Raw genomic sequence first — 56,976 nt, 5'->3', positions numbered from 1 at the left:
GATAGATAACCCCAGGCCGCTACCCGTTGCATCCTGTCCCGGTGGGCGATAAAAACGCTCGCCAATACGCGCCAGCGCATCGGTGGAAACGCCGGGGCCGGTGTCACGCACGGTAAAACGCCGGGTGTCCAGCGTGACGTCCACCACGCTGCCCTGCGGGCTATAACGCACGGCGTTGTCCAGCAGGTTACGCACCAGCAGGCTCAGCAGCAGCGGCTGGCCCTGACGTGTGACCTGTGGGGCATGAATGTTCAGACGAATATCAATCCCGGCCTGCTGTGCCGGATGCCAGATATCCAGCACCGCCGACTGCAGGAGATCGGCCATCACGATCGGTTCGATATCGTCGAGGTTATCCAGCGAGTCCAGACGCGACAGCGTAAGGAGCTGATCCACCAGCCGGGATGCGCGATCGATACCCGCATGCAGCTGCGCCAGCGCTTTTTGCTGCGCCTGCGGATCGTCCTGATACAGTTGCGCCACGTCGGTTTGCACCTTCAGGGCCGCGAGAGGGCTGCGTAGCTCGTGCGCGGCATCTGAGGTAAAACGACGCTCGCGGGTCATCATCTCCTGAGTTCGCGTGAACAGATGGTTCAGCGAGTCGAGCAGCGGGCGCACCTCAGTGGGAACCCCCTGAGTCGGAAGCGCGTCGGTGGCATCCGGTGAGCGGGAGCGCAGGGTCTGCGCCAGTTTTTTTAACGGTTTCAGTTCCCGGCTCAGCAAAACGATCAGCAACAACAGCATCAGGGGCAGCGCCACCAGCCACGGGGTCAACTGGGAGCTGACCACATCTACCGCCATCTCCTGGCGATACTCCCACTCCTGGCCGACCACCACGCGGTACTTCCCGTCGGGTGAGGTGAGCCATAAAAAACGCCACTCGTCGTTGTCGCCCTGTAGCCGTCCATTATCAAACCCGTCGCGGCGATAGTGGTACGGAATGTCCCGCCCGTTTTCGCCGTCATTTAATATCATCTTGCCGTCGGTGGCGTAGATGGCGAAGGCCAGCGCGTCGTCATCCAGACGACCGTGCTTCGCTTTTTTGGGGATCTCACGCATCCGTTCGGGGGCCCGGATCTCATCCAGATCCATGGTCAACAGGCGTTTGGCAAACAGCATCTGCTGCGTATCGAACAGCTTATCCAGCGTGTGGGTGGTCTGCTGCCAGGCGACCAGGCTTGCGGCAAACCACGCCGTCAGCGACAGCACTAAAAAGAGGAGCGTCAGGCGCAGCTTCAGGCTCAGGCGTTGGGTCAGTTTCATGCGTCACCCAGGGTATAGCCGATACCGTGCACGGTGCGGATAAATTCGCTGCCCAGTTTACGACGAAGATGGTGGACGTGGACTTCAACGGCGTTGCTGGAGACGTCGTCGTCCCAGGTGTAGAGCTTTTCCTCGATCAGCTTGCGCGGCAGCACGCGGCCCGCGTTACGCATCAGCAGCTCCAGCAGGGCGAACTCTTTCGGCTTGAGCGTCAGCGTTTCGCCGTCCAGCGTGGCCACGAGACTGGTGGGATCGAGCGTGACCTTTCCGTGGTGCAACTCGCTGCGGGTCTGGCCGTGGCTTCGGCGCACCAGCGCCTCAAGGCGGGCAGCCACTTCGATCAGTGCAAAGGGCTTGCACAGGTAATCATCCGCCCCCAGACGCAGCCCTTCGACACGCTGGTTCAACGCATCCCGCGCCGTCAGAATCAATACCGGCTCGCGGCGCCCGCTTTCGCGCCAGGCGCGCAGAATATCCAGTCCGTCGATTTCCGGCAGCGTCAGATCCAGCACTACGGCATCATACGGAGCGGAATGAAGCGCGGTCTGGCCGGTTTTTCCGTCGGTGAACCAGTCCACGCTAAAGCCCATTTTGCTTAACCCCGCCTTGATGCCATCGCCAATCAGCTTGTCGTCTTCAACCAGTAAAATGCGCATGTTCCCTCCTTGATAACGTCAGTAAACCCTCTGCATCAGCCTGCTGTACAGTAATAATAAATAAATTTTTCCCTTAAGAAGTTGTTAAGGTTTACCCTGTTAAATGGACTGCGAAACCACATTAAAGGGAGAGTTAATATGAAAAAATTCGCTGCGATTGCCGCCATCATGATGATGACCACTGCCCCTGTTTTTGCTGCACAGGGCGGATTTAACGGCCCCTCTGCCGCACAAACCCAGGCCCAGACGCAGGCGGGCGGTTTTGTCGATAATGACGCGAACCTCACCACCGCGGTGAAAGTGAAGGACATGAAGGACGACAGCTGGGTGAAGCTGCGCGGGAACATCACTCAGCGCCTGTCTGATGACCGCTACACCTTCCGCGATGAGACCGGTACGGTTAACGTGGAGATTGACCACAAGCGCTGGAACGGCGTGACCGTAACCCCGCAGGATAAGGTGGAAATCCAGGGTAAAGTCGATAAAGAGTGGAACGATTTTGAAATCGACGTGAAGCAGGTTATCAAACTGAACAAATAACCCCGAAAGGGCCGCGGATGCGGCCCTTTTTCTTTGTGACTCAACACGCCAGATAAGGTAGTATCTGCGGCAATATTGCCTGAAACCTTTCGGTTTCTGAGTTGAGGAATCACACATAATGAGCGATATGGCAGAGCGCCTCGCGCTACATGAATTCACGGAAAACGCCTACCTGAACTACTCCATGTACGTCATCATGGACAGGGCGTTGCCGTTTATCGGGGATGGCCTGAAGCCCGTTCAGCGCCGCATCGTCTATGCGATGTCCGAGCTGGGGCTGAATGCGACCGCCAAGTTCAAAAAATCCGCCCGTACCGTCGGTGACGTACTGGGTAAATACCATCCGCACGGCGACAGCGCCTGTTATGAAGCGATGGTGCTGATGGCACAGCCGTTCTCTTACCGTTATCCGCTGGTGGATGGTCAGGGAAACTGGGGGGCGCCGGACGATCCGAAATCCTTCGCAGCGATGCGTTATACCGAATCCCGTCTCTCCCGCTACGCTGAAGTGCTGCTGGGCGAGCTGGGTCAGGGAACCGTGGACTGGGTGCCAAACTTCGACGGTACGATGCAGGAGCCGAAAATGCTGCCTGCGCGTCTGCCGAACATCCTGCTGAACGGCACTACCGGTATCGCGGTGGGTATGGCGACGGACATTCCGCCGCACAACCTGCGTGAAGTGGCGAAAGCCGCCATCACCCTGATTGAACAGCCGAAGACCACGCTGGACGATCTGCTGGATATCGTGCAGGGGCCGGACTACCCGACCGAGGCCGAAATCATCACCTCGCGCGCGGAAATCCGCAAAATCTACCAGAACGGCCGCGGCTCCGTGCGCATGCGTGCGGTGTGGACCAAAGAGGACGGCGCAGTGGTCATCACCGCGCTGCCGCACCAGGTCTCGGGCGCGAAAGTGCTGGAACAGATTGCCTCCCAGATGCGCAATAAAAAGCTGCCGATGGTGGATGACCTGCGCGACGAATCCGACCACGAAAACCCGACGCGTCTGGTGATCGTGCCGCGTTCCAACCGCGTGGACATGGAGCAGGTGATGAACCACCTGTTTGCCACCACCGATCTGGAAAAAAGCTACCGCATCAACCTGAACATGATCGGCCTCGACGGTCGTCCGGCAGTGAAAAATCTGCTGGAGATCCTGAGCGAATGGCTGACGTTCCGCCGCGATACCGTTCGCCGCCGTCTGAACTATCGACTGGAAAAAGTGCTTAAACGCCTGCACATCCTTGAAGGTTTGCTGGTGGCGTTCCTCAATATCGACGAAGTTATTGAGATTATCCGTACCGAGGACGAGCCGAAGCCGGCGCTGATGTCGCGCTTTGGCATCAGTGAAACCCAGGCCGAAGCAATCCTTGAGCTGAAACTGCGTCATCTCGCCAAACTCGAAGAGATGAAGATCCGCGGTGAGCAGAACGAACTGGAAAAAGAGCGCGATCAGCTGCAGGCGATCCTCGCGTCCGAACGCAAGATGAACAATCTGCTCAAGAAAGAGCTGCAGGCTGACGCCGATGCATTCGGTGACGACCGTCGTTCTCCGCTGCATGAGCGCGAAGAAGCGAAGGCGATGAATGAGCACGACATGCAGCCATCAGAGCCGGTCACCATTGTGCTGTCTCAGAGCGGCTGGGTGCGCAGTGCTAAAGGTCACGATATCGACGCGCCAGGGTTGAGCTACAAGGCGGGCGATAGCTTTAAAGCGGCCGTGAAAGGTAAGAGCAACCAGCCGGTCGCCTTTATCGACTCGACGGGTCGCAGCTACGCCATCGACCCGATCACGCTGCCTTCTGCCCGCGGACAGGGCGAACCGCTTACCGGTAAGCTGACGCTGCCGCCGGGTGCGACGGTTGACCATATGCTGATGGAAGCCGATGACCAGAAATTGCTGCTGGCGTCTGACGCGGGGTACGGCTTTATCTGTACCTTTAACGATCTTGTTTCCCGCAACCGTGCCGGTAAGGCGCTGATCAGCCTGCCTGACAACGCGCATGTGATGCCGCCGCTGGTGGTGGAAAACGACAGCGATATGCTGCTGGCGATCACTGCCGCCGGACGTATGCTGATGTTCCCGGTCAGCGACCTGCCGGAATTGTCAAAAGGCAAGGGCAACAAGATCATCAGCATCCCGTCAGCGGAAGCGGCGAAAGGGGTAGATGGTCTGGCGCACCTCTTTATTCTGCCGCCGCAGAGCACGCTGACCATTCATGTCGGCAAACGTAAAATCAAGCTTCGTCCGGAAGAGTTGCAGAAAGTGGTGGGCGAGCGCGGTCGACGCGGCTCGCTGATGCGCGGCCTGCAGCGTATTGACCGCGTGGAGATTGACTCTCCTGCGCGCAGTACCGCGGGCGACAGCGAAGAGTAACGCCGTTATCTCCCCCTCTGTTCCGGAGGGGGAATTTCAATAAAATTTCCCGTAAAATCGTTGTTAATTCGTGCGTTGCGATTAACAATACGCGCTCGTAATAAAGTCCTTACCTGGCCACAGGTGAAGTATAATTGTCAGCTGTCAGGGCTTCAGAGGTCGCTATGCTATTCATTGTTCGTTTAATTCTTACCATTATTTACTGCATTCTGGTCTGTATTTTCGGCTCTATTTATTGCCTGTTCAGTCCGCGCAATCCGAAACATGTCGCCACCTTCGGCCATATGTTCGGCCGCCTTGCGCCGCTGTTTGGCCTGAAGGTTGAAAAACGCCTGCCGGAAGGGGCTGAGAACTTCGGTAACGCCATCTTTATCGCTAACCATCAGAACAACTACGATATGGTGACGGCCTCCAACATTGTTCTGCCACCGACCGTGACCGTGGGCAAAAAGAGCCTGCTGTGGATCCCTTTTTTCGGCCAGCTGTACTGGCTGACCGGTAACCTGCTGATTGACCGTAACAACCGCGCGAAAGCGCACAGCACTATTGCTGAAGTGGTTAATCACTTCAAAAAGCGCAGGATCTCAATCTGGATGTTCCCGGAAGGGACGCGCAGCCGTGGCCGTGGCCTGCTGCCGTTCAAAACCGGTGCGTTTCATGCTGCAATTGCGGCAGGTGTTCCAATTATTCCTGTGTGTGTTTCCAATACTTCTAATAAGATTAATCTTAACCGCCTGAATAACGGGCTGGTGATTGTCGAAATGCTGCCGCCGGTGGATACCAGCAAATACGGTAAAGATCAGGTTCGCGAGCTGGCAGCACACTGCCGTGAACTGATGGCTCAGCATATTGCGCTGCTCGACAAAGAAGTCGCAGAGAGAGAAGCCGCCGGTAAGAAGTAAGCCGGCGTTAAAAGGGAAAACGAATTCCCGCGTTGTTAGTCGTTTCAGATGGAGCTTATATGTCATTCAGTCGGCGTCAGTTTATTCAGGCTTCCGGGATCGCCCTTTGTGCGGGTGCGCTGCCGCTGACAGCCAACGCCGCCGGGCAGCAACAGCCGCTGCCCATTCCGCCGTTAATAGAATCCCGTCGCGGGCAGCCGCTTTTCCTGACGCTACAGCGCAGCCACTGGTCCTTTACCCAGGGCACGCGCGCGCCGGTGTGGGGCATTAACGGGCGTTACCTTGGGCCGACCATACGCGTGTGGAATGGCGATGACGTTAAGCTGATCTACAGTAACCGTACGACAGAAAATGTCGCCATGACCATCAGTGGTTTACAGGTGCCTGGCCCGCTGCTTGGCGGCGCGGCGCGCATGATGTCGCCTAACGCTGACTGGGCGCCCGTTCTGCCGATTCGTCAGAGCGCGGCGACGCTCTGGTATCATGCCAATACCCCTAACCGCACGGCCCAGCAGGTGTATAACGGCCTGGCCGGCATGTGGCTGGTGGAAGATGAAATCAGTAAATCCCTGCCAATCCCGAACCACTATGGCGTGGATGATTTTCCGGTCATTATTCAGGACAAACGGCTGGATAATTTCGGCACGCCGGAATACAGCGAGCCGGGCAGCGGTGGCTTCGTTGGCGATACGCTGCTGGTTAACGGCGCGCAAAGTCCATATGTCGAAGTGTCGCGCGGATGGGTACGTCTGCGTCTGCTGAACGCCTCTAACTCGCGTCGTTACCAGCTGCAAATGAGCGATGGCCGCGCGCTACACGTCATCTCCGGCGACCAGGGCTTTTTACCGGCCCCGGTTTCCGTGAAGCAGCTGGCGCTGTCGCCAGGTGAACGCCGCGAAATCCTTATTGATATGACCAACGGTGATGAGGTGTCGATCACCTGTGGCGAAGCGGCCAGCATTGTGGACCGCATTCGCGGTTTCTTTGAGCCGTCGAGTATCCTGGTCTCCACCCTGGTGCTGACCCTGCGTCCTACCGGCCTGCTGCCGCTGGTGACCGACAGCCTGCCGATGCGCCTGCTTCCGCAGGAGATCATGAGCGGTTCGCCGGTGCGCAGCCGCGATATCAGCCTGGGCGACGACCCGGGGATCAACGGCACGCTGTGGGACGTTAACCGTATCGATATTACCGCGCAGCAGGGTACCTGGGAGCGCTGGACGGTTCGCTCGGACATGCCGCAGTCGTTCCATATCGAAGGGGTGAGTTTCCTGATCCGCAACGTCAATGGCGCGATGCCGTTCCCCGAAGACAGGGGCTGGAAGGATACCGTCTGGGTGGATGGGCAGGTCGAACTGCTGGTCTACTACGGACAGCCTTCGTGGCCGCACTTCCCGTTCCTGTTCCACAGCCAGACGCTGGAGATGATGGACAGGGGATCCGTCGGCCAGATGCTGGTCAACCCGGCACCCTAAACCACGATACGATTCCCGGTTCGCCGGGAATGTTTATGCCCGCCAGAAAAAGCGTGAGCACAGGATCAGCACCGGATAAATCTCCAGACGCCCCATAATCATCGCTGCACACATCAACAGCTTGGCCTCGTCTTTTAACGTCCCGAAGGTCGATGCCGTTTCGCCGAACCCCAGCCCCATATTGTTAATGCAGGCCGCAACGGTGGCAAATGACGTGAACAGATCGTATCCCAGCAGGTTCAGCGCCCAGACGAAAAAGCCCGTTATCATCACGTAGAGAAAAAAGAAGCTCCACACCGAGCGCAGAACGCGTTCATTCACGACGCTTTTGCCGACCTTAATACTCAGCAGCGCGCGCGGATGCGCAAGTTGATTCATCTCCTGAATACACTGCTTAAACATGATGAGAAAACGCAGCGCTTTGATCCCGCCGCAGGTAGAGCCGACGCAGCCGCCAAAAAAGCTGGCGCTCAGCAGCAGGAAAATGGTGTGGGGAGGCCAGTGAGCGTAATCGGCCGTCGAAAGACCGTTGTCGGTCATCATGGAGCTGGCCAGAAAGAAGGCATGTACCAGGCTGTCGGTACCGTTGTACATCCCCGCGTGCCACACCTGCCAGGCGGTGATGGCGATAATGACGGTGGCAGCACCGAGAAAGAATTTCACCTCCGGGCTGCGCCGAATCGGTTTCAGCGTACGGCGCGCGATGACGACATACCAGAGGGTAAAGTTAAACGCGGAAAGCAGTGAAAAAGCCCCGGCGACAAGCTCAATCGCGTGGCTGTCGTAAAACCCGATGCTCTCACTTCGGGTTGAAAACCCACCCAATGAGACGGTGGAAAGCCCGTGACAGACGGCGTCAAAAAAGGGCATGCCCGCCAGCCAGTACGCCAGCGTGCAGACCAGTCCCAGCGCCAGATAGGTTACCCACAGCGTACGCGCGGTATCGGCGAGTCGGGGCGTCAGGCGCTCCTCCTTGAACGGCCCAGGCATTTCCGACTGATACAGCTTCATGCCACCGATACCGAGCAGCGGCAGGACCGCGACGGCCAGTACGATGACCCCTAATCCGCCAATGAAATTGAGCTGAGCGCGGTAATAAAGGTACGACTTCGGCAGGGCACTGACGTCCCCAATCACCGTCGCCCCGGTGGTGGTGATCCCTGAAACCCCTTCAAAGAGCGCATCGGAAAAGGAGAGTTGCAGACCGTCATCCATCCATAACGGCATGGCGCTAATCAATGAAAACAGCAGCCAGAACAGAACGATAATCACGAAACCGTCACGGGTGCGCAGCTGTATACCGGAATGACGTGTTGCCCGCCAGGTGAGTCCGCCAAGGGTAAAAAAGGTCAAAAAGGTGGTTAAAAAAGCAAAGTAGGTTCGCTCTTTATTCAGCAGGGCGATAACCATCGGCGGCAGCATGGACAGGCTGTACAGAAGAACCAGAAAACCGCAGAGGTGAAGCACAACCCGCAGCTGGGACACATGTAACGAATCGTTGAACTTCACAAAGAAACTCCGTGCCAGAATGCATCCCGGTAACTGATTACCGCAAGATAGAGTGGATATTATGATCCAAAATTAACAGTGCGCTGTATTTTAACGGCTTCCAGGATTTTCTGTTTACTTCTTGCATCCTTTTCTTCAAATCCGGCGGACTAACAGCGTATAATCCCGCTCCTTTTGTCTATTTTTTCTTCGGAAGCACTATGAGCGCAATTTCCCTGATCCAGCCGGATCGTGACCTCTTCTCCTGGCCCCAGTACTGGGCGGCCTGCTTTGGACCGGCACCGTTCCTGCCGATGTCCCGGGAAGAGATGGACCAACTGGGCTGGGACAGCTGCGATATCATTCTGGTGACGGGCGATGCCTATGTCGACCACCCGAGCTTTGGCATGGCTATCTGTGGCCGTATGCTTGAAGCGCAGGGCTTCCGGGTGGGGATCATTGCCCAGCCTGACTGGAACAGCAAAGACGACTTTATGCGTCTGGGGAAACCCAACCTGTTCTTCGGCGTGACCGCAGGCAACATGGACTCGATGATCAACCGCTATACCGCCGACCGTAAGCTGCGTCATGACGATGCCTACACGCCGGATAACGTCGCGGGTAAACGTCCTGACCGCGCGACGCTGGTCTACACCCAACGCTGCAAAGAAGCCTGGAAAGACGTGCCGGTTATCCTGGGCGGCATCGAGGCGAGTTTGCGCCGTACCGCGCACTATGACTACTGGTCAGACACCGTGCGCCGTTCGGTGCTGGTGGATTCCAAAGCCGATATGCTGATTTACGGTAACGGCGAACGTCCGCTGGTGGAAGTGGCGCACCGTCTCTCACAGGGTGAGCCGGTGAGCAGCATCCGCGACGTGCGCAACACGGCTATCATGGTGAAAGAGGCGCTGCCGGGCTGGAGCGGGGTGGATTCCCGTATCATTGATATGCCGGGTAAAATCGACCCGATCCCGCACCCGTACGGCGACGATCTGCCGTGTGCGGATAACAAACCGGTAGAGCCAAAGAAAGCCGAAACGAAAGCTATCGTTGTTCAGCCGCCGCGCCCGAAACCGTGGGAAAAAACCTACGTGCTGCTGCCTTCCTTTGAGAAGGTCAAAGCCGATAAAGTGCTCTACGCACATGCGTCCCGTATTTTGCACCACGAAACCAACCCGGGCTGCGCGCGTGCGCTGATGCAAAAGCACGGCGAGCGCTTTATCTGGATCAACCCGCCGGCCATCCCGCTTTCCACCGAAGAGATGGACAGCGTCTTCGCGCTGCCGTACAAACGCGTGCCGCATCCGGCATACGGCGAGAGCCGAATCCCGGCGTATGAGATGATCCGTTTCTCAATAAACATCATGCGCGGCTGCTTCGGCGGCTGCTCCTTCTGTTCCATTACCGAGCATGAAGGGCGCATTATTCAGAGTCGCTCCGAAGATTCGATCATCAATGAGATCGAAGCCATTCGCGATACCGTGCCTGGCTTCACCGGGGTGATCTCCGATCTGGGCGGCCCGACTGCCAACATGTACATGCTGCGCTGTAAGTCACCGCGCGCGGAACAGACCTGCCGTCGTCTGTCATGCGTGTATCCGGATATCTGTCAGCACATGGATACCAACCATGAACCGACGATCAACCTTTATCGTCGTGCGCGTGATCTGAAAGGGATCAAGAAGATCCTGATCGCCTCCGGGGTACGTTACGATATCGCCGTGGAAGATCCGCGCTACATTAAAGAGCTGGCGACGCATCACGTGGGTGGCTACCTGAAGATTGCCCCTGAGCATACCGAAGAAGGCCCGCTGTCCAAGATGATGAAGCCGGGTATGGGCAGCTACGATCGCTTTAAAGAGCTGTTTGACACCTACTCGAAGCAGGCGGGTAAAGAGCAGTATCTGATCCCATACTTCATCTCCGCGCACCCTGGCACGCGCGATGAGGACATGGTGAACCTGGCGCTGTGGCTGAAACAGCGTCGCTTCCGTCTGGATCAGGTGCAGAACTTCTATCCATCACCGCTCGCAAACTCAACGACCATGTATTACACCGGCAAGAACCCGCTGGGTAAAATTGGCTATAAGAGTGAAGATGTAGTGGTGCCGAAAGGGGATAAACAGCGCCGTCTGCATAAAGCACTGCTGCGCTACCACGATCCGGCTAACTGGCCGCTGATCCGTCAGGCGCTGGAAGATATGGGTAAAAAGCACCTGATCGGCTCGCGCCGCGACTGCCTGGTGCCTGCGCCTACGCTTGACGAGATGCGTGAAGCGCGCCGCCAGAACCGCCACACGCGCCCGGCATTGACGAAGCACACGCCGATTGTGCATCAGCGTTCAAACGGTAACGCCAGTGCGAAGAAACCCGTGAAACGTAAAGCGTAAAAAATAAAAACCCCGGCGAGCCGGGGTTTTTTTATTCACCCGCCAAACTGATCGGGATCCGGGCCTAAACGCTTGCCCTTGTCCAGCTTCGCAATTTCACTCAGTTCATCTTTATCCAGGCGGAAATCCCAGACGTCGAAGTTCTCAGCGATACGCGATGGCGTGACCGATTTCGGGATCACCACCAGGCCGTTATCCAGATGCCAGCGAATAACGATTTGCGCCGGCGTCTTGCCGTATTTATCCGCGAGATCGCGAATAATTTTCTGGTCGAACACCCCTTCACCGCCCTGTGCCAGCGGGCTCCAGGACTCGGTCTGGATCTTGTGCGTGGCGTTCCAGGCGTGAAGCTGACGCTGCTGCATCAGCGGGTGCAGCTCAATCTGGTTGATAACCGGCGCGACACCCGTCTCGTCAATCAGGCGCTGCAGGTGGTGAACCTGGAAATTACACACGCCGATGCTTTTCACCAGCCCTGCCTGCTGCAGCTCAATCATCCCTTTCCAGGCGTCAACATAGTGATCGATAGCCGGGACTGGCCAGTGCATCAGATAGAGATCGACGAAATCGAGCTGGAGTTTGTCCAGACTCTCCTGCAAGGCTTCGCGGGGGCGTTTTTGATCGTCGTTCCACAGTTTGGTGGTAATGAAAAGGTCGTCGCGGGACATGCCAGCGCTGGCCAGTGCCTTACCCACGCCGTCCTCATTTTTGTACGCGGCGGCGGTATCAATCGACCGATAGCCGACTTCCAGTGCTTTATGAATGGCGGAGACGACCTCGTCGTTACCGGCTTTCCATACACCTAGCCCCAGTTGGGGCATCACGTTGCCATCCTGCAGCTTGATTACGGTTTGGTTTGCCATTTTTCCTCCTTCAGGTGCTCATCGTCGGAGGGAACCCCCGACGATGTGATGTGCATTAAGTCTGGACGAAATGTCAAAAAACGAAAGGCTGGATGTCAAAAACGCTTAGCGTGCCGCTTCGTAGATACGACGGCTCACTTCCAGCGTAATGTCGCCGTGCTCGCCCAACTGGGTCATACCGTGTTCTTCAAGTTTCGCCAGCAGGGCAGGGATGGAGCTGCCATCCAGACCATAGCCGGACAGACGCGTTGGCACGCCCAGACCTTCAAAGAAGCTGCGGGTTGCTTCGATAGCCGCGTCGATACGCGCATCGTCAGAACCTTCGGTGATGTTCCACACGCGCTCAGCGTACTGCAGCAATTTAGCGCGTTTGGTATCACGTTTTTCGTTCCACAGTGCAGGCAGGACGACGGCCAGCGTTTGCGCGTGATCCAGACCGTGCATGGCCGTCAGTTCGTGGCCCAGCATATGGGTTGCCCAGTCCTGCGGCACGCCGGCACCGATCAGACCGTTCAGCGCCTGGGTTGCCGCCCACATCACGTTGGCGCGCACATCGTAGTTTTCCGGCTCTTTCAGCGCTGTCGGGCCGTCTTCAATCAGCGTCAGCAGAATGCCTTCCGCGAAGCGATCCTGAATTTTGGCATCTACCGGGTAGGTAACGTACTGCTCAACGGTGTGCACAAACGCATCGACCACACCGTTCGCGACCTGACGTGCAGGCAGGGTGTAGGTGTAAACCGGATCGAGGATGGCGAATACAGGCTGAACGTGATCGTTCATAAAGGCCTGCTTATCACCCGTGGTTTTACGGGAGATAACGGCACCTTTGTTGGATTCAGAACCGGTCGCAGGCAGGGTCAGCACGGAACCCATTGGGATCGCGCTTTTGATATCGCTGCCGCGGGTTTCCAGAATGTGCCACGGGTCAATACCGTCCGCGTAGTGCGCCGCAGCGGCGATGAATTTGGTGCCGTCCAGAACGGAGCCGCCGCCGACTGCCAGCAGGAAGGTGACTTTTTCATCACGGGCGATCTTGACCGCGTTCATCAGTGTTTCATAAGACGGGTTAGGCTCGATACCGCCGAACTCACGCACGTCCAGACCTTCCAGCGCGCTGTAAACCTGATCCAGTACGCCGGTTTTTTTCACGCTGCCGCCACCGTAGGTGATCAGTACGCGGGCGTCAGCGGGGATCTGTGCGCGCAGGTCGGCGATAGCGCCTTTACCAAACAGAATGCGGGTTGGGGTGTGGAGATTAAAATTATTCATTGCTCGTTCCCTTATGTGGGTGAAAAACCGTGGTGGCGCTGAAGGCGACCTGATGCTGCACATTGTGGCCGCCCGGGGCTATCCTCTCAATGCACATTCCTGCCGATGTCTTGCCCATTTCTACAGAGCGCTGGAGAAAACACGGTAAACTGCGCACACTGTCAACGTCGGAAACCGTAGCCGGAGTAACGTAAAATGAACCGTGAAGCGATCTGCCTTCAGCTTACTGCGCAGATTAAAAGACTGATTGATAAAGAAAATGGCGTCGGTGACATGTTGCCTGACATTCGTCTTCTGTATGGGACGCAGCCAGGGACACGCACACCGGTCATGTACCAGCCGGGCATCGTTTTTCTCTTTTCAGGCCATAAAATTGGCTATATCAATGAGCGCGTGTTCCGGTATGACACCAATGAATATCTGCTGCTCACAGTACCTTTACCCTTTGAATGTGAAACTTTCGCGACAGAAGCGGTACCGCTGGCGGGTATTCGTTTAAATGTCGATATTCTTCAGCTGCAGGAACTGCTGATGGAGATTGGCGAGGACGCATTATTCCGCCCGTCGATGCCCGCGAGCGGGATTAACTCCGCGACGTTGTCCGAGGAGATCCTCTGCGCCATTGAGCGTCTGCTCGACGTTATGGAACGGCCGCTGGATGCACGCATCCTGGGCAAACAGATTATCCGCGAAATTCTTTACCATGTGCTGCTGGGGCCGGGCGGTGGGGCATTACTCGCGCTGGTCAGCCGCCAGACGCACTTCAGCCTGATTAGCCGGGTGCTCAAGCGAATCGAAAGCCAGTACACGGAAAACCTGAGCGTTGACCAGCTGGCGGCGGAAGCAAACATGAGCGTCTCGGCGTTTCATCATAATTTTAAGTCGGTGACCAGCACCTCGCCGCTGCAGTATCTCAAAACCTATCGGCTGCATAAGGCTCGTATGCTGATGATCCACGACGGCATGAAGGCCAGCGCGGCGGCGATGCGGGTGGGCTATGAAAGTGCGTCGCAGTTTAGCCGGGAGTTTAAGCGTTACTTCGGCGTCACACCGGGGGAAGATGCGTCGCGCATCAGAATGATGCAGGGGACCTGAGGGGAGAGTCCAGCCGGGTAAGCGTAACGTCACCCGGCTTTTTTATATCACGCGCTGCAGTATTTCTTCTTAATCACGACCGCAATCGTCCCGAGCAGTCCCGCGACCAGCAGGAAAAGCGGGAGGATCATCAGGAAGGTCATTACCTGGTCTTCGTGGTGTTTCACAAAGGGGATCATATTCAGCGCGTAGCCAAGCGTGGTCACCACGCCCACCCACAGCAGGGCGCTCAACCAGTTGAAGAACTGGAAGCGGCGGTTTGACAGCCCGGAAATGCCTGCCATGGTCGGCAGCAGCGTGCGAACAAACGCCAGAAAACGCCCGGCCAGCAGCGCCAGCAGACCGTGGCGGTCAAACATGCAGGTCGCACGTTGATGATATTTATGCGGTAACTGCGCCAGCCAGCCTTTCACGACGCGCGTATTGCCGAGCCAGCGGCCCTGCAGATAGCTCAGCCAGCAACCGAGGCTGGCAGCGGAGGTGAGTATGACCATCGTCGGCGTGAAGTCCATGACGCCTTTACCGATTAACGCCCCGGCCAGTAAAAGCAGGCTGTCACCGGGTAAAAATGAGGCTGGCAGTAATCCATTTTCCAGAAACAGGGTTGCGAACATCACGAAATAAACGATACCTACAACGTGAGGGTCCGCCAGCGCGGCAAAATCGTGTTGCCAGAGTGCCGCAATAATATCTTGAATAACAGCCATGGACTTTCCTGTGGAACAGCAGATGCAGATATAGCGCTATTGTACTCCCTAATTCGCCCGTGGGGTTTGATCGCGGGCGCAACTAATGCAGACTTTTCTGGTGGCAGTGTTCACAAAAGCGTCCAGGGAGTACATTTTCAGCATGCACTCTACACGATACGTTCAAACCCTGCCGCTAAATCCGCAATTAAATCGTCAACATCTTCTAAACCAATATGCAGTCGGATAAGCGTGCCGCTGAAATCCACTTCTCCACCGGGGCGTAGGGCCGCAATTTGCTCCGGCTGGTTAGGCAGGATCAGGGATTCAAACCCGCCCCAGGAGTAAGCCATGCTGAAGAGGGTAAAATGATCCAGGTAGTTCGCCAGTTCGTCGTTACTGAGCCGTTTTTTAAGAACAAATGAGAACAACCCGCTACTGCCCGTAAAGTCACGTTGCCAGAATTCATGGCCTTTGCTGCCCGGAAGCGCCGGATGGTTAACGCGCTCGACCTGCGGGTGCCGGGCCAGCCATTCGGCCACCTTCAGACTGCTTTCATGGTGCTGACGCAGGCGCACTCCCAGCGTACGGATACCGCGGCTGGTCATGTAGGCCGTATCCGCATCCACCATCTGGCCCATCAGGTAGGCATTCTCCCGAAGTTGATCCCAGCAGCGCGCGTTGGATACCGCAGTACCGATCATGCCATCAGAGTGGCCAATCAGATATTTGGTCGCGGCCTGAATAGAGATATCAATGTCGAATTCCAGCGCCCTGAACAGGACGCCCGCCGCCCAGGTGTTGTCGATCATGATGATTGCCTCGGGGGCTTTGCTGCGCACTGCTTTCACAATAGCCGGGACGTCGTGCACTTCCATGGTGATAGAGCCTGGGGATTCCAGAAACACAATGCGCGTGTTCGGCTGGATAAGTTCAGCGATACCTTCGCCAATCAGCGGATCGAACCAGCCGGTGGTCACGCCGAGCTTGCTGAGGATTTTGGTGCAAAAATCCTGGCTTGGTTCATAAGCGGTATTGGTCATCAGGATATGGTCGCCCTGTTCCACAAACGCCAGAATGGTATTGGCGACTGCCGCCGCACCACAGGGGAACAGGGCGCAGCCCACGCCGCCTTCCAGTTCGCACATGGCTTCCTGAAGTGAAAAATGGGTTAGCGTGCCACGACGGCCATAGAACAGCCCGCCTTTGGCGCGGTTGCGCGTGGCGATTTTTTTATCCTCGACGGTATCAAATACCAGTGAGGAGGCGCGTTGAATCACGCTGTTGACCGATCCCTGAGTGTATTTTTTGCTGCGTCCTGCCTGTACCAGCGTGGTATCAAGATGCTTCTTTGTCATGTTCGCTAACCCTGTTTTTATACGTCTGGACGTCCAGACTACCACGATTGTAAAAATCTGCACCCGGGGGCTTATCGAATAAGCAGAAAATATTAGCAAAAATACGCATAAGAAATTTTTACTGCGTAAGCGCAAGGAAAGTGAACGAAAATTACGGCAGTATGTAAATACTAATGAGAACTACTATCAATTCGACGACGTTTTGATATTATTACGGTCAGATTTTGTGATTTGCGTCCTGGAGATACAGAGTGGGTAATAATTTGATGCAGACGGATCTCTCCGTCTGGGGCATGTATCATCATGCTGACATCGTGGTTAAGATTGTGATGATCGGCCTGGTTCTGGCGTCCGTGATCACCTGGGCTATCTTCTTCAGTAAGAGCGTCGAACTGCTGTCGCAGAAGCGTCGCCTCAAGCGGGAACAACAGCAACTGGCTGAAGCCCGCTCGCTGGATCAGGCCTTAGACATGACCTCATCCTTCCATGGAAAAAGCCTGACCACCCTGTTAGTCAACGAAGCACAGAACGAGCTGGAACTCTCCGCAGGCAGTGAAGATAACGAAGGCATTAAAGAACGTACCGGCTTCCGCCTGGAGCGTCGCGTTGCTGCCGTTGGCCGCCATATGGGCCGCGGTAACGGTTATCTGGCCACTATCGGGGCGATCTCACCGTTTATCGGTCTGTTCGGTACGGTCTGGGGCATCATGAACAGCTTTATCGGCATTGCGCAGACGCAGACCACCAACCTGGCGGTGGTTGCGCCAGGGATTGCCGAAGCGCTGCTGGCGACCGCAATCGGTCTGGTCGCGGCCATTCCGGCGGTCGTCATCTATAACATCTTCGCGCGTATGATTGGCAACTATAAAGCCACGCTCGGTGACGTCGCCGCGCAGGTGCTGCTGCTGCAAAGCCGCGATCTTGACCTCAATGCCAGCTCCGTTAAACCGGTGCATGCGGCGTCTAAACTGCGCGTAGGTTGATTGTATGGCGATGCGTCTTAACGAAAATCTGGACGATAACGGCGAAATGCATGAAATCAACGTGACGCCGTTTATTGACGTCATGCTGGTTCTGCTGATTATCTTCATGGTGGCTGCGCCGCTGGCGACGGTCGATGTGAAGGTGAATCTGCCAGCCTCTTCCAGCCAGCCGCAGCCGCGTCCTGAGAAACCTGTCTATTTGTCGGTGAAAGCGGATAAATCGATGTTCCTCGGCAACGACCCGGTGACGGATCAGTCTGTTATCCCGGCGCTGGATCAGCTCACCGGCGGCAAGAAAGACACCACGGTCTTCTTCCGCGCGGATAAAACCGTCGATTACGAAACCATGATGAAGGTAATGGACACGCTGCATCAGGCGGGTTACCTCAAGATTGGGCTGGTCGGCGAAGAGAAAGCGGCCGCGAAATAACAAAGAAGCTGGCGAAAGCCGGCTTTTTTTATGCGTGTCGGGCGATCAGTTTTTTGTCTCAGTGGACGCAGGCGCAGGCGCGTGGGACGCCAGCGCGTCTTCATCAAGCGCAACGCAGGTGACGTTTGACGTGCGGTACTCGCCGTCGGACAGTTTGCGCGTCAGACGCAGAGTGGCCACTTCTCTGGCGAGCAGATACTGATAATGGGCCTCCAGACGCCCGAGAAGCTTCTCTTTCAGCTCAGGCCGCTGTTCGATGAGGGTATTCATCACCGCGCCGTATATCTCTTCCTTCACCTGCAGAGGATAAATCTCGCGGCGATTATGCCATTTCAGGCGTACCAGCGTCGCCGGGATCGATACCAGGTCCTGAGTTATTCGCGTCATCTCGGCATTTTTTGTGTTTCGCAGTGCATCGAGATTTTGCTTTAAGATAAATTCATCACTTTTTTTGTTATCTAAAGCCAAATAAACGTTGTTATCTTTAATTTCTTTCACGTTACTCTTCCCCCAGGTTATAAAAAATAGGGTTGTTGGTTTCACGCGTAATTAGATTAAGCCAAATTTCATTGCCGGCTTCGTTTATTTCTTTGGTTTTTTCCGCGATTATTTGACTTAGTTTCTGAGCATCTATTTCACCTTCGGCCTGCAGGTCATTCAGCAGGTGGACAAAGGCTTCTATTTTAACGGCGCGAAATAACCGGTCCTTTATATGACGGTCGTGCTCTTCCAGTAACATATTACGGGATTTACCGGTGCGAGAAACGCCTATTAATATGTCAGACTCGTAATCAGAGAGCTTTCTTTTCCCCTGAGTGAAATTAGCCTCTTTTTCTGCTTCCGTCGTTTGCTGTTCCACAGGCGCAATGTGGTACTTAGCCGGGACGAGGTAGTCGGGCAGCATTTTAATTTCCTTTAATTACAACAGGGTGGGGTTGGTAAAGGCGTGAGATTCGTTGACAATATCATGAGGCAATTTTAAAATCAAAAAAAATGGAGCCTACCCATGAACAGCATTTTTTTTACGGTCATCACATTACTATTACTGACCGCTGGTGTTCTTTTATTGATGCAGGAGTTCAATAAAACGCAAGTGTCGAAAGACGCCAGTGAACCTCCGCTACCTGAACTGATGACAAAAGAGGAAGGTGAAGACCATTTCTCCGTATTGATGAACTCGGTTACACCGGTTTGGTACTGGCGGGTGAACCATGAATATATCGACTTTTTGCACGCGACAATTAAGCGAATGAAAATGTCGGAAATTAATGACACGCCTGGGTTGTTTGAAGCGCAGCGCCGCTGCAGCGACCTGAATTCCGCGGTGTATAAATATTATGACAATATCAAAAAGCGTTGCCTTAACGGTGAGAAGGTCTCCTGTTCCGATCTGGACGTATTAAACCTGCGCCAGTGTTTTCGTGAGTTCAGCCTGGAGGCGTATCCGGAACTGGTGGTGCTGGTCTGGCCGGAGTACGCGCGCCCGGACGTTAATCCTGACAATGTCTGAACGTACAACGAGTGAGTTGTTGCAAACAGTCAGCGCCGTTGAGATATACTGGGCGCTGGTTTCGTTTGCAGACAGGACTTTATGGAACGCTTCTTTGAAAACGCGATGTACGCCTCTCGCTGGATACTGGCACCCGTCTATTTTGGCCTTTCGCTGGCGCTGATTGCGCTGACGATTAAGTTTTTCCAGGAAATCTTGCATGTTCTGCCGAACATCTTTTCCATTGCCGAAGCAGATTTGATTCTGGTTCTGCTTTCGCTGGTGGATATGACGCTGGTGGGCGGATTACTGGTGATGGTGATGTTCTCCGGCTATGAGAACTTTGTCTCACAGCTCGATATCGACGAGCGCAAAGAGAAGCTCAACTGGCTGGGCAAAATGGATGCCTCGTCGCTGAAGAATAAAGTGGCCGCGTCGATTGTGGCGATCTCATCTATCCACCTGTTACGCGTATTCATGGACGCCAAGAATGTCCCGGACAACAAACTGATGTGGTATGTGATTATCCATCTGACGTTTGTGCTGTCTGCGTTCGTGATGGGGTATCTGGATAAGATCAGTAAGAAGTAATTTTCCCCCCCTCTTCCCAAGGGAGAGGGGGAGCGTGAGCGCGACAGACCGCGCTATTTATCCGACGATGCCTGCCACAAATTCAATTCCCCATCCGCAACATGCTGGTCAATCCTTTTCAGCTCATCGTCGCTAAAGTGCAGGTTATTCAGGGCCTGAACGTTCTCTTCGATCTGCTCCGGACGGCTCGCACCAATCAGTACGGATGTCACGCGTTCATCCTTCAGCAGCCAGCTCAGCGCCATTTGCGCCATCGTCTGACCACGGGCCTGTGCCATCTCATTCAGTAAACGCAGGCTGTTCAGGTTGGCTTCAGTCAGCATGTTTTCCGTCAGACCGCGCACCTTCTTGCCTTCACGCTGCATACGAGAATCTTCAGGAATACCGTTCAGGTATTTTCCAGTCAGCAGACCCTGCGCCAGCGGCGTAAACGCAATGCAACCCGCCCCGTTTTTCTCAAGCGTATCCAGCAGGCCGGTGTGATCGACCCAGCGGTTGAGCAGGTTGTAAGACGGCTGGTGGATAAGCAGCGGGATCTTCCACTCACGTAACAGGTCCGCCATTTTCTGGGTGCGCTCCGTGGAGTAGGAGGAGATACCGACATACAGCGCTTTACCGCTCTGCACGGCCTGGGCCAGCGCAGCGGCGGTCTCTTCCATCGGCGTATTTTCATCCACGCGATGAGAATAGAAAATATCCACATACTCCAGCCCCATGCGCTTGAGGCTCTGATCGAGGCTGGCGAGCAGGTATTTGCGCGACCCGCCCGACCCATACGGCCCCGGCCACATGTCATAGCCTGCTTTGGTTGAGATGATCAGTTCATCGCGATACGCGGCAAAATCTTCCCGCAGCAGACGACCCATGTTTTCTTCCGCGCTTCCCGCCGGCGGGCCGTAGTTGTTGGCAAGATCGAAATGGGTAATGCCGAGGTCGAAGGCTTTATGCAACAGCGCCCGCTGAGAGTCGAGAGGCTGTACGTGGCCGAAACTATGCCACAGACCAAGCGACAGCGCCGGCAGGCGCAGGCCGCTTTTTCCACAGTAGCGGTACTGCATATTTTCGTAGCGGGCGGGGTAAGGGTGCCAGGACATGATGTCTCCTTTCTTGTCGATGAATTTTCGAAACAACGTTTTCATTCTGTGCTTATCAAATCACAAATCCTGTTGATAAGCGATGACATGCCTGACCGCCCTGAATGATTAAAGCCCGGCAGCATCAGACTGACCGGGCGTTCACTCGTCAGAAGCTGTAGCTCATCCCCGCCTGCACGCTGGCATCGTTGTCCACGTCACCGGTGCCGACATACACCCCAGTATTGAGCGTGAAGTTATGCGCTATCGTTGCATTGATGCCTGCTCCGAAGATCCCCATCGTGTTGTTATGGCCGGAGGTGGTGTGGTAATCCGCCGCCTGAATATCAGTATCGTCGCTGAACTCTTTCTGGAAGCGTGCGTCGATCCACGGCATCATCTGCACGTTCTTGCTCAGATCGCGAAGCGTTGTGGTGAGTCTCAACCCGACCCCACTGTTCCAGGAAGAGACCTGACTGTCGGCGAAGGCCACTTCACTGTCGGAGAAGCCGTTTGCTTTGGTTTGATCCCAGCCTAAGGTGGCGTAAGGCTGCAGCAGGGTTTCACCTGGCAGCAACACGTTCACACCGGTACGCGCCTGCGCCATATACAGGGTGCCATCCGTCGAACCGTGCAGTGCTTCGGTCATGCCGCTGGTATTCCCCGTCACGTTATTCGCAGACAGGGTGTACCGCATATCGCCATAGCTGAAGCTACCGTCGGCAAACATACCCCATGTTCTGCCGTTAAGCGCCTGCTGCCAGCCACCGTACAGGCTGTAGTAATTACCGTAGACGCTGTCATTAAAGCTATCAGCGCCGTCATGGGTATCCTGCACGCGGCTGCGCGTCCATGCCAGTGCAATACCGCCAGTGACGCTATCACCGTTGTCCAGATGCGCCGTCCAGTCCACGCCACCCTGAGCGCCCTGGGTGATGCTCTTATAGTCAACATCATTGCTGAAATTGCCATTCTGATAGAGGAAATCACCCCAGACCTGCGCACCTTCCTCCTGCTTGCCGAGCAGGTTAGCCAGATGCACCTGATTCATATGGTTGCTGATATCATCAGCCACCTGATGTCCGGCCTGCTCGGCAGCGTCCAGACCGGCAACAAGGCCCTGAACGTCGCTCGCGAGGCTGCCCTTCTGGCTGTTAAATTCGATATTCCACGACTGCGTATTATCGGCGGTAAGGCGTGTCTGCGGCGCGGTATCTACGGCCACAATATTCAGACTGTTGTCATAGTTATAAGCGCCGCTACGGTTTTCAACATTCTGTTGGCCATTTGTGAAGGTGGCCGCCGCATAATTTTGCGGGGTGCTGGTGCCTGAAGTGGTGAACGTACCCAGAATCACGTTCTGCTGATTTTGTGCCGAGGGAGTAATGCTGTTGACGACAACGGCGTTATTAACCCCGGTGATATTGCCGAAATCCACAAAGCTGTCGGTGCTCATATTTACCATCGCATTACTGCCGGTGGTTGTAGCGACAAGCGTTGAGCCATTTTGTAAACTCCAGCTGGTGGCATCGTTAATTTTATCAATGGCGATGCTGTTATTGCTGGTCGTGTTCACCGTCTCGAACTGACTAATTTCACCAGAAACAGAACTGCCGGCATCCATTGACAGCGTGTCGCTACCGTCACCGCCATCAACATTGCCGTTAACATGAGAATTATTGGTCAGCACGACCGTATCATCGCCCGCACCGGTTGTAATATCACCATTTACGGTGGCATTGTTTTGCAGTGTGATGGTGGTATTGCCGCTGTTTTGACCGGTATTTACCGCACCATTAATGGTGCTGTTATCCACCAGAACAGAATTCGCTGAACTGCCGTTCAGGGTAATATTGCCATTCACGACGCTCTTATTAGTAAACGTAAGTGATGTCGACCCCTTTTCATTAATAACGCCAATATCGCCAGTGACGGTACTGTTATTCAGGGCCAGGGAATCGGCCTGGGTGCCGTACATGGCGATGGCAAGATCGCCCACGCCATCCAGGTTGATGTCACTGAACGGCTTATACTCGCTGAGTTTTTCGGCCAGGTCGCCCATGTTCTGCGCGATTTCACTCTGCGAGGCATCGACGGTGGCTCCGGTCAGCGTAATGCGGGTATCCGATTGATCGCTCCCTGCATAAATACCGCCCTTATCCATTGTACTGTTGCTGAGGGTAATATCCTGTTCGCCAGCACCGGCGCTTACAATGCTGCCGTGCAGCGCGCTCCCGTTCTCAATATTGACGGTGTGGTAGCCTTTATCCAGGGGATCGAGATAAATTGCTGAGCCCATCATATAGGTTTTATCACGCTGGTAATTGCCTGTGCTGTTTTCACCGTTCAGCGTCGCGCCATCAACCGTCACGGTGGTATTGGTGGTCGCGCCTCCGCTACCGACTTCAATCATATCGGCCGTAGCGCCGTTATTCAGGGTGATATTCGCGGTACCGCCGTTGCTTCCCTGGATATAGTGGCCTGACATATCCGTTCCGGATACCGTTAATGACTGCGTGTCGCCATCACCTCGATGACCATCCATGAAAATATTATTCGCCGTGGCGTCGGCCATAACCGCATTTGTCACACCGGGATTTTGATAAAAGCTGTCATCGGTATATTTCGTTAATCCACAGGTTTGCGTCGTCACGCCATCCTCACACGGTGTCGCTGCCGTCATTGCTGCCTGGGTACCGAAAGAGGTTAAAGCCATTAAGACACACTGCGAAAGCAATGTGCGGTTCATAAATTTACGCATCTGAAACTCCGTTAATAAAAAATCGTCGACATCCTTGTAAAGGAATTTATTTAATTTAAGGAATTTCTCATAAGTAAAGGATGTAATGAAATTTAAAAGATAAGGAGTAAATTATTGGGGTATTTAAATCAGGAAATCTGATAATTAGGTGTTAATATATTTGTGTGATAAATAGAACTGAATAGTTACCCTGCAAATTAAGCGGGTTTTCGCGAAAGGGTAGCGCTATTGATTGACGCAACCTGTTGATGATGTACTCCTCAGGAGGTATGGCCGTTAATTTAATGCGCTGCAGTTTTACATTTATTTATCCACTGACAAAGTAAAACACATTCTTAGCAGGGTAATTTTCCCCTTCTAAAATGTCTCTTTTTTCTGAATGAACGCAGGGGCAGTAAAAATTTTAATAAAAATAATGCGTGAAAGGTGATGAATTTGCTCATTCCTGCCGATAACAAGGGTAAGACTCGCCTCTGGGCGAATTCACCCTCACGGCAAGGAAGACTTATGAATATGTTGCGTAATTTCACGATCCGTTTCGTCATGCTGACGATTCTCGGGATCTTTTGTTTAATGTGGGCGGGCGTAGGGCTTTACAGCACCTGGTCTCTGTCACGGGTATCAGAGGGCAATGAGGTGGATCGCCAGCTGGTCAAACAGATGACCATACTCAGTCAGGGTAACGATCAGTATTTTCGCTTTGTGACCCGGTTAAGTCGCGCGATGGAAGTGAAAGCTGCGGGCGGCACACCGGACCTGGCCCCTGCCCAGCAGGCGCTGGACAATATGGGGAAGAAACTGGCTGAGATGAAGGCAATCTCACCAGGACCGATGGATGAGCAAGTTTCAGCTCAGGTGATCGGTAGCTGGCAGGCTTTGCTTGAGCAGGGCGTAACGCCGCAAATGCAGCAGGCGAAGCAGTCCTCTCTGGAGGGCTACCGTCAGCAGGCGAATAACATCACCCCTCCGCTGAGTCGTGCGTTTGGTGCTGCTGCGGAGAACTTTAACAACGCGGCCGCCCGGGCACTCGACAGCACCCGAGTGGTCGTGGACAGCCTGACCAGCATGACCCGCACGGTGATTATCACCGCCACGATTATTGGCCTGTTAATACTGCTCTTCACCGACCGTTACCTGGTGGCGATGCTGGTAAAACCGCTGGCTCGCATTCGCCAGCAGTTCCGCCAGATTGCCCAGGGCGATCTCAGTCAACCGATTGAACCGTTCGGTCGCAACTGCGTGGGGCAACTGGTTCCCCTGCTGAGCGCGATGCAGGATAGCCTGCGAGAAGCGGTGAGCTCTATTCGCTCCGGCAGCGAGAATATCTGGCGCGGCGCGACGGAGATCTCCAGCGGTAATAACGATCTCTCGTCCCGTACCGAAGAGCAGGCCGCCGCACTGGAAGAGACGGCGGCCAGCATGGAACAGCTGACCGCCACCGTGAAGCTGAATGCGGAAAGCGCGCGTCAGGCCAGCCAGCTGGCGGATGTGGCGTCAACAACGGCCAGCCGCGGCGGCTCGCTGGTGGAAGAGGTGGTGACCACCATGAGCGGTATTTCTGAGAGCTCGAAGAAGATTGCTGAAATCACCAATGTGATCAACAGCATTGCCTTCCAGACCAATATCCTGGCGCTCAACGCTGCCGTGGAAGCGGCGCGTGCGGGCGAGCAGGGACGTGGGTTTGCCGTCGTGGCCGGCGAGGTGCGTAACCTGGCAAGCCGCAGCGCCAACGCGGCAAAAGAAATTGAGGGATTGATTACCGATTCCGTTTCCCGCGTAGAGCAGGGCGCAAAGCTGGTGGGCGACACGGGCACCACCATGGATGCCATTTTGCGTGATGTGACGGAAGTGACGACCATCATGAAGCAAATCGCGTCTGCGTCTGAGGAGCAAAGTAAGGGGATTTCGCAGGTGGGTATTGCTATCACGCAAATGGATGGCGTGACACAGCAAAACGCCTCGCTTGTGGAAGAGGTCTCGGCAGCGGCCTCCGCGCTTGAACGTCAGACCGAAGAGCTTCAGCGGTCGGTGCAGAAATTCCGCCTCTCGGCATAAACACTGCTAAAAGGCCGCCGTGTGCGGCCTTTTTTTCGGTTAAATGCAGGCGAACCAAACGGAGCGCCGCCTGCCGCTTATCAGTGGGTGGCTTCACCAATCAGTGCGCCAGAGCCGGCACCGACGGCGGCCCCTTTCAGTACGCTGTTGCCTGTTACCGCTGCAGCACCTGCGCCCACCACGGCGCCCACCGCGCCGCCTTTACGCGCAGCTTTACCTTTGTCGCCGTTTTTGAATATCGCACCGGTACCCGCGCCAACGACCGCACCGCCTACCGTGGATTTCAAATCTTTGCCCGTGGCTGCGCCAATTGCTGCACCGGCCACTGCACCGGCGGCGGTTTTATCTATCGCCATACCAGAAGTGGAAAAGATCAGGGTGCTGATAATCAGCGCTGTTTTCATCAATTTCATAACAAATCCTTTGTGACTGCTGTCGGTTGAGTCCGCTTTTCTCGTCATCTGACCTGAGAAAAACGTCCGCATAGTGCCAGTAATACCGGCTCAACCCTTAAGCAAATCATGCCCCTGGCAGGGATCCCTGTTGCCGGGCGGTGGTCCGCCCGGCAGAGAATTACGCCTGACGCTTGTCTTCCGTATTGGTCTCGAAGTCGCTCGCCGCGTGGCGTTCGTGGAGCTGCTCGTTGAGCTCGCCGCTGGTGCGGTTAACGATACGCCCGCGCTTCACGGCAGGGCGGTGTGCCACATCTTTCGCCCAGCGCTGAACGTTGGTGTACTTCTCAGCGTCGAGGAACTCGGCGGCGTTATACACGCTACCCAGCGCCACGCAGCCGAACCACGGCCAGACCGCCATATCGGCGATGGTGTACTCTTCACCGGCCACGTAGCGGCTACGCGCCAGCTGTTTATCCAGCACGTCGAACAGGCGTTTGGCTTCCATCGTGAAGCGGTCAATCGCGTACTCAATCTTCACCGGTGCGTAGTTATAGAAGTGGCCGAAACCGCCGCCGAGGAACGGGGCCGCGCCCTGCAGCCAGAACAGCCAGTTCAGGGTTTCCGTACGTCCCGCCGGATCTTTTGGCAGGAAATGACCGAACTTCTCTGCCAGATAGAGCAGGATGCTGCCGGATTCAAATACGCGCGTGGGCGGTGTCGTGGAGTGGTCACGCAGCGCCGGTATTTTCGAGTTCGGGTTCACTTCAACAAAGCCGCTGGAGAACTGGTCGCCTTCACCAATGCGAATCAACCATGCATCGTACTCGGCACCCGTCACGCCAAGCGCCAGAAGCTCTTCCAGCATGATGGTCACTTTCTGCCCGTTTGGTGTGCCCAGAGAATAGAGCTGCAGCGGATGCGAACCCACGGGTAACTCTTTCTCATGCGTCGCACCGGAGATCGGACGGTTAATATTGGCGAACGCGCCGCCGCCGTTCTTTTTCCATTCCCACACTTTGGGTGGCTGATAGGTATTTTCGTCTGACATGTTGGCCTGCCTTTTTTGTGATGTGTTGAGGGAGTGTAGCAGGAGTTCATGGGAGGGTTTAGCGAACTGAGCGCAATACATTTCCCCTTCGCGCCACACTACACAGACAGCGGAACGGGTGTATGATAAATCCCACCTCTGTCAGGTTAATTACAACGTGCAGACGACGACAACCCTTTCAACATTGCCGCCTGCCCGTCTTAGGTTGGATACATGCGTAAAGGAAAGTTAAGCAGTGACGCGCCATTCGGGACGTTATTAGGTTATGCGCCGGGTGGCGTGGCGATTTACTCTTCAAACTACGGCAGTCTCGATCCGCGTCGTTATCCGGAAGACGCGGATTTTCGCAGCTATATTGGCAATGAATACATGGGCCACAAGTGGCAGTGTGTTGAGTTCGCCCGCCGTTTTCTGTTCCTCAATTATGGATGTGTTTTCACCGACGTCGGTATGGCGTGGGAGATCTTCTCTCTGCGCTTTTTGCGCCAGGTCGTGAACGATAACATCCTGCCGCTTCAGGCCTTTGCCAATGGGTCGAAACGCGCGCCGCAGGCCGGGGCGTTGCTTATCTGGCAAAAGGGCGGGGAGTTTCATGAGACCGGCCACGTTGCCGTGATCGCGCAACTGTTAGACGATAAGGTGCGCATTGCCGAGCAGAACGTTATTCACTCCCCGCTCCCGCTCGGGCAGCAGTGGACGCGCGAGCTGCGAATGACCGTTGAGAACGGTACTTACACGCTACATGACACCTTTAACGATACCGAAATTCTCGGCTGGATGATCCAGACGAACGACACGGAGCACAGCATCCCGCAGCCGGAACTCGACGGTGAACTGCTGAAAATCAGCGGTGCGCGGCTGAAGAATAAACGTCAGTTTGACGGGAAATGGCTCAACGAAAACGACGCCCTGCAGCAGGCGTATGTCCGCGCAAACGGCCACTTTATCAATAAAGATCCCTGCCAGTATTTTACCATTACCGAAAGTGCCGAGCAGGAGCTGATCAAAGCGACCAATGAACTGCACCTGATGTACCTGCACGCGACCGACAAAGTGCTGAAGGACGATAACTTACTGGCGCTTTTTGACATCCCTAAAATCCTCTGGCCGCGTCTGCGCCTCTCATGGCAGTGGCGTCGTCACCATATGATCACCGGTCGTATGGATTTCTGTATGGATGAGCGTGGCATCAAGGTTTACGAATACAACGCCGATTCTGCCTCCTGCCACACGGAAGGGGGATTAATCCTCGAAGAGTGGGTGAAGAACGGTTATCGCGGTAACGGCCACAATCCGGCGGAAGGTTTGCTGGAAGAACTTACCGGCGCGTGGAAGCACAGCCATGCGCGTCCGTTCGTGCACATCATGCAGGACAATGACGTCGAAGAGGATTATCACGCGCTCTTTATTCAGCGCTCTCTGCTGCAGGCCGGGTTTGAAACCAAAATTCTGCATGGGCTTAACGCTCTCAGCTGGGATGCAGCCGGGCAACTGATTGACGATGAAGGCCGTCACGTTAACTGCGTGTGGAAAACCTGGGCGTGGGAGACGGCGATAGAGCAGATCCGCGAGGTGAGCGAAACCGAATACGCCGCCGTGCCGATCCGCACCGGGCATCCGGCAGGTGACGTACGGCTGATTGACGTCCTGCTGCGTCCGGAAGTGCTGGTGTTCGAACCGCTGTGGACGGTTATTCCCGGCAACAAGGCGATCCTCCCGGTGCTCTGGCAGCTGTTCCCGAATCACCGTTATCTGCTCGATACCGATTTCGAGGTTAACGACCTGCTGAAACAGACCGGTTACGCCATCAAACCGATTGCCGGACGCTGCGGCAGCAATATCGATCTGATTAGCGCCGGGGATGAAGTGCTGGATAAGTCGAGCGGCAAGTTTGTCGATCGCAAAAATATCTACCAGCAGCTGTGGTGCCTGCCGAAGGTGGATGGCAAGCATATCCAGGTCTGTACGTTTACCGTGGGCGGTAACTACGGCGGCACCTGTCTGCGCGGGGATGATTCGCTGGTGGTGAAGAAAGAGAGCGACATCGAACCGTTGATTGTGGTGAAAGACAAGTAAGCTGTTCCGGCTGTCAACACACACCCGCAAGTGTTCCTTGCGGGTGTTTTTCGTTTTCCGGCGGCTCAGGGATGCTCGTCGTGCTGCTGACTTATCTTCAGGTCAATGATGCGGCCGATCTGGTCATGATAGACCGTCAGCAAATTGTACTGACTCATCTCTGAAATGATTTGTGGGGGAACGTTAAAGCTTCTCGCCAGCTCATCGTGACGCCAGTCATCGGGACGCCGCCGCCTTACCTGGGCGCGACGGCGATTGTACTGATACCACAGAATGAGCAGCCAGCCGTTAAGCGCGGCGATCAGCAAATAGATCAGCACCGTATTAAACGAGGCAATAATAATGCCCCAGCGGTAGTTGCTCTCCTCGGTTACCTGCATCCACAGATTGGCATAGAGAAAAAACAGAAAACCTCCCCATGCCAGCAGCGTCAGCACCGCATCAAAAAGACGGGGCAATAGCCGATGTTCAGTCAGAATTAGCGTATTTTCGTTCATTGAATGCTTCCTTTTCCCCGGTCCGGACTGATCCAGCGCGCACGTGCACGCTGACGTTTAAGCATGACTTTTGGAAAGGCGACGAGGGTGGTGAACAGACCAATCATCCAGTACACCATCGGGAACCAGATCACCCAGAAAAGCGAACTCGCCACGTTTCTTTCATAGCGCCGCTCGATATACAAACTGACGAGGAATTGCATCAGACACATGACCCCCAGAAGCAACCCGGTAAATTCAGGAGGAAATAGACTCTCGACGGTCAGGTTTGTGGGTAACGTAATGATATGGCTGACAATGAACAGCAAAACGGTCACCGCATAGGCGAATGCCCACAGCGTTGACAACGCGTACTCTAAAAACAGTGGCCACATGCGATGATGTTCCCAGCGCACGATCTTGCGAAGGTTAACCAGAAAGACCTCTGCACCGCCCTGCGCCCAGCGTAAACGCTGTTTCCACAGACCTTTTAACGTCTCTGGCATCAGGATCCAGCACAGCGCCCGCGGCTCAAAAAAGATATCCCAGTGTCGAAGCTGAAGCTTCCAGCTGATGTCGATATCTTCGGTGATCATATCCGGGCTCCAGTACCCCACATCTGCCAGCGCCTGCCGGCGAAAGGCCGCAATAACCCCGGAGACGGTAAAGACCCTGCCGTAGATCCGCTGCGTCCGTTTGATGAGACCAATAATCGACGAGAACTCGCCTACCTGAATACGGCCAATCAGCGTTGATCGTGTGCGAATACGCGGATTCCCGGTGACGGCCCCGACGTGGGGATACTTAATCAGCGGCTCTACCAGATAGGCTGCGGTATCACGATCGAGCAGGGCATCGCCATCAATACAGACCAGCAGATCGCCGCGCGCCGCCGCCGCACCGGCCTTAAGCGCCACCGCCTTTCCCTGATTTTCTGCGAGGTGAATGACGCGCAGGCGCGGCTGTTCCTGCGCCAGCTGCTGCAGCACCTCTGCGGTGTTGTCGGAAGAACCATCGTTGATCGCGATAACTTCGATATGGGGGTAGCGCTGATCCAGCGCGGCGCTAATGGTCTCCCGGGCATTTCTTTCCTCGTTGAAACACGGGATCAGGATTGAAATTAATGGATCGCCGTCTAACGTGGGAGCGGGCGTCTGCTTATCCCATGACCAGTGCCGTTCAAGCTGAAACCAGAAATAGAGCCCCCCGGTTATCCAGAGCACGGACATGAACAGTGGCCAGAAGAAGACAAAATCCAGAATCAGTTCTCCGGTAAAGAGGGCAGCCACGCCCAGAGGCAACCCGAATACCAGGCATAAAATAGAGAATGCGATAATGCGATCAGTCATTGTCAGGGTACCAGTACGAAGAGAATTCAGGCCTGATGCGTGAAATATCAGGTTGGTTGTTGATGAAATCGTCGGGGTAGTAACCATAATTTTTGATGCCGTTCAGCTGGAGAACGCGCATCCACTGCGCCAGACGCGTGTCGGGCACGGCACGTTGAGGTTTCTGCTCCCAGTCCCGGGCCTGTAGCTCGAAAAGGGTTTTATTGAGCGCACCGGGCCGTGCGGCAACGGCGGCGATCAACCGCGTGAGCCAGGCATCGCTTTCCTCGGCCGGAACGGATTCCATCAGCGGCATAGCCATCGGAACCGTCCAGTCGTAGGTCATCAGAAAATCATCCAGATTTTGTGCAAACCACGCTTCGCTCTCGGGCTGCAGGATGGGCAGGGCGAACATATTCCGCGCAGTTTTAATCTGCGGGCCGCGTATGTTTTTCACCGCCTGGCTAAGGCTGCGGGTAAAGCCGATGAGCGTCTGACTTTTAAAGCGACTCCAGGCATGAAGGGCGGCCGGATCGTGTTGCATCGCGGCGATGCTGCGGTTATTCCAGGCGCGCAGGGCATCCGGGCCGGCATCTTCAAAGTCTGTCAGCACCGCATCGTCGTGAAATAAGATCCCATTGAAGCTGGCGTAGCGGGCAAGATCTTCATAGATTTCCGTGACCTGCTGACGAACCTCGGGGTTCCACGGGGAGAGGCGGATATAGGGATCGGTAGCCTCGTGCAATTGGCCCGTTTGACGATCCCAGCGCTGTACCCGCGGGAGTGCGGGTGAGAGATCGAAAGAGAGCACCGGCATCCACGCATAGACTTTTACGCCTGCACGGGTTTGCAGCTGCCAGGCGACAAAATTAAACAGATCGGCGCGCACCGGAAGCCGGCTGTTAGGGAAGTAGAGCGCTTTGATCGTGCCATCGCCCACTGGATCGGAAAACGCCTGCAGGAAAACATGACTGATTTTCATGTCGTAAACCCGCTGGACAAGTTTGTTGATGTTGTTGGTTTGCTGGGCCGGATCGGGATCGTAGACATAATCGAGATCGACATGCATGACGCGCACGGGATCGGCCTCCTGAATCTGGCTGACCGTGCTGGCAAAGGATTTGAGCGAGGGATTTCCGGAAATCAAAAGACGCGGAATATTGCCGAGATCGCGCACATCCGCCAGCCCATCCTCAAGGGTAAAGGCCAGCTGATAACCTTGCTTTCTGGCGATGGCGAGCGATGTGCCGTTCGCGGCGCCATAGGGCCAGACCCAGGCGCGGGGCGCTTTTCCCGTCACCCGGGTAATTTTGTCGGTAACTTTGCGCACGTCATCAGCGATCCGCTGGTTGAACTGCCGATCGGTTTCATAACGCCCCGTCGCTTTATCGTAAAAGCGGTTGGCGATGGCGGGTTCACGGCTTCCCTGTGGGTTAGCCGGTATGCCGTAATGCGAAGCCCAGGTATGCGAGCCAATCTCAACCAGCGGAGACTGGCTTAGCTCCCGCACCATATCCCAGGTTGCAAAGCGCTCGCGGGGCGTCATCAGTCCGCCGAAATTGACCTGCTGATTCGCTGGTGTATCTACCCAACTGCCCACCGGAGCCCACAGCGCAGGGACGTTCCAGGCCTGAAGAAGTGGCCAGACGCGGGTGTAGAAACTGCTGTAGCCATCATCAAAACTGAGTAAATAGGCTCTGGGCGGCAGCGTTTTTTTGCCCTCATGCGCATCCAGAATATCCTGCACGCTAATGGCGTGATAACCGTGATGCACAAGCCAGCCGATCTGCTCGTTTAGGGCGCTGGTACGAACGGACAGGTAGCGCTGATCGGCTGCATCATCTTCAACGTCATGGTAGGCCAGAACCAGAAAATGGTTTTTTGGCCAGGGTTTACTCGCCTCAGGCTGTGGCCGTTCCTGGGGGGACATAAACGAGAGGGCCTGAGCGCAGACGCTCGCGCTGAGGCATAACCAGCCGATAATTATCAGGCTCACAGAAAAACGTTTGTTCAGCATATTCATCCTTAAAAGCGTAAATTCGCATCAAACGTGACGGAGAGATTGCTTTCTCGTTTACCGTCGAAAGGGCGCTTGTCCCAGTTCAGCATCACGCCGCTATCAATGACGTTGTTCCATTGAATGCGCTGCCCGTAACCCAGCAGGGCGATGGCGCCAGCAGGCTGATTTTTCTGCCAGTATTCCCCGCCGCCGAGAACGACCTGCTGGCTCCAGAGCGTGTCGTAATGGCGGTACATCTGATGATCGACGGACAGGGCTGCCGTTACGGAGAGATCCCGCTCCGGGTTGTAATAGAGCGTGTCCCGCAGGGTGTTGGTACTTGCTGATATACCCGGCTCGAGATCCAGCGTCAGGGTGGGTGTCTGCCACAGCCGCTCTTTCCCCGTAAGGGCGAACTCCTGGCGGCGGTTATGGTCGGAAAAGTGGCTGGCAGAGGCGTTAAACTGGTACTCACGGCGTTCGTTTTGATACCAGCGGACCCAGCCTTCTCCCCGGTTTGCGCTGACGCCATTACGCAGTGCCCGTAAAGGCGTCGTGCGTGAAAGACGTTCAAGGTTTCCGCCCACCTGCCAGCTATCGTTCAGGCTGTACGCCGCCGAGAGGCGAGCACCGGGCTTGTTTGCACCGTGATAATGGTTACCGGAGAGTTCTGCTTCGACCAGAAGGTCGCGAGGCCGCCATTCGATGCCGGCAAACAGGTGGCGGCTGCTGCCTTTGCCTTCGTCGAAATTGCCCTGCGCAAATCGGGTTCCACCAAACAGCCGCCAGTTATCCGCGACGGGCGGACCGTAGAGCGTGGCATCCCAGCTCAGATCGTGTGTGCCGCTGACGGGGTTATCAGAGTGCAGTCCTTTGCCCGCGTTCAGACGCAGTTCGGACAGATGATGGACGTCTCTGAGCCTGTCCAGACGTCGGGCGCTCCCGTCGACAGGCGCGCGGGCGATAACGTCATCGGCCAGTAAATCCATCTGTCGCCACTCTTGCAGATCCATTGCGACGTAGGCCTGCTGCCGTTCCAGCTCGATATTGGATGGCTCCAGCGTCTCGGCCATTTTGAGCTTTTGCTCCGCCGCCCGCGGCAGACCCCGCGCCTGAAGTAAGGTGGCGTAATCAATCTGTAATCCCTGATTTCCCGGCGCTGACGCAGCCAGACGTTGCGCCAGCTTTTCGGCTTGCGGAAGGGCATTGGTCATCAGCAAATAGTTAAAGGTGAGCGACTGCCCGATGAGCCATTGATCGTTGGGTTGCGGGGTTGGCGAACCGAAATCGTAGCGGGTCCAGGGCGTGTTACGGGTTATCTTCTCAACATACTGGCGAGCGGCCTGATACTGCCCGGTATCCAGCCAGGCGTAGAAGAGCGCATGATCGTCGTCCTGCGGATCCGGCGCATAGTCTGGATAACGTTTGAGAAGCGAGAGGGCGGCATCGGCATTTTTCTCCTCCAGATACGCGGAGATAACCCAGCCAATTGCCCAGGTCGGCACGGGATGCTGAGCCGACGTTAACGCCTGATATTCCCTGATGACCTGTGGATAATCACCGTGGGCGTGAAGCGCGCCAAGCCGATCGACACGGGCCCGGATAACGTCCTCCGCTGCCTGAGGTTCGTTTTGCCAGCGGGACAGCAGCTCGTCATAGCGGTTCAGCGCCGCTTGCGCGAGCTGCAAACGCTCTGTTTCAGTACGGGCAGGCACATCGGCGAGGCGTACCATTTCGGCGGCGGCGTTGAGTGCCAGGCGGCGACGTTGCGCGGGGGGCAGCGTCACCGTTTGTGAAAGCCGCAGGGCAGGCGTGTCGGCCCGGTTGTCTGTTAACGCATCAATCAACTCAGTACGAAGGGCGTCATCCGCTGGCGCACTATTCAACGCACGGATGTCTGCCAAAAGCCGCTCCTGGTTTTTCCCCTGGCGTGAATAGACATAAGAGAGCGTCTGGAGGTGAGCCAGAGAGGGCTTTTCCGCCACCCGTTGCCGTGCTTCCTGCAGAGCCAGTGTATCCATGCGGGCGTCGGCGAGGGTTTTGATGTAGCCGATGCGATAATCGTCGTTATCCGGTGCAAGGTTACACGCCTCCTTCCAGAGCATTAACGCAGGTTGCCACGCCTTTTGGTTTCGGCTTGCCTGAGCAGCAGCAGCCACGCCACGGGCAGGAAGAGGCATATAAACCTTGTAACGCAGCCAGACCTGAATAACGTCGTCATCACGACCCGCCCAGGACGCCACCTGCAACCAGTCCGCAACCTGCTCAGGCGTCAGGGCATGTTGCTGCTGATAACGCTGAAGATATTGCAGAAAAGGTGCGTAATTACCGTTACGCGCCTGCTGAATCTGTTGTTCATATACTGATTCTGCTGCCTGAACCAGAAAGGGGAAAAGTAATAACAGAAACAATAAAGCGGGAGTGCGGTAAAAGAATAACGTATTGAAGCGAAGTGATCTTTCCATATCTATTTGCCATTTGTTTATCATAAATCCATTGCATAACACGGCCGCCTTTAAGCACGGGGTTAAAGGCCATAAATGAGAACGTTTAATCTGAATGCAGTTACGTTATGGGGTACTTACTTAAAGGTAATTATGGGTCCTTATGGTCAGGGCTAAGTGGCTGGTAATGTACACCCGATATGTTGGCAGATAAATATGTTGAAAAGCAGGGTGGTTGTTTTGAGATAATTCTGTAATGAGCTGTCCTAAACGATTATTTTGAAATGAGTTTATATTTGTAACTTTATGATTTTATTGGTTTTTATTTATATTGTGACAAATTTGTTTATATTTTTAATGTGCCTTATTGGTGTGAATTAAAGTACTTTCCGGTGCATGTTTGGGAAGTTTCATGACAAAAATTCTTAATATCCATAAAAGTGACTTTTCTGAGATTGTTTTTTACTTATAATTAATGGCAGCCATTGAATGATAGTCTATGGGAAGGCGTATCAATGAATGTGCGAATTGAGGGTCAATCAAAGCCAGAATACATTTATCGTTAATATAAAAGCGCTATAAAACGAAGGCGGACTTCTTTCCGAAGGGTCGTTCTTGCTTTAATCTAAAAGGGATGGTTAGTGGCAACTTCAATAGTGTTAGTGACACAGGATCGCTACCTTGTCAGGGGGATGAGGATATTTTTTCCGGATATAATCCTGCTGGACTCCATTGACAGAAAGATATTTGATAACGGCGCAGATGAATATTCTGTATTGATTGATAGCCGTGCACCGCTGCGTTTATATGATTACCTGATACGCCATCCGGCCAGAACGAAAAAAACAATCTGCTGCGTTATGCTCGATATGCGGCATCGCGAGGAGAATCTGCTCAGCATGAAGTTGTTCATGAACACGTCGCTCACGGCACCCGATATGGCGTCGTTATTCAACCTGGTGCTCAACATGAAGGGCAAACGTCTGACAACAAAGTGGCTGCTGAACTTACGGCTGAGCACGCATGAAGCCATTATGCTGCGGTTGCTCAGGGCTGGCATGGCGATGGAAGAGGTGGCACAGGAACTGAATACGTCGATTAAAAGCCTCTACCGCAAACGGACCGCGCTCTCAGAACGGCTGGGGGCAGAGAACTTCAACGAGGCTTGTTTGTTTATCTTTAAAAATAAACTGCTGGATTCGGATGGGAACGATCCCTAGCTTTGCTTTACCCCAAAAGCAAAAACCCGCCACGAGGGTGCGCTACATTATAACTTGTTCCGTTAGTTTGAACCGGAGGTGGGGGCGTTCCATCTCGCAGAATTCAATTAGGTCACGTGGAAGGTTGAACCAGGCTTAAGGTGTACTATGTGTTCCATGAACATACTTTGGACTCTTCAGAGCATACAAGCATTTGAAAGTGGACTCTGATTTTGAACGAGTGTGACAAGGCAAAGACCCCGGTGTAGCGGAGCAAGTTCGATCGCTAAGATATCGTAAATTCAAATGGTTATCGCCTAAAGGGAGGGCGTGGCATCATGGTGACACCCCTCGGCACTGTAGTTAGCAAATTTTAATGATCATAAAAGCTACCATAAAATTTACCATCCTGATGGAACTGGTGGTCGTAATAAATGGGGTGGCGGGACGTCCTGCAGAAAATAGTGGAGGTTTAAATGATTGTCATTAATGGTTTTAACGAATTGCTACAAATGAAAGATGGTTTGCCTGATGTAGGTTGGCTGTATGTTTCGCCATCGTTCAGCCTTTCTTCAGAAGAAGATATAGTCAATGGTCGTTATTATTTTGCTGAAAACGAAGACGAAGAAATGGATTTTGAAGATAACTACGACACTTTCCTTGAAGCGCCAATTTTTAAGGCGATCATTGACAATAAGCTAGAGCATAATCCTGCCTCAGGGAGTGGTGAGCTTCTCTACGCGGTTCGTTATTACCTGGAAAACGATGATTTTCAGGACTGAAAACTGAAAACCTCTTTAATCGTATAAAGACTTCTTTGCAGGCTTGCTAAGCCCGTCGTAGCACCCCGTGTGGATTCTATCTATGCAGGGAGTGCTCGTCATAGAAATCACACGTTGCTGACGCTGTTCCCTCGGCTGATGCTGGCACGGTACCTTGTACCGATTCTTACCTTCCCCTGAGGAACTGCTTGGCGGATATACTAAGCGGCGCCGTTTCGGTATTTGGTGGGTTTTATCATAACGCCCATTTTGTACCACCGGGAAGTGGAGTTGGGGGAGAGGTAAGGGTGTTTACTTCTGGTGAACCAACAAGTTGTTGGCTCAGAAAGCAAAAACCCCCGCCGAAGCGAGGGTTATAAATGAGTGGTGCCCGGACTCGGAATCGAACCAAGGACACGGGGATTTTCAATCCCCTGCTCTACCGACTGAGCTATCCGGGCAACGGGGCGCATTAAACCTGATATGCCCTCTGCCGTCAACGAAATTTGTTGTTTTCGTAACGGACTGCACACTCTCTCACCAGTTCGCCGTAAACTTAAGCAAAAAAGTGCGTCCAGAGCGCGGATAGCGGCATTGCAATCAACAACGCGGGCAGCATATTCACCACCGCAAACATCTTTATTCCGCATATCCGCAGCCCTGTCGCCAGCAGCAGCAGGCCACCGACGGCGGTGAAGTCGGCCATCATCGCCGGCGTGGTGAGAGGAAGGATCAGTGTGGCGCAGGTAGCGAGGGCCAGCTGGATAAGCAGCATGGGCACGCAAATCGCGGCGACGGCGATGCCGAGGGTCGTGGCGAAAATGGTGGCCGTGAAGAAATCAAGAAACGCCTTCGCAATCAATATGCTGGGGTCGCCAGTCATGCCTTCCTGCATTGAACCGAAAATGCCTGTGCCGCTGGCGCAAAAAAGAATAATTATCGCGACGTAGTTCTGAATAAACGACTCGTGAGTGCCGTTTTTCGCCTTGCCCGGGTGGGCAATCAGGTTTTTGGCTTTACTGACCGCACTGTTAATACCCTTTTCCAGATAACAGAACTCGCCAATGAGCGCGCCGAGCAGGGTGGCAAGCACCATCACCGGCAGGTTGGCGCACTTAATCACCAGCAAAATGCCGATACCTAACGAGGCCAGGCCGAATATTGAGGGCATGGAAGAGCGAATGCGCTCCGGCAACCGCTGACTTAACACGGCGCCAAGTACGCCGCCCAGCAATACGGCACCGGCATTGATAAAGGGTCCGATAACCACCGTGAACTCCTGTTAGTTAATCATGGGTATTGCAGGATTATGACACGCCAGAGGCCTGTTAAGCTTAGGTTTAGGCGGGTTAACGCATACTGATTGCTTCTTGCACCTCAAAATAAAAGGTGACATGATTGCGCGAAATTTCTCCTTCCTGTGTACGGAGCCGCCAATGATGATGTTGTCTGTCGCTGCGCGAACGCTCACCCGTATCGATATTATCTACTCCTGTCTCACCGTTCGGTGAGGGTAACTGCACTTATGAAAACCATGAAAATCGCCGTCAGCCGCGAGCTGGTCTCTACTGTGTCTACGCACCGCGAAAAGGTGACGCTGGATAACACTGATTTTACGGATGTGGCGGCAGTCGTCATTACCCCCGCGGAAAGTTGCAGCGGCATTCTGGCATTGCTTAAACGCACGGGCTTTCAGCTTCCGGTGTTTATTTACTCGCAAGAGCCGTCAGACGTTCCTGATGGCGCAACGGCAGTGATATCAGGTAAAGCTCAGGAGTTTCTGGAACTGGAGACGGCGGCCAGCCGGTATGAAGACAATCTGTTGCCGCCATTTTTTGACACCCTGAGCCAGTACGTGGCGATGGGCAACAGTACTTTTGCCTGTCCGGGACACCAGCACGGTGCATTTTTTAAAAAACACCCTGCGGGACGGCAGTTCTATGAATTCTTCGGTGAGAACGTATTTCGCGCCGATATGTGCAATGCCGATGTGAAACTGGGCGATCTGCTGATCCACGAAGGCTCCGCCAAGCATGCCCAGAAGTTCGCAGCAAAAGTCTTTAATGCTGATAAAACCTACTTTGTGCTGAACGGCACCTCCGCTGCAAATAAGGTGGTCACCAATGCGCTGCTGACCCGCGGCGACCTGGTGCTGTTCGATCGCAACAATCATAAGTCCAACCACCACGGTGCGCTGATCCAGGCAGGAGCCACGCCGGTTTATCTTGAAGCGGCGCGTAACCCGTTTGGTTTTATTGGCGGGATTGACGCGCAGTGCTTTGACGACGCGTACCTGCGAAATCAGATCCGTGAAGTTGCGCCGGAAAAGGCTATGGAGAAACGCCCGTTTCGTCTGGCGATCATTCAGCTTGGTACCTACGATGGCACAATCTACAACGCCCGTCAGGTGATCGACAAGATCGGCCATCTTTGTGACTACATCCTGTTTGATTCGGCCTGGGTGGGCTACGAGCAGTTTATTCCGATGATGGCGGAAACCTCTCCGCTGTTACTGGATCTGAACGAGAACGATCCGGGCATTTTCGTGACGCAGTCGGTGCATAAACAGCAGGCCGGGTTCTCACAGACTTCGCAGATCCATAAAAAGGATAATCACATTCGCGGCCAGGCGCGTTTCTGTCCGCACAAGCGCCTCAACAATGCGTTCATGCTCCATGCCTCGACCAGTCCGTTCTATCCGCTGTTCGCGGCTCTCGATGTGAACGCGAAAATCCATGAAGGGGAGAGCGGGCGCCGGCTTTGGGCGGAGTGTGTTGAGCTGGGCATTGAGGCCCGCAAGGCGATCATTGCCAACTGCCATATGATCAAACCGTTTATTCCGCCAATGGTGGCCGGGCATCCGTGGCAGGATCATCCCACACACGCCATCGCCAGCGAGCGCCGCTTCTTCAGCTTTGAGCCGGGGGCTAAATGGCACGGGTTTGAAGGCTATGCCAGCGAGCAGTATTTCGTCGATCCGTGCAAGCTGCTGCTGACCACGCCGGGTATTGATGCGGAAACCGGGGAATATACCGAGTTCGGCATTCCGGCGACCATACTTGCGCACTACCTGCGTGAAAACGGCATTGTGCCGGAGAAGTGCGATCTCAACTCGATCCTCTTCCTGCTGACGCCTGCCGAAAGCAGTGAGAAGCTGGCGCAGCTGGTGGCGATGCTGGGTCAGTTTGAACAGCATATTGAAGACGATACGCCGCTCGCTGACGTCCTGCCGACCATCTACCAGAAATACCCGGTACGGTATCGCGATTACACCCTTCGCCAGCTCTGCCAGGAGATGCACGATCTCTACGTGAGCTTTGACGTGAAAGATCTGCAGAAGGCAATGTTCCGTAAAGAGAGTCTGCCAGAACGGGCGATGAATCCGCAGGATGCGAATCAGGCGTATATTCGCGGGAAGGTGGAGTTGGTGCGCATCCGTGATGCCGGCGGACGCATTGCCGCCGAGGGCGCGCTGCCGTATCCCCCTGGCGTACTGTGCGTGGTGCCGGGTGAAATCTGGGGTGGGGCGGTACAGCGTTACTTCCTGGCGCTGGAGGAGGGCATCAACCTGCTGCCAGGCTTCTCGCCGGAACTGCAGGGCGTTTACAGCGAAAAGGATCCCGACGGGATTAAGCGACTGTACGGGTATGTTTTGTCATAGTCGCCGTCATCCGTAATCCCGGCCCTCTCCCCAAAGAGAGGGTCAGGGCTCACACCGCACTTCTTTTATACATCCTGCGTGGATGCCCAATCTTCCCGTACAACATCTCTACGCTCAGAAACCCCGCCTCCACGCAGTGCTCCAGATAGCGTCGGGTGGTGGTTTTACTTAATCCTGTCTCCTGCACGACTTCGTCGACGGAAAAACAGTGTGTCGCCTTGTCGTTAAACAACGCCTGTACCCGTGCCAGCGTATTCTCCTCAATGCCTTTGCTGCCGTTATCCAGACGGTAGTTTTTCGCCTGCAGCTGGTAGAGCGAGTCGACGTTCTGCTGGTCGACAATCTTCCAGACCCGCTGTTGTTCGGCAAACTGCACAAAGCGTTCAAGCGACTGGCTGAGGCGTTTCCAGGAGACCGGCTTCAGGATGTAATCAAAGGCGCCATTCCGGATGGCCTGGCTGCAGGTGTCCATGTCGCTGGCAGCAGTAATGAAAATCACCGAACAGTTGGCGCGGGTGAGCATGGGGTCATTGATCAGTGTGATCCCTTTACCGTCCGGCAGATAGTTATCCAGCAGCATAAGCTGCGGCTGCTTGCTTTCAAGCTGGACCTGGGCGGCAGCGAGAGACGAGGCGATCCCTACCAGCCTCAGGCGCGGATGTTTACCGATAAGTTCCGCGTGCAGTTGCGCCAGTTCGTTCTCGTCTTCAACAATCAATACGTCGATAAGTTCATGTTGCATAGTCGGTATCTTCCAGTTGCTGGGCGGGACGCCGGGCGGGAATAAACAGTGAGAAAATGGCGCCGCGCGGGGTGTTATCGGCAATTTCTATCGCGCCGCCAGCCTGCGTAACATAGCTTTCGATCAGATACAGGCCAATCCCGTGATCGCCGCGTGTTTTGGTGGTGATGCCGCGTTCAAATATCCTGTCACGGATCTCCGGTTTGATGCCAACGCCCTGGTCGGCCACTTCGATAATCAGCTCCTGCTCGCTCAGTTTGATCAGCACTTCGACCGGTGCATGGGGGAGCGGTGAGCGCTGCGTCGCTTCGATGGCGTTATCCAGCAGGTTGCCGATGATTGAGATCAGCTCTTCTTCAGCCAGCGACGGGAACGGCCTGTCCAGCCGGCAGGCCGGGTCAAAACTGAGCTCGACCCCTTTCTCCCGCGCGCGGGCGGCTTTACCCAGCAGCAGGCCACACAGGGTCGGGGAGCTGAAGCGGGAAGAGATAAAGTCCAGCAGCTCCTGAGCGTGTTCCGACTGCGCCTGAATATAGCCAATCGCCTCTTCATAGCGGCCCATGTGCAGCAGGCCGGACAGAGTGGTCATGCGGTTCAACTGCTCATGACGCATGATGCGCAGGTTATCGACATAGCGTTTAACCTGGCTGAGCTGGGCGCTAAGCGAGTCAATTTCATTCCGATCGCGGAAGGTGATCACCCAGCCCTGCAGCGAATCCTCAAGCATGATGCGCACCCGGCTGGCAATCACCGTGAGGGTGTTAAAACGGCAAATTTCATCATGGGTATCTTTCGCCAGCATCGTCTGCGTCGAGAAGAACGGGACAGGGTCGATAACCTGGCTAATCAGCTGCCCGCGCAGTTCACGGGCTGGCTGGCTCAGGCCAAGCAGCTTGCGCGCCGCCTGGTTGATCACCTCAATGCGCAGCTCATCATCAATGGCGATCACCCCTTCATAGATAGACTCCATCATCGCCTTTTGCTGGCGCACCAGCAGGCCGATTTCCCGTGGCTCCAGGGAGAAGATCTGCTTCTTGATACTGCGGGTAAAGAACCAGGAGAAGATAAAGAGCGCAATCAACAGCAGCACGGCGGCCAGCAGGATATTGACCACTTTGCTGACGGTAATGGTATCAAGGTAGCTGGTGAGATAACCCACCGAGACAATCCCCACCACTTGCCCCGCATCGTTGAAGATGGGCGCTTTGCTGCGCAGCGAAATACCCAACCCCCCTTTGCGGATGGTGGTGGTGCTTTTTCCCTGCAGGACCTCCTCATTGTCTCCACCGATAAGCGTCTTGCCCACTCTGTCGGCAAAGACCGAATGAAAAAGATGCAGACCTTTATTATCCCCAATCACAATAAAGCTGGCATCACTGTGAGCGGCAATTTTCTGCATAAAATCATGGATGGCTTTGATATCTTTTTGTTCAACCTCATCACGTAATGAGGGAATAAGTGCGATCTCTTCCGCCTGTATTTTGGCACGTGCGCTCATTTCCTGATAAAGCTGCTTGCCGACATCGATGTAATAATATCCGCCCAGTAACGCAAAAAGTACTGAGAAAAAGGCGACCAGCGAAATAAACAGCTTAATCTGAAACGATACTTTCATAACTATCACGCGAGGTAGCAGCAAAGATTGCCAATATATCATCTTTTTTCGCGCCGATGCCCGGTTTGCCGAAAACTTGTGATCCCTTGCACAGCAGGCCCTGTAAAAGAATTTTCCGAATAGCCTATGCGCCTGAAGCCGTCTGGAGAAATGTTATTTGATTGTTCGTTTTAGAAAAGAAACCATAAAAACCACGGCAATAAATAAGGCGTGAATCACATTAAATAAAAGAAACCATTAAAACCATAGCTGCCATAAAAACTTCGCTTTTAATATGCCATCCCTCACATAAAGTAAGCCTTTGTGACTCTAAGCTGAACGCACAAAATAACTAAGGGGCTTATTATGAGCACAACTGACGATTCTTTCTCTGTTACCCACGACCCGATTGATATTCAGCGACCATCACTCAAAGAGCGCTGGTGGCATATTATGGATACGTGGAAAATCGGAATTATCCCTCTGCCACTGTTTGTCCTGGCCGGCGCGCTGATTGCCATTGATTGCCTCGGCGGCAAACTGCCCAGCGATATCGTGGTGATGGTCGCCACGCTCGCGTTCTTCGGCTTTGCCTGCGGTGAGTTTGGCAAGCGCCTGCCGATTGTCGGTAAACTCGGTGCGGCGGCGATTTGCGCCACCTTTATTCCTTCGGCACTGGTCTATTACGGTCTGCTGCCGGATGTGGTGGTGGAGTCCACCACGAAGTTCTACAAATCCACCAACATTCTGTATCTCTACATCTGCTGCATCATTGTCGGCAGCATCATGAGCATGAACCGCACCGTGCTGATTCAGGGCTTCCTGCGCATCTTCTTCCCGATGCTGTGCGGCGAAATTGTCGGCATGATTGTTGGCATGGGCGTAGGGATAGCGCTGGGCCTTGAGCCATTCCAGATCTTCTTCTTTATCATTCTGCCGATCATGGCGGGCGGTGTTGGGGAAGGGGCGATCCCGCTCTCCATCGGCTATGCCACCCTGCTGCATATGGACCAGGGCGTGGCGCTCGGTCGCGTTCTGCCTATGGTTATGCTCGGCGGCCTGACGGCAATCATCATCTCCGGCTGCCTTAATCAGCTCGGTAAACGTTACCCGCACCTGACCGGCGAAGGCCAACTGATGCCTAACCGTGCGAATACCGATGAAACCACCGCACAGCCTGCGTTCTCCGGTAAAGCAGACGTGACCACGATCGCTTCTGGCGCACTGCTGGCTGTTCTGCTCTACATGCTGGGGATGCTCGGCCACAAGCTGATTGGCCTGCCCGCACCGGTTGGCATGCTGTTTATGGCGGTGCTGGTCAAGCTTTGCAATGGTGCCTCTCCGCGTCTGCTGGAAGGCTCTCAGGTGGTGTATAAATTCTTCCAGACGTCAGTAACTTACCCCATTCTCTTCGCCGTGGGCGTGGCCATTACCCCCTGGCATGAACTGGTCGCCGCATTCACGCTGACCAACCTGCTGGTGATTGTCAGCACCGTCTCCGCGCTGGTGGCGACCGGTTTCTTCGTGGGCAAAAAGATTGGCATGCACCCGATTGATGTCGCCATCGTCTCCTGCTGCCAGAGCGGCCAGGGCGGTACCGGTGACGTGGCGATTCTGACCGCAGGCAACCGTATGAGTCTGATGCCCTTCGCCCAGATTGCTACCCGTATCGGCGGCGCGATTAACGTCTCCATCTCTCTGCTGATACTGGGCAACTTCCTCGTTTAAGTTTTCAGGAAAGAACAATGAAACTCGCAAGCTTTTTATACCAGGGAACACGCAGCTACGGCATCGTTCAGGCCGAAGGTGTGATTGATTTAGGTCGCCGTCTCGGCGACCGCTACAGCGACCTCAAAGCGCTGCTGCAGGGCAACGGGCTGGCCGAGGCCACCCGTTATCTCAACGACGCCGTGGATGTCCCTCTGAATGCCATCACCTTCTTACCGGTGATTGAGCAGCCGGAAAAAATCCTCTGCGTGGGCATGAACTACGCCGACAAACGCAAAGAGTTTGACCAGCACAACCCGGCGCCGACGCTGTTTGTCCGCTTCCCGGATTCACAGACCGGCCACAACGAACCGGTGCTGAAGCCGCGTCACTCCAGTGAATTCGACTACGAAGGAGAGCTGGCGGTCATCATCGGCAAAGCCGGAGAGAACATCAGCCGTGATGAGGCGCTGCGCCATGTGGCGGGTTACAGCTGCTATATGGACGGCTCCGCCCGCGACTGGCAGCACACCTGGTTTACGGCAGGCAAGAACTGGCGTCAGACCGGAGCGTTTGGCCCGTGGATGGCGACGGCTGATGAGATCCCGGACCCGCACCAGCTGGCGATCCGCACCTGGCTTAACGGCCGTATGGTGCAGGAAGACAACACCAGCAGCATGATCCACAAGGTCGCGGAGCTTATCGAATACATCAGCACCTTTACCCGTCTCAGCCCGGGCGATGTGATCATCACCGGCTCCCCTGGCGGCGTGGGCAAAAAGCGCAACCCGCCGCTGTTCATGAAAGAGGGCGATCGCATTGAGGTGGAGATCGAGCATATCGGTCATCTGAGCAATGTGATCATGGAAGCGCCCGCCACCGGGCTTGCGGCAGCACACTGAGTAAAACGGCATGAACAGTCAACCCACTATCGATTTTCGCCACACCCTTGTGGCGAAACACCCGGAACGCTTAAGCCAGATCCGTTACCTGCTGGCAGACAGCGGCCTTGGCCTGGACAACGACATCACGCTGTTTGTCGAAGCCTGGTCCGGCACGCAGCTGGTGGGTTGTGCCGGGCTTGCCGCTAACGTCATCAAGTGCGTGGCGGTAAACGAGCAGCTTCGTGGGGAGAACCTCAGCGCACGGTTGCTGGCAGAGGTGGAAAATGCGGCGCTGGAGCGCGGCCATTTTCACCTCTTCCTCTGCACCCGTCCGTGCAACAAGGAGCGCTTTGGCCGCAGCGGCTTCTGGCCGATTGCCCAGAGCGGGAACAACGCGGTGCTGATGGAGAACACCCCGCAGGGGATCCAGCGCTACTGCCGCGCGCTCAAGTGTCAGCGCAAGGCCGGGAAGAAGATTGGCGCGATCGTGATGAATGCGAATCCGTTTACCCTCGGCCACCGGCATCTGGTCGAGCAGGCCGCGGGGCAGTGCGATGCGCTGCATCTGTTTGTGGTGCGCGAGGATGCCTCGTTCTTCCCGTTCAGCGCCCGGCTAGAGATGGTACGGGCGGGCGTGGCGCATCTGCCGAACGTGATTGTGCATGAAGGATCGCAGTACATCATCTCCCGCGCCACGTTCCCGGCCTACTTCCTGAAAGAGACCGGCAAAGTACAGCAGGCGTGGAGCGAAATCGATGTGCTGATCTTCCGGGACTTCATCGCCCCGGCGCTGGGTATTACGCATCGCTTTATCGGCTCGGAGCCGTTTTGCGATATCACCCGTCAATACAACCAGACGCTGCACGACCTGCTGGCCTCGCAGATTGACGTGGTGGAAATGCCGCGCATCAAGGTCACCGGCAACGCTATTTCCGCGTCGGAAGTCCGCCGCTTGCTTAAGACACAGCAGTTTTCCCGGATCCGGGAGATTGTCCCGGACTCCACCTTCGCGCACCTCGAAACGCATTACCGTGCGAGTGCGGAAGTCGCATAACTATCAGGAATTTATCATGAAAATTGTAAGGGAGGCGCTGGCCGGTACGCAGGAGTCCAGCGACCTGATGGTAAAAATTGCCCCCGCTCAGGGTGAGCTGGAAATTATCATCCACAGTGAAGTGATTAAGCAGTTTGGCGAATATATTCGCCAGGTCGTTAACGACACATTGCGCGCCATGAACGTGCACCAGGGATTAATTATTGTTGAAGACAAAGGGGCGCTGGACTGTGTGATCCGCGCCCGCCTGCAAAGCGCGCTCCTGCGCGCAGCCGATGAGCCGACACTCAACTGGGGGGCGCTGAAATGAGCAAACTCCGCCGCAGTATGCTGTTCCTGCCGGGCGCAAACGCCGCCATGCTCTCTACGGCATTTATCTACCGCCCGGACTCCATCATGTTTGACCTTGAAGACGCCGTCGCCCTGCGCGAGAAGGATACCGCGCGCATGCTGGTGTTTCATGCCCTGCAGCACCCGATGTATCAGGATATCGAAACCGTGGTGCGCATTAACCCGCTGAGCACGCCGTTTGGCTTGCTGGATCTGGAAGCCGCCGTGCGGGCAGGGGTGGACGTGATTCGATTGCCGAAAACCGACACCCCGGAGGATATCGATGAGCTGGAAGGGCATCTGGCGCGTATCGAGCGTGAATGCGGGCGCGAGCCGGGCTCGACCCGCGTCATGGCGGCTATTGAGTCCGCGATTGGGGTGATTAACGCCGTGGCCATTGCCCGCAGTTCTCCGCGCTTAATCGGGATCGCGCTGGCCGCCTTTGATTATGTGATGGACATGCAGACGGAACGCGGGGATGGCACTGAGCTGTTTTATGCCCGCTGTGCCGTGCTGCACGCCGCCCGCGCCGCGGGTATCGACGCTTTCGACGTGGTGTGGTCGGACGTTAACGATGAAGCCGGCTTCCTGCGCGAGGTCGATTTGATCCGCAAGATGGGCTTTAACGGTAAATCGCTGATTAACCCACGTCAGATTGACCTGTTACATAACGCCTATGCCCCAACCCAGCAGGAAGTGGATCACGCGAAACGGGTGATTGAAGCGGCAGAAGAGGGGGAGCGTAACGGCCTGGGCGTCGTGTCGCTCAACGGCAAAATGGTCGATGCCCCTATTATTAACCACGCGCAGATGGTGCTGGAACGCGCGGCGGCCTCCGGCGTGCGTCGTTAAGGATTACACAATGAATCAGACTGAACTTCTCCATGTGAATTTCCCCCATCTGCGGGACTTAAAACCGTTTGATGCCGCCCACAGCGCAACGCCATGGCTGAACAGCCCTGACGAAAAACACACCCGTAAGCTCTGTGCTTCGGTCGAAGAGGCGGTGTTACGCAGCGGGTTACAGGACGGGATGACCGTCTCCTTCCACCACGCGTTTCGCGAAGGCGACCGGGTGATCAATACCGTCGTGGCGCTGCTTGCGCGTATGGGCTTTAAAAACCTGACGCTGGCTTCCAGCTCGCTGATGACCTGTAACGACGCGCTGATCGAACACATCGAAAGCGGCGTTATCACCCGGATTTACACCTCCGGTATGCGGGGCAAGCTGGCGGACGCTATCTCACACGGGTTGATGGCCGAGCCGGTACAAATTCACTCCCACGGCGGGCGCGTGAAGCTGTTGCAGGACGGCGAGCTGAATATCGACGTGGCGTTTCTTGGCGTGCCGTGCAGCGATGAATTTGGCAACGCCAACGGCACGCACGGGAAATCGTGCTGCGGCTCGCTTGGCTATGCAATGGTGGACGCGCATTTCGCCCGCAAGGTGGTGCTGCTGACCGAAGAACTGGTACCGTTCCCGAATATGCCCGCCAGCCTGGTGCAGGATCAGGTGGATTACATTGTGCAGGTGGAGAGCGTGGGTGACCCGGCGAAAATCAGCGTCGGTGCAGCTCGCGTGACCAGTAATCCGCGTGAGCTGATGATTGCCCGCTACGCGGCGGATGTGATTGAACATTCAGGCTATTTCAAACCCGGTTTTTCCATGCAGACCGGCTCCGGTGCGGCGGCTACCGCCTGTACCCGCTTTATGGAGGAGAAAATGGAGCGCAGCGGCGTGAAGGCGCGCTTCGCGCTCGGGGGCATTACCGGCAGCCTGGTGGATCTGCACGAGAAAGGCCTGATCGAAAAGCTGCTCGATACCCAGTGTTTCGACGGCCAGGCCGCGGCCTCGCTGGCACGAAATCCGAATCATGTGGAGATCTCCACCAACGTTTATGCCAACCCCGGCAGCAAGGCAGCAAGCTGCGACCAGCTTGATGTGGTGATCCTCAGCGCCCTGGAAATTGACGTCGATTTTAACGTCAATGTTATTACCGGCTCTGACGGCGTAATGCGTGGGGCATCCGGCGGACATTGTGATGTGGCCGCGGCGGCGAACCTGACCATCGTGGTCGCCCCCCTGCTGCGTAGCCGTATTCCAACCCTCGTGAAGCGGGTGACCACCCGGCTGACGCCCGGGGAGAGCATCGACGTGCTGGTTACCGATCACGGCATCGCGGTTAACCCGGCACGCCCGGAAATCCGCGAACGACTGCTTGCCGCAGGCCTCAACGTTGTCGATATCAACGCGCTTTTCGAGCGGGCGATATCACTGACCGGCGTACCAAAACCCATTGAGTTTACCGACAAAATCGTCGGTGTGATCCGCTACCGCGACGGCAGCGTTATCGACACCGTTCGACAGGTGAAGGAGTAATGATGACTGTAGCGACACCCGTGCGGGCGGGTGTCAGCCTGGAGGAGCTGCTGGCGGCGAAAGAGCGCCGTGCAGCACGCCAGACTGACTGGCTCACGCACTATCAACAACCGGTGATTTCTCTCACGCTCGTCACCCCCGGGGAGATCAAAGACAGCCTGCGCTATCGCAATACGATGGGCGTGGCATTGCAGATGTGCGACCAGCTGCTGTGGGAAAACCGCTGGCAGGTGCTGGACCGCCAGGTGTTGTGGCTGCCCACCGGGCCAGAAGCAATCTGGTGCGTGGCGCATCCGGCGGCGGAAATCAAAGCGCACTGTGCGGATCTGGAGCAGACTCACCCGCTCGGCAGGCTGTGGGATTTGGATGTGATCTGCCCGGCACAGGGGCATGTGGGGCGCCAGTCTTTAGGGGCACACCTCCGGCGCTGTCTGGTATGTGATGAGCCTGCCCACGCCTGTTCCCGTTCGCGTAAGCATCCTGTAGAGCAGGTGGTGGCTCGCGTGGAGAAGATGATCGATGACTGGTTTGCTCGCGACTAACCCGCAGCCATGCGATGTGCCAGGGCTCGCCGAAGAGGCGTTATGGCAGGAGCTGGCGTTGACGCCCAAGCCGGGTCTGGTGGATAAGCTCAACAACGGTGCACACCGCGATATGGACCATGCGCTGTTTACCCGCAGTATTGCGGCTATCACCCCGTGGTTTGCGCGCTTTGCAGAGCTGGGTCATACCTATGCGGATAAACCCGCGGCGGAACAAATACGGATCATTCGCCCGATGGGCATTGCCTGTGAACAGGCAATGTACGCTGCAACGTGCGGGGTGAATACGCATAAAGGCGGCATTTTTGCCCTCGGTTTGCTGTGCTTTGCCGCCGGACGTGTGGAACACGCCACGGCTGAGAGCCTCTGTAGTGAGGTGAGTCACCTCTGTCGCGGGCTGGTGGCGCGTGAGCTGGCGGCCCGCAGTGGACAGGCGACGGCAGGGGAGCGGCAGTTTCAGCAGTATGGTTTAACCGGCGCGCGGGGCGAAGCGGAAAGCGGTTTTGCTACGGTGCGTGCAGCGCTGGCGCAATGGAACGGGCACGCGCTGCATGACCTGCTGCTGCGCCTGATGGCGATGAATCAGGACAGTAACCTGGTGTCGCGCGGTGGTATGGAAGGGCTGCGCTATGTGCAGGGTTATGCGCGGGCATTACTGACGCGTGGCTGGGATCGTGATGCATTAATACAGATGGACAATGCGCTCATTAAACGGAATTTAAGCCCGGGGGGCAGTGCGGATTTATTGTCGGTAGGATGGGTGTTGGCGAAATTACCCCTCTCCTGAAAGGAGAGGGGATCATCATTAATGCGCGATAGGCTGCGCAGCGTGCGGTTCGCGTACGTGCTTGTACTTGAACAGTGCGATAAACGCGAAGAACAGTACCAACGAGTACGCGGCGAAGATAAGCCACACGGGCTGCCAGTTGGTGATGCCGTTAGTGGTGTACATCTCAACCACTTTACCGCTCACCACACCGCCCAGAATACAGCCGAAGCCGTTGGTCATCATCAGGAACATACCCTGAGCACTGGCGCGAATTTCAGGTTTCACCTCTTTTTCCACAAACACCGAACCAGAGATGTTGAAGAAGTCGAAGGCGCAGCCGTAAACAATCATCGACAGAACCAGCAGCACGGTACCGAACGGGCTTGGGTCGCCGTAGGCAAACAGACCGAAGCGCAACATCCATGCAGCGATACTGATCAGCATGACGTTCTTGATGCCGTAGCGGCTCAGGAAGAACGGGATGGTCAGGATGAACAGCGTCTCAGAGATCTGAGAGATGGACATCATCACTGACGCATGTTCAACGATAAAGCTGCCAGAGAACAGCGGGTTATTGTCGAAGCTGTGCAGGAAGGTGTTGCCGAACATGTTGGTGATCTGCAGTTCCGCACCCAGCAGCATGGAGAAGATAAAGAAGATCGCCATGCGTTTGTTTTTAAACAGCGCAAAGGCGTCCAGACCGAGCATGGTGCTCCAGCTTTGGTTTTTCTGCTGGTTAGACACCGGAATATGCGGCAGGGTCAGGGTGAACAGCGCCAGCACCACGGAGAGTGCCGCCCCGATGTAGAGCTGCATATGGCTCAGTTCGAAGCCTGCGAAGCTCACGCCCCACATTGCCATGATAAAGCCGATGGTGCCCCAGATACGGATTGGCGGGAAATCGGTGACGATTTCCATACCGGCAGATTTCAGGCGGTAGTAGGAGATGGTGTTGATCAGGCCAAGCGTTGGCATGTAGGCCAGCGAGTTAAACAGGATCACCATGAACATCGCCCCCGGCGTGGTGACCTGGGCTGCCATAAACAGCGTCCCCGCACCCACCAGATGGCAAAGCATGTACAGCCATTTCGCACTTAACCATTTATCCGCCACGATACCCAGCAGCGTTGGCATAAAAACAGCCGCAATACCGAGCGAGCTGTAGACGGCACCGATAGACGCACCATCGAACTTGAGCGTCACAAACATATAGGAGCCGAGTGTAGTCAGCCAGCTACCCCACAGGCAGAACTGCAGAAACGACAATATTTTAAGCTGCAGCTTAAGGTTCATGTTACTTTCCTCACAAGTGAGCGGGAGATATGTTGTTATAGGAACATTCAGGGTTGTTATTTGATGCAATTCTATCAGCAGGCGAGGTTATGTTTTGTTACCTCCCGCAAAAAAATGCAATCCACATTAATTTGCAGTTTGGATTGTGATGCAAATAACATTTTCGTATGGGTGGGAGCGGGGAGGGTGCGGTCTGATGCCCTCACCCTGGCCCTCTCCCACAGGAAGAGGGCAGGGTAAAGGGTTTAGCGTCGACGGTAGTTTTTTTGCGCCGTGTTCACTTTATACAGATAACGACGCGATTCCGCAGACGGGTGTCGGGTGGTGAGCGTGGAATAGACATCCCCCGGCGCCATACTGTTGATGATATTCGCCGCCTGCACTTTGTCACTCGAGAAGACGCGCAGGACGCTGCCCGCACCGCCGTTATACGCGGTGATCACCGCATAGCGACGTGATGTCGGGTTATCAATTCCACCCAGGTAGACATTGTTGAGCATCGCCAGGTAGGCGGTGCCGGTATCAATGTTGCTTTGTGGATCGAACAGATAACTGCGGCTCGGCGTACCGGATTTACCCTGAGCGCGGAAGACGTCTTTACCTGCGCTGTGCTGCACGACCTGCATCAGTCCCAGCGCGTCGGAACGGCTTACCGCGTACGGGTTAAACGACGATTCGGTCTGCATGATCGCCAGGATCAGCGACTCATCCACGCCGTACTTACGCGAGGCCTGACGCACCATGCCAATGTACTTATGCGCACGTTTGTCGAGGTGGTTCGGCACGAGGTTAATGGTGACGCTGTAGATGATCTTCAGGCCGTTAGAGCGGCTTTTCAGGCGCGTCTGCAGCAGATAATCGGCAAATTTTGTGGCACGCCCTTCCCAGCGGATGGCCTGTCCAGTCTGATCGACAACCTGGCCGTACAGGAACGGTTCTTTGGAGATGGTGATGTCATCGGCGTCGGAGTAGAGATCGATTGAGCCTGGATCGTCACCCATCAGCAAGGTTTTCACGATCGCCTGACGTAACCGTGCGGCAGGTTCGGTGCCTGCGATGGTTTCAACCGTGATAGTCCCCTCATCAAAGTTGATGTGGCTACGGGTCTGATAGGCGTCGGTGTACTTAACGTAGTCCTTAGGTCCGGCAATAAGAACTTCGTTAAATCCCCATATATTTTCGATGTTATGGGCAAACTGCCCCATCAAAATGTCAAAACCGTTGGTGTCCTTTATCCAGGCTTCGTTGTAATCATCGCCTTTTTTGGAAGAACAAGAGACAAGCAACGGCGCAACAAGGGCTAGCGCTAAAAATTTTTTCATCATTCCGGGAGTGCGTGTTGTGTTTGCTTGTACGGCGGAGTTGCCCCCGCACGCTGTTATTGTTCCGGCGGCGTATAGCCTTCGATGTGGACGTCTTTGCCTTCGAACAGGAAGTTCACCATCTCCTGCTCAAGCAGCTTGCGGTGCTCCGGGTTCATCATGCTGAGTTTCTTCTCGTTGATCAGCATGGTCTGTTTTTTCTGCCACTGTCCCCAGGCTTCTTTGGAAATTTCGTTATAGATGCGCTTACCCAGTTCGCCCGGATAAAGCTGGAAATCCTGGCCTTCAGCGTCACGCTGCAGGAAAGTACAAAAAATAGTTCTGGCCATACTCATTCCTCTGTTGGTGGCTGATGCTAAACCATTGCACCGGCACGTAATTGCTGTAACAGGCGCTCCACGGGAGCCGCCAGCCCGACTGATGGCGGTTGCGCTAAGTTATACCAGAGAGCCGTTCCTTCATCCATGCAGGCGGTGATTGAGGACACGGGAAGCCACATCGGTACAATATCCAGATGGAAATGGCTAAAGGTATGACGAAACGCGGTCAGCTGCGTCAGGTTATCGGCAGCGATGCCGCGCTGTTTAAGCCATTCCCGTAACAATTCTTCATCTTCAAACTGTGGGAAGCAGTATAGACCACCCCACAGGCCGCTCGGCGGCCGCTGCGCCAGAAAGACGCCATCGCCATGCTGCATCAACAGCATGTAGCCGGTGCGCTCTGGCAGCGTCTGCTTTGGCTTTTTGCCCGGATACTGCGCCCATGCGTGGTTCGCATAAGCCACGCAGAGATTATTGACCGGGCAAAGTTCGCATTTCGGTTTTGATCGCGTGCAGACCATGGCCCCCAGGTCCATCATCGCCTGGTTAAAGCGCTCCACGCCTTTTGCCGGGGTAACCGCTTCGCTGATCTCCCACAGCCGTTTTTCGACCTCTTTTTTTCCCGGCCAGCCGTCAACGGCATAGCATCGTGCGAGGACGCGCTTCACGTTGCCGTCGAGGATCGGGAAATGTTTACCTAAAGACAGGGAGAGGATTGCGCCAGCGGTTGAACGTCCGACGCCGGGCAAATCAGCCACTTCATCGAAGGTTTCCGGAAATGTGCCGTGGTGTCGGGTCGCCACCTGCTGCGCGGCTTTATGCAAATTGCGCGCACGGGCGTAGTAACCGAGACCGGTCCACAAATGCAGCACCTCGTCTAATGGCGCATTGGCCAGGTCGGTCACCGTTGGGAAACGTGCCATAAAGCGCTCGAAGTAAGGAATCACCGTGGCGACCTGCGTTTGTTGCAACATCACTTCGGAGAGCCATACTTTGTAAGGCGTTTTTTCAATTTGCCAGGGCAGGGTTTTACGCCCGTATTTGTCGTACCAGTCCAGCACCTGGGCTGAAAATTGAGAGGCTTGCATGGTCATCGATTCGCATAATCAGGGACGCCGATTGCAGCACAGCGTCAATCTGCTGTAAACCGGATCTTTCCCATGCTTGCATAGAAGCCTTAACTTTGGATAATGCCCGTTTCCCGAACATTCTCACAAGCAGACAACTCTTTTATGAAAAACGACGTCATTTCACCGGAATTTGATGAAAACGGTCGCCCGCTGCGCCGTATTCGCAGCTTTGTCCGCCGTCAGGGTCGCCTGACCAAAGGGCAGCAACATGCGCTGGACAACTACTGGCCGGTGATGGGCGTTGAGTTCAGCGAGCAGCCTCTGGACTTTACCGAGCTGTTTGGTCGCGACGCGCCGGTAACACTGGAGATTGGCTTCGGTATGGGGTCTTCACTGGTTACCATGGCCCACGCGCGCCCGGAGCAAAATTTCCTCGGTATTGAGGTGCACTCGCCAGGCGTAGGCGCATGTCTGGCAACGGCTCATGAAGAGGGCGTTGAGAACCTGCGCGTTATGTGTCACGACGCGGTTGAAGTGCTGCACAAAATGATTCCTGACAATTCTTTGACCATGGTTCAGCTCTTTTTCCCTGACCCGTGGCACAAAGCACGGCATAATAAACGCCGTATCGTTCAGGCGCCGTTTGCTGAGCTGGTAAAAAGTAAGCTGAAACTGGGCGGTGTCTTCCATATGGCGACCGACTGGGAACCTTATGCGGAACATATGCTGGAAGTCATGTCGTCTCTGGACGGGTATAAAAACCAGTCTGCAAGCAACGACTATGTACCGCGTCCGGATTCACGTCCGGTGACAAAATTTGAACAGCGTGGCCATCGTCTTGGTCACGGCGTATGGGACTTAATGTTCGAGAGGGTGAAATAATGGCAAAGAATCGTAGCCGTCGTCTGCGTAAAAAAATGCACATCGAAGAATTCCAGGAAGTGGGCTTCTCCGTTGCGTGGCGTTTCCCGGAAGGCACCAGCGTAGACCAGATCGATCAGGACGTAGATGCGTTCATTAATGAAGTGATCGAGCCAAACAAGCTGGCCTTTGATGGTAGCGGTTACCTGGCATGGGAAGGTCTGATCTGCACCCAGGAAGTCGGTAAATGCACCGAAGAACATCAGGCGCTTGTGCGCAAATGGCTTGAAGACCACAAACTGGAAGATGTCCGCGTCAGCGAACTTTTTGACGTTTGGTGGGACTAATTAAGCAGTAAGGGGCCAGCATTAGCTGGCCCATTTTGTCTGAGGGAGTGTTTAAGATGCGCAAAACGTTGCTGGCTGTTGCCTTAATGGCAACCGGATTCACCGCTCATGCGGAGTATAAATGTAGCGTCACCCCGCGTGATGACGTGGTGTTAAGCCCGCAAACCGTGCAGGTCAAAGGCGAGAACGGTCATCTGGTGATTACGCCGGACGGGAACGTCACATTTAACGGTAAACAGTACAACCTGACCCCCGCTCAGCGTGAGCAGGCGAAAGACTACCAGGCCGATTTGCGTACCGCGCTGCCGTGGATTGATGAAGGTGCCCTGACGCGCGTAGAGAAGAGCCGCGTCGCGCTGGATAAGATCATCACCAAAGAGGTGGGTGAGAGCAGTAACATGCGCACCCGCCTGACGAAGCTCGACAAACAGCTGAAAGAGCAGATGAACCGCATTATTGAGCATCGCTCCGACGGCCTGACGTTCCATTACAAGGCAATCGATCAGGTTCGTGCCGACGGTCAGCAGCTGGTGAACCAGGCAATGGGTGGCATCCTGCAGGACAGCATTAACGAGATGGGGGCTAAAGCGGTGCTGAAAGGCGGCGGTAACCCACTGCAGGGCGTGCTCG

General features: G+C 55.1%; 50 protein-coding genes and 1 tRNA gene (2 of these 51 cut by a window edge). 26 read left to right on the top strand and 25 right to left on the bottom strand.

What is annotated here, in order from left to right:
- Positions 1 to 1,263, bottom strand: partial view of a quorum sensing histidine kinase QseC gene (gene qseC, locus ACN9MQ_RS19090; protein WP_223398744.1) — the 5' portion only. It extends 87 nt beyond the left edge of the window; only the first 1,263 of its 1,350 coding nucleotides appear in the window; its start codon is at positions 1,261 to 1,263; its stop codon lies off the left edge, out of view.
- Positions 1,260 to 1,919, bottom strand: a complete 660-nt coding sequence (gene qseB, locus ACN9MQ_RS19085) for a quorum sensing response regulator transcription factor QseB (protein WP_025203157.1) — start codon at positions 1,917 to 1,919, stop codon at positions 1,260 to 1,262. The genes qseC and qseB overlap by 4 nt, the downstream gene beginning before the upstream one ends.
- Positions 1,920 to 2,057: 138 nt before the next feature.
- On the opposite strand from qseB, the gene ACN9MQ_RS19080 reads away from it, so the two are divergent.
- The 4 genes from ACN9MQ_RS19080 (at position 2,058) to ftsP (ending at position 7,210) form a co-directional block, all read left to right on the top strand.
- Positions 2,058 to 2,459, top strand: coding sequence for a YgiW/YdeI family stress tolerance OB fold protein (locus ACN9MQ_RS19080; protein WP_020883653.1), 402 nt, complete (start codon positions 2,058 to 2,060; stop codon positions 2,457 to 2,459).
- A gap of 118 nt (positions 2,460 to 2,577) precedes the next feature.
- Positions 2,578 to 4,836, top strand: a complete 2,259-nt coding sequence (parC, locus tag ACN9MQ_RS19075; protein ID WP_032678970.1) for a DNA topoisomerase IV subunit A — start codon at positions 2,578 to 2,580, stop codon at positions 4,834 to 4,836.
- Between the two features lie 164 nt (positions 4,837 to 5,000).
- Positions 5,001 to 5,738, top strand: a complete 738-nt coding sequence (gene plsC, locus ACN9MQ_RS19070; protein ID WP_020883654.1) for a 1-acylglycerol-3-phosphate O-acyltransferase — start codon at positions 5,001 to 5,003, stop codon at positions 5,736 to 5,738.
- A 59-nt stretch (positions 5,739 to 5,797) separates the two neighbouring features.
- On the top strand, positions 5,798 to 7,210 hold the full coding sequence (gene ftsP, locus ACN9MQ_RS19065; RefSeq protein ID WP_020883655.1) for a cell division protein FtsP: 1,413 nt from the start codon (positions 5,798 to 5,800) through the stop codon (positions 7,208 to 7,210).
- Positions 7,211 to 7,243: 33 nt separating this feature from the next.
- Here ftsP and ACN9MQ_RS19060 read toward each other — a convergent pair whose 3' ends face one another.
- A complete protein-coding gene (locus tag ACN9MQ_RS19060; protein WP_014171619.1) occupies positions 7,244 to 8,719 on the bottom strand; it encodes a TrkH family potassium uptake protein in 1,476 nt (491 codons plus the stop codon).
- A gap of 200 nt (positions 8,720 to 8,919) precedes the next feature.
- On the opposite strand from ACN9MQ_RS19060, the gene ACN9MQ_RS19055 reads away from it, so the two are divergent.
- Entirely contained in the window at positions 8,920 to 11,091 is a 2,172-nt protein-coding gene (locus ACN9MQ_RS19055; protein WP_020883656.1) for a YgiQ family radical SAM protein, read from the top strand.
- A gap of 35 nt (positions 11,092 to 11,126) precedes the next feature.
- Here the strand turns inward: ACN9MQ_RS19055 and dkgA are convergent, their stop codons facing one another.
- Together dkgA and yqhD are read right to left on the bottom strand one after the other, a co-directional pair.
- Positions 11,127 to 11,954 carry a 2,5-didehydrogluconate reductase DkgA gene (gene dkgA, locus ACN9MQ_RS19050; protein ID WP_025203158.1) on the bottom strand — a complete coding sequence of 276 codons (828 nt, stop codon included), beginning with the start codon at positions 11,952 to 11,954 and terminating at the stop codon, positions 11,127 to 11,129.
- A gap of 105 nt (positions 11,955 to 12,059) precedes the next feature.
- Complete coding sequence (gene yqhD / locus ACN9MQ_RS19045; RefSeq protein WP_020883658.1) at positions 12,060 to 13,223, bottom strand: alcohol dehydrogenase; 1,164 nt, start codon at positions 13,221 to 13,223, stop codon at positions 12,060 to 12,062.
- 195 nt (positions 13,224 to 13,418) lie between these two features.
- On the opposite strand from yqhD, the gene ACN9MQ_RS19040 reads away from it, so the two are divergent.
- Positions 13,419 to 14,318 (top strand): AraC family transcriptional regulator, encoded by a 900-nt coding sequence (locus ACN9MQ_RS19040; protein WP_020883659.1) that lies wholly within the window; start codon positions 13,419 to 13,421, stop codon positions 14,316 to 14,318.
- 47 nt (positions 14,319 to 14,365) lie between these two features.
- On the opposite strand, the gene yghB is transcribed toward ACN9MQ_RS19040, so the two are convergent.
- Complete coding sequence (gene yghB, locus ACN9MQ_RS19035) at positions 14,366 to 15,025, bottom strand: DedA family general envelope maintenance protein YghB (protein WP_014171613.1); 660 nt, start codon at positions 15,023 to 15,025, stop codon at positions 14,366 to 14,368.
- 149 nt (positions 15,026 to 15,174) lie between these two features.
- A complete protein-coding gene (gene metC, locus ACN9MQ_RS19030) occupies positions 15,175 to 16,362 on the bottom strand; it encodes a cystathionine beta-lyase (RefSeq protein ID WP_025203159.1) in 1,188 nt (395 codons plus the stop codon).
- A gap of 251 nt (positions 16,363 to 16,613) precedes the next feature.
- Between metC and exbB the strand changes: the two genes are divergently transcribed.
- Both exbB and exbD read left to right on the top strand, forming a co-directional pair.
- A complete protein-coding gene (gene exbB, locus ACN9MQ_RS19025) occupies positions 16,614 to 17,345 on the top strand; it encodes a tol-pal system-associated acyl-CoA thioesterase (protein ID WP_014171611.1) in 732 nt (243 codons plus the stop codon).
- Positions 17,346 to 17,349: 4 nt separating this feature from the next.
- Positions 17,350 to 17,775, top strand: a complete 426-nt coding sequence (exbD, locus tag ACN9MQ_RS19020) for a TonB system transport protein ExbD (RefSeq protein WP_014171610.1) — start codon at positions 17,350 to 17,352, stop codon at positions 17,773 to 17,775.
- 45 nt (positions 17,776 to 17,820) lie between these two features.
- Here the strand turns inward: exbD and ACN9MQ_RS19015 are convergent, their stop codons facing one another.
- The gene (locus tag ACN9MQ_RS19015) at positions 17,821 to 18,273 is read right to left on the bottom strand and encodes a cytoplasmic protein (protein ID WP_426262667.1); all 453 of its coding nucleotides are present in this window, start codon (positions 18,271 to 18,273) and stop codon (positions 17,821 to 17,823) included.
- A gap of 1 nt (position 18,274) precedes the next feature.
- Positions 18,275 to 18,679: a hypothetical protein gene (locus tag ACN9MQ_RS19010; protein ID WP_020883662.1), complete on the bottom strand. Its 405-nt coding sequence runs from the start codon at positions 18,677 to 18,679 to the stop codon at positions 18,275 to 18,277.
- Positions 18,680 to 18,781: 102 nt separating this feature from the next.
- Between ACN9MQ_RS19010 and ACN9MQ_RS19005 the strand changes: the two genes are divergently transcribed.
- Both ACN9MQ_RS19005 and ACN9MQ_RS19000 read left to right on the top strand, forming a co-directional pair.
- Positions 18,782 to 19,285 (top strand): ESA_00282 family adhesion-associated protein, encoded by a 504-nt coding sequence (locus tag ACN9MQ_RS19005; RefSeq protein ID WP_020883663.1) that lies wholly within the window; start codon positions 18,782 to 18,784, stop codon positions 19,283 to 19,285.
- A gap of 81 nt (positions 19,286 to 19,366) precedes the next feature.
- Complete coding sequence (locus ACN9MQ_RS19000) at positions 19,367 to 19,855, top strand: TIGR00645 family protein (protein ID WP_014171606.1); 489 nt, start codon at positions 19,367 to 19,369, stop codon at positions 19,853 to 19,855.
- Between the two features lie 53 nt (positions 19,856 to 19,908).
- On the opposite strand, the gene ACN9MQ_RS18995 is transcribed toward ACN9MQ_RS19000, so the two are convergent.
- Positions 19,909 to 20,949, bottom strand: a complete 1,041-nt coding sequence (locus ACN9MQ_RS18995) for an aldo/keto reductase (protein ID WP_025203160.1) — start codon at positions 20,947 to 20,949, stop codon at positions 19,909 to 19,911.
- 148 nt (positions 20,950 to 21,097) lie between these two features.
- Complete coding sequence (locus tag ACN9MQ_RS18990) at positions 21,098 to 23,644, bottom strand: autotransporter domain-containing protein (RefSeq protein ID WP_426021152.1); 2,547 nt, start codon at positions 23,642 to 23,644, stop codon at positions 21,098 to 21,100.
- 552 nt (positions 23,645 to 24,196) lie between these two features.
- Here ACN9MQ_RS18990 and ACN9MQ_RS18985 point away from each other — a divergent pair.
- On the top strand, positions 24,197 to 25,744 hold the full coding sequence (locus ACN9MQ_RS18985) for a methyl-accepting chemotaxis protein (protein ID WP_032678967.1): 1,548 nt from the start codon (positions 24,197 to 24,199) through the stop codon (positions 25,742 to 25,744).
- Between the two features lie 80 nt (positions 25,745 to 25,824).
- Here ACN9MQ_RS18985 and ACN9MQ_RS18980 read toward each other — a convergent pair whose 3' ends face one another.
- Together ACN9MQ_RS18980 and yghU are read right to left on the bottom strand one after the other, a co-directional pair.
- Complete coding sequence (locus tag ACN9MQ_RS18980; RefSeq protein ID WP_426021153.1) at positions 25,825 to 26,157, bottom strand: glycine zipper family protein; 333 nt, start codon at positions 26,155 to 26,157, stop codon at positions 25,825 to 25,827.
- A 160-nt stretch (positions 26,158 to 26,317) separates the two neighbouring features.
- Positions 26,318 to 27,187 (bottom strand): glutathione-dependent disulfide-bond oxidoreductase, encoded by an 870-nt coding sequence (yghU, locus tag ACN9MQ_RS18975; protein ID WP_020883668.1) that lies wholly within the window; start codon positions 27,185 to 27,187, stop codon positions 26,318 to 26,320.
- A gap of 213 nt (positions 27,188 to 27,400) precedes the next feature.
- Between yghU and gss the strand changes: the two genes are divergently transcribed.
- Positions 27,401 to 29,263: a bifunctional glutathionylspermidine amidase/synthase gene (gene gss, locus ACN9MQ_RS18970; RefSeq protein ID WP_106503486.1), complete on the top strand. Its 1,863-nt coding sequence runs from the start codon at positions 27,401 to 27,403 to the stop codon at positions 29,261 to 29,263.
- A 65-nt stretch (positions 29,264 to 29,328) separates the two neighbouring features.
- On the opposite strand, the gene pgaD is transcribed toward gss, so the two are convergent.
- Genes pgaD through pgaA form a run of 4 tightly spaced genes read right to left on the bottom strand, consistent with a single transcriptional unit; the run spans position 29,329 to position 35,531 of the window.
- On the bottom strand, positions 29,329 to 29,760 hold the full coding sequence (pgaD, locus tag ACN9MQ_RS18965) for a poly-beta-1,6-N-acetyl-D-glucosamine biosynthesis protein PgaD (RefSeq protein WP_134179703.1): 432 nt from the start codon (positions 29,758 to 29,760) through the stop codon (positions 29,329 to 29,331).
- Positions 29,757 to 31,088, bottom strand: coding sequence for a poly-beta-1,6-N-acetyl-D-glucosamine synthase (gene pgaC / locus ACN9MQ_RS18960; protein WP_032678962.1), 1,332 nt, complete (start codon positions 31,086 to 31,088; stop codon positions 29,757 to 29,759). The genes pgaD and pgaC overlap by 4 nt, the downstream gene beginning before the upstream one ends.
- Positions 31,081 to 33,084 carry a poly-beta-1,6-N-acetyl-D-glucosamine N-deacetylase PgaB gene (gene pgaB, locus ACN9MQ_RS18955; RefSeq protein ID WP_426021154.1) on the bottom strand — a complete coding sequence of 668 codons (2,004 nt, stop codon included), beginning with the start codon at positions 33,082 to 33,084 and terminating at the stop codon, positions 31,081 to 31,083. The genes pgaC and pgaB overlap by 8 nt, the downstream gene beginning before the upstream one ends.
- 8 nt (positions 33,085 to 33,092) lie before the next feature.
- Positions 33,093 to 35,531: a poly-beta-1,6 N-acetyl-D-glucosamine export porin PgaA gene (pgaA, locus tag ACN9MQ_RS18950; protein ID WP_426021155.1), complete on the bottom strand. Its 2,439-nt coding sequence runs from the start codon at positions 35,529 to 35,531 to the stop codon at positions 33,093 to 33,095.
- Between the two features lie 671 nt (positions 35,532 to 36,202).
- Between pgaA and ACN9MQ_RS18945 the strand changes: the two genes are divergently transcribed.
- Positions 36,203 to 36,730: a helix-turn-helix transcriptional regulator gene (locus ACN9MQ_RS18945; RefSeq protein ID WP_044857798.1), complete on the top strand. Its 528-nt coding sequence runs from the start codon at positions 36,203 to 36,205 to the stop codon at positions 36,728 to 36,730.
- A gap of 455 nt (positions 36,731 to 37,185) precedes the next feature.
- Positions 37,186 to 37,491, top strand: coding sequence for a DUF7716 domain-containing protein (locus tag ACN9MQ_RS18940; protein ID WP_113656402.1), 306 nt, complete (start codon positions 37,186 to 37,188; stop codon positions 37,489 to 37,491).
- A 364-nt stretch (positions 37,492 to 37,855) separates the two neighbouring features.
- Here the strand turns inward: ACN9MQ_RS18940 and ACN9MQ_RS18935 are convergent.
- Positions 37,856 to 37,931: transfer RNA gene (locus tag ACN9MQ_RS18935), tRNA-Phe, on the bottom strand.
- A 95-nt stretch (positions 37,932 to 38,026) separates the two neighbouring features.
- Positions 38,027 to 38,740 (bottom strand): DUF554 domain-containing protein, encoded by a 714-nt coding sequence (locus ACN9MQ_RS18930; RefSeq protein WP_014171594.1) that lies wholly within the window; start codon positions 38,738 to 38,740, stop codon positions 38,027 to 38,029.
- Positions 38,741 to 38,995: 255 nt separating this feature from the next.
- Between ACN9MQ_RS18930 and ACN9MQ_RS18925 the strand changes: the two genes are divergently transcribed.
- Positions 38,996 to 41,131: an ornithine decarboxylase gene (locus tag ACN9MQ_RS18925; RefSeq protein ID WP_426021156.1), complete on the top strand. Its 2,136-nt coding sequence runs from the start codon at positions 38,996 to 38,998 to the stop codon at positions 41,129 to 41,131.
- 49 nt (positions 41,132 to 41,180) lie between these two features.
- Here the strand turns inward: ACN9MQ_RS18925 and ACN9MQ_RS18920 are convergent, their stop codons facing one another.
- Positions 41,181 to 41,873, bottom strand: a complete 693-nt coding sequence (locus ACN9MQ_RS18920; RefSeq protein WP_014171591.1) for a response regulator — start codon at positions 41,871 to 41,873, stop codon at positions 41,181 to 41,183.
- Positions 41,863 to 43,488, bottom strand: a complete 1,626-nt coding sequence (locus ACN9MQ_RS18915) for an ATP-binding protein (protein ID WP_426021157.1) — start codon at positions 43,486 to 43,488, stop codon at positions 41,863 to 41,865. The genes ACN9MQ_RS18920 and ACN9MQ_RS18915 overlap by 11 nt, the downstream gene beginning before the upstream one ends.
- Positions 43,489 to 43,833: 345 nt before the next feature.
- On the opposite strand from ACN9MQ_RS18915, the gene ACN9MQ_RS18910 reads away from it, so the two are divergent.
- The 8 genes from ACN9MQ_RS18910 to citG are packed head-to-tail and all read left to right on the top strand — an operon-like array spanning position 43,834 to position 51,151.
- A complete protein-coding gene (locus ACN9MQ_RS18910; protein ID WP_014171589.1) occupies positions 43,834 to 45,195 on the top strand; it encodes a 2-hydroxycarboxylate transporter family protein in 1,362 nt (453 codons plus the stop codon).
- Between the two features lie 17 nt (positions 45,196 to 45,212).
- Entirely contained in the window at positions 45,213 to 46,076 is an 864-nt protein-coding gene (locus ACN9MQ_RS18905; protein WP_014171588.1) for a fumarylacetoacetate hydrolase family protein, read from the top strand.
- A gap of 10 nt (positions 46,077 to 46,086) precedes the next feature.
- Positions 46,087 to 47,112 carry a [citrate (pro-3S)-lyase] ligase gene (gene citC / locus ACN9MQ_RS18900; RefSeq protein WP_014171587.1) on the top strand — a complete coding sequence of 342 codons (1,026 nt, stop codon included), beginning with the start codon at positions 46,087 to 46,089 and terminating at the stop codon, positions 47,110 to 47,112.
- A 16-nt stretch (positions 47,113 to 47,128) separates the two neighbouring features.
- Positions 47,129 to 47,422: a citrate lyase acyl carrier protein gene (gene citD, locus ACN9MQ_RS18895; protein ID WP_333052057.1), complete on the top strand. Its 294-nt coding sequence runs from the start codon at positions 47,129 to 47,131 to the stop codon at positions 47,420 to 47,422.
- Entirely contained in the window at positions 47,419 to 48,294 is an 876-nt protein-coding gene (gene citE, locus ACN9MQ_RS18890) for a citrate (pro-3S)-lyase subunit beta (protein WP_014171585.1), read from the top strand. Before citD ends, citE begins: the two co-directional genes overlap by 4 nt.
- Before the next feature lie 10 nt (positions 48,295 to 48,304).
- Positions 48,305 to 49,822 (top strand): citrate lyase subunit alpha, encoded by a 1,518-nt coding sequence (gene citF, locus ACN9MQ_RS18885; protein WP_221716751.1) that lies wholly within the window; start codon positions 48,305 to 48,307, stop codon positions 49,820 to 49,822.
- A 2-nt stretch (positions 49,823 to 49,824) separates the two neighbouring features.
- Positions 49,825 to 50,364, top strand: a complete 540-nt coding sequence (citX, locus tag ACN9MQ_RS18880; protein ID WP_182268809.1) for a citrate lyase holo-[acyl-carrier protein] synthase — start codon at positions 49,825 to 49,827, stop codon at positions 50,362 to 50,364.
- Positions 50,342 to 51,151 (top strand): triphosphoribosyl-dephospho-CoA synthase CitG, encoded by an 810-nt coding sequence (gene citG / locus ACN9MQ_RS18875; RefSeq protein WP_426021158.1) that lies wholly within the window; start codon positions 50,342 to 50,344, stop codon positions 51,149 to 51,151. Before citX ends, citG begins: the two co-directional genes overlap by 23 nt.
- Positions 51,152 to 51,169: 18 nt before the next feature.
- On the opposite strand, the gene ACN9MQ_RS18870 is transcribed toward citG, so the two are convergent.
- From ACN9MQ_RS18870 to mutY, 4 genes are all read right to left on the bottom strand, one after another.
- The gene (locus ACN9MQ_RS18870; RefSeq protein ID WP_020883685.1) at positions 51,170 to 52,426 is read right to left on the bottom strand and encodes a nucleoside permease; all 1,257 of its coding nucleotides are present in this window, start codon (positions 52,424 to 52,426) and stop codon (positions 51,170 to 51,172) included.
- 245 nt (positions 52,427 to 52,671) lie between these two features.
- Positions 52,672 to 53,748, bottom strand: a complete 1,077-nt coding sequence (gene mltC, locus ACN9MQ_RS18865) for a membrane-bound lytic murein transglycosylase MltC (RefSeq protein ID WP_025203253.1) — start codon at positions 53,746 to 53,748, stop codon at positions 52,672 to 52,674.
- Positions 53,749 to 53,804: 56 nt separating this feature from the next.
- Positions 53,805 to 54,077, bottom strand: coding sequence for an oxidative damage protection protein (locus ACN9MQ_RS18860; RefSeq protein WP_032678953.1), 273 nt, complete (start codon positions 54,075 to 54,077; stop codon positions 53,805 to 53,807).
- A gap of 26 nt (positions 54,078 to 54,103) precedes the next feature.
- Positions 54,104 to 55,156 (bottom strand): A/G-specific adenine glycosylase, encoded by a 1,053-nt coding sequence (gene mutY, locus ACN9MQ_RS18855; protein WP_169809773.1) that lies wholly within the window; start codon positions 55,154 to 55,156, stop codon positions 54,104 to 54,106.
- A 144-nt stretch (positions 55,157 to 55,300) separates the two neighbouring features.
- On the opposite strand from mutY, the gene trmB reads away from it, so the two are divergent.
- The 3 genes in view from trmB to ACN9MQ_RS18840 are tightly spaced (at most 56 nt apart) and all read left to right on the top strand, a layout consistent with a single transcriptional unit that may run on beyond the window.
- On the top strand, positions 55,301 to 56,020 hold the full coding sequence (trmB, locus tag ACN9MQ_RS18850; RefSeq protein WP_020883687.1) for a tRNA (guanosine(46)-N7)-methyltransferase TrmB: 720 nt from the start codon (positions 55,301 to 55,303) through the stop codon (positions 56,018 to 56,020).
- Positions 56,020 to 56,346, top strand: coding sequence for a YggL family protein (locus ACN9MQ_RS18845; RefSeq protein ID WP_020883688.1), 327 nt, complete (start codon positions 56,020 to 56,022; stop codon positions 56,344 to 56,346). Before trmB ends, ACN9MQ_RS18845 begins: the two co-directional genes overlap by 1 nt.
- Before the next feature lie 56 nt (positions 56,347 to 56,402).
- Positions 56,403 to 56,976, top strand: partial view of a DUF2884 domain-containing protein gene (locus ACN9MQ_RS18840; RefSeq protein WP_020883689.1) — the 5' portion only. It continues 143 nt past the right edge of the window; 574 of the gene's 717 nt are visible here — the first part of the coding sequence; its start codon is at positions 56,403 to 56,405; its stop codon lies beyond the right edge, outside the window.

The organism is Enterobacter sp. R-25 (assembly GCF_049913205.1).
In the GTDB taxonomy this organism is placed as follows: domain Bacteria; phylum Pseudomonadota; class Gammaproteobacteria; order Enterobacterales; family Enterobacteriaceae; genus Enterobacter; species Enterobacter ludwigii.
The sequence above is the reverse complement of the archived record's forward strand: the minus strand, read 5'-3'. Positions and strand labels throughout refer to the sequence as shown.

Excerpts from the sequence above, each read along its gene's own strand:
- pgaA (WP_426021155.1), bottom strand. The coding sequence starts at position 35,531 with ATGGAAAGATCACTTCGCTTCAATACGTTATTCTTTTACCGCACTCCC.
- gss (WP_106503486.1), top strand. The coding sequence starts at position 27,401 with ATGCGTAAAGGAAAGTTAAGCAGTGACGCGCCATTCGGGACGTTATTA.
- exbD (WP_014171610.1), top strand. The coding sequence starts at position 17,350 with ATGGCGATGCGTCTTAACGAAAATCTGGACGATAACGGCGAAATGCAT.
- citG (WP_426021158.1), top strand. The coding sequence starts at position 50,342 with ATGACTGGTTTGCTCGCGACTAACCCGCAGCCATGCGATGTGCCAGGG.
- ACN9MQ_RS19040 (WP_020883659.1), top strand. The coding sequence starts at position 13,419 with ATGAACCGTGAAGCGATCTGCCTTCAGCTTACTGCGCAGATTAAAAGA.
- qseB (WP_025203157.1), bottom strand. The coding sequence starts at position 1,919 with ATGCGCATTTTACTGGTTGAAGACGACAAGCTGATTGGCGATGGCATC.
- ACN9MQ_RS18940 (WP_113656402.1), top strand. The coding sequence starts at position 37,186 with ATGATTGTCATTAATGGTTTTAACGAATTGCTACAAATGAAAGATGGT.
- citC (WP_014171587.1), top strand. The coding sequence starts at position 46,087 with ATGAACAGTCAACCCACTATCGATTTTCGCCACACCCTTGTGGCGAAA.
- parC (WP_032678970.1), top strand. The coding sequence starts at position 2,578 with ATGAGCGATATGGCAGAGCGCCTCGCGCTACATGAATTCACGGAAAAC.
- ACN9MQ_RS18870 (WP_020883685.1), bottom strand. The coding sequence starts at position 52,426 with ATGAACCTTAAGCTGCAGCTTAAAATATTGTCGTTTCTGCAGTTCTGC.
- ACN9MQ_RS18915 (WP_426021157.1), bottom strand. The coding sequence starts at position 43,488 with ATGAAAGTATCGTTTCAGATTAAGCTGTTTATTTCGCTGGTCGCCTTT.
- ACN9MQ_RS19010 (WP_020883662.1), bottom strand. The coding sequence starts at position 18,679 with ATGCTGCCCGACTACCTCGTCCCGGCTAAGTACCACATTGCGCCTGTG.
- pgaB (WP_426021154.1), bottom strand. The coding sequence starts at position 33,084 with ATGCTGAACAAACGTTTTTCTGTGAGCCTGATAATTATCGGCTGGTTA.
- pgaD (WP_134179703.1), bottom strand. The coding sequence starts at position 29,760 with ATGAACGAAAATACGCTAATTCTGACTGAACATCGGCTATTGCCCCGT.
- ACN9MQ_RS18860 (WP_032678953.1), bottom strand. The coding sequence starts at position 54,077 with ATGGCCAGAACTATTTTTTGTACTTTCCTGCAGCGTGACGCTGAAGGC.
- plsC (WP_020883654.1), top strand. The coding sequence starts at position 5,001 with ATGCTATTCATTGTTCGTTTAATTCTTACCATTATTTACTGCATTCTG.
- metC (WP_025203159.1), bottom strand. The coding sequence starts at position 16,362 with ATGACAAAGAAGCATCTTGATACCACGCTGGTACAGGCAGGACGCAGC.
- ACN9MQ_RS18845 (WP_020883688.1), top strand. The coding sequence starts at position 56,020 with ATGGCAAAGAATCGTAGCCGTCGTCTGCGTAAAAAAATGCACATCGAA.
- ACN9MQ_RS18995 (WP_025203160.1), bottom strand. The coding sequence starts at position 20,949 with ATGTCCTGGCACCCTTACCCCGCCCGCTACGAAAATATGCAGTACCGC.
- ACN9MQ_RS19000 (WP_014171606.1), top strand. The coding sequence starts at position 19,367 with ATGGAACGCTTCTTTGAAAACGCGATGTACGCCTCTCGCTGGATACTG.
- ACN9MQ_RS18910 (WP_014171589.1), top strand. The coding sequence starts at position 43,834 with ATGAGCACAACTGACGATTCTTTCTCTGTTACCCACGACCCGATTGAT.
- ACN9MQ_RS19080 (WP_020883653.1), top strand. The coding sequence starts at position 2,058 with ATGAAAAAATTCGCTGCGATTGCCGCCATCATGATGATGACCACTGCC.
- ACN9MQ_RS18905 (WP_014171588.1), top strand. The coding sequence starts at position 45,213 with ATGAAACTCGCAAGCTTTTTATACCAGGGAACACGCAGCTACGGCATC.
- ftsP (WP_020883655.1), top strand. The coding sequence starts at position 5,798 with ATGTCATTCAGTCGGCGTCAGTTTATTCAGGCTTCCGGGATCGCCCTT.
- citD (WP_333052057.1), top strand. The coding sequence starts at position 47,129 with ATGAAAATTGTAAGGGAGGCGCTGGCCGGTACGCAGGAGTCCAGCGAC.
- mutY (WP_169809773.1), bottom strand. The coding sequence starts at position 55,156 with ATGCAAGCCTCTCAATTTTCAGCCCAGGTGCTGGACTGGTACGACAAA.
- ACN9MQ_RS19005 (WP_020883663.1), top strand. The coding sequence starts at position 18,782 with ATGAACAGCATTTTTTTTACGGTCATCACATTACTATTACTGACCGCT.
- trmB (WP_020883687.1), top strand. The coding sequence starts at position 55,301 with ATGAAAAACGACGTCATTTCACCGGAATTTGATGAAAACGGTCGCCCG.
- ACN9MQ_RS18980 (WP_426021153.1), bottom strand. The coding sequence starts at position 26,157 with ATGAAATTGATGAAAACAGCGCTGATTATCAGCACCCTGATCTTTTCC.
- dkgA (WP_025203158.1), bottom strand. The coding sequence starts at position 11,954 with ATGGCAAACCAAACCGTAATCAAGCTGCAGGATGGCAACGTGATGCCC.
- yghU (WP_020883668.1), bottom strand. The coding sequence starts at position 27,187 with ATGTCAGACGAAAATACCTATCAGCCACCCAAAGTGTGGGAATGGAAA.
- ACN9MQ_RS19055 (WP_020883656.1), top strand. The coding sequence starts at position 8,920 with ATGAGCGCAATTTCCCTGATCCAGCCGGATCGTGACCTCTTCTCCTGG.
- citE (WP_014171585.1), top strand. The coding sequence starts at position 47,419 with ATGAGCAAACTCCGCCGCAGTATGCTGTTCCTGCCGGGCGCAAACGCC.
- ACN9MQ_RS18985 (WP_032678967.1), top strand. The coding sequence starts at position 24,197 with ATGAATATGTTGCGTAATTTCACGATCCGTTTCGTCATGCTGACGATT.
- ACN9MQ_RS18920 (WP_014171591.1), bottom strand. The coding sequence starts at position 41,873 with ATGCAACATGAACTTATCGACGTATTGATTGTTGAAGACGAGAACGAA.
- yqhD (WP_020883658.1), bottom strand. The coding sequence starts at position 13,223 with ATGAATAATTTTAATCTCCACACCCCAACCCGCATTCTGTTTGGTAAA.
- citX (WP_182268809.1), top strand. The coding sequence starts at position 49,825 with ATGACTGTAGCGACACCCGTGCGGGCGGGTGTCAGCCTGGAGGAGCTG.
- pgaC (WP_032678962.1), bottom strand. The coding sequence starts at position 31,088 with ATGACTGATCGCATTATCGCATTCTCTATTTTATGCCTGGTATTCGGG.
- ACN9MQ_RS18945 (WP_044857798.1), top strand. The coding sequence starts at position 36,203 with ATGAGGATATTTTTTCCGGATATAATCCTGCTGGACTCCATTGACAGA.
- ACN9MQ_RS18925 (WP_426021156.1), top strand. The coding sequence starts at position 38,996 with ATGAAAACCATGAAAATCGCCGTCAGCCGCGAGCTGGTCTCTACTGTG.
- yghB (WP_014171613.1), bottom strand. The coding sequence starts at position 15,025 with ATGGCTGTTATTCAAGATATTATTGCGGCACTCTGGCAACACGATTTT.
- ACN9MQ_RS18990 (WP_426021152.1), bottom strand. The coding sequence starts at position 23,644 with ATGGCTTTAACCTCTTTCGGTACCCAGGCAGCAATGACGGCAGCGACA.
- mltC (WP_025203253.1), bottom strand. The coding sequence starts at position 53,748 with ATGAAAAAATTTTTAGCGCTAGCCCTTGTTGCGCCGTTGCTTGTCTCT.
- citF (WP_221716751.1), top strand. The coding sequence starts at position 48,305 with ATGAATCAGACTGAACTTCTCCATGTGAATTTCCCCCATCTGCGGGAC.